The 40665-nt window shown below is 54.6% G+C and carries 52 protein-coding genes and 2 tRNA genes (1 of these 54 cut by a window edge); 39 read left to right on the top strand and 15 right to left on the bottom strand.

What is annotated here, in order from left to right; all coding sequences use genetic code 11:
- Positions 1-203 precede the first annotated feature (203 nt).
- A complete protein-coding gene (locus tag NCN06_RS05975) occupies positions 204-1661 on the top strand; it encodes a glycoside hydrolase 100 family protein (protein ID WP_226398251.1) in 1458 nt (485 codons plus the stop codon).
- A 76-nt stretch (positions 1662-1737) separates the two neighbouring features.
- On the opposite strand, the gene petD is transcribed toward NCN06_RS05975, so the two are convergent.
- Both petD and petB read right to left on the bottom strand, forming a co-directional pair.
- The gene (petD, locus tag NCN06_RS05970) at positions 1738-2220 is read right to left on the bottom strand and encodes a cytochrome b6-f complex subunit IV (protein WP_115022998.1); all 483 of its coding nucleotides are present in this window, start codon (positions 2218-2220) and stop codon (positions 1738-1740) included.
- Positions 2221-2259: 39 nt separating this feature from the next.
- Complete coding sequence (petB, locus tag NCN06_RS05965) at positions 2260-2916, bottom strand: cytochrome b6 (protein WP_011363493.1); 657 nt, start codon at positions 2914-2916, stop codon at positions 2260-2262.
- 67 nt (positions 2917-2983) lie between these two features.
- Here petB and ctpZ point away from each other — a divergent pair, with 67 nt between their 5' ends.
- The 7 genes from ctpZ to NCN06_RS05930 all read left to right on the top strand — a co-directional run bounded on the left by ctpZ (position 2984) and on the right by NCN06_RS05930 (position 7666).
- Positions 2984-4261, top strand: a complete 1278-nt coding sequence (gene ctpZ / locus NCN06_RS05960) for a carboxyl-terminal processing protease CtpZ (RefSeq protein ID WP_226398250.1) — start codon at positions 2984-2986, stop codon at positions 4259-4261.
- The gene (locus NCN06_RS05955) at positions 4258-5532 is read left to right on the top strand and encodes an HD domain-containing protein (protein ID WP_226398249.1); all 1275 of its coding nucleotides are present in this window, start codon (positions 4258-4260) and stop codon (positions 5530-5532) included. The genes ctpZ and NCN06_RS05955 overlap by 4 nt, the downstream gene beginning before the upstream one ends.
- Positions 5529-6167, top strand: a complete 639-nt coding sequence (locus NCN06_RS05950; protein WP_226398248.1) for a septum site-determining protein MinC — start codon at positions 5529-5531, stop codon at positions 6165-6167. Before NCN06_RS05955 ends, NCN06_RS05950 begins: the two co-directional genes overlap by 4 nt.
- Positions 6168-6223: 56 nt before the next feature.
- Entirely contained in the window at positions 6224-7036 is an 813-nt protein-coding gene (gene minD / locus NCN06_RS05945) for a septum site-determining protein MinD (protein ID WP_226398247.1), read from the top strand.
- Between the two features lie 4 nt (positions 7037-7040).
- On the top strand, positions 7041-7328 hold the full coding sequence (gene minE, locus NCN06_RS05940; RefSeq protein ID WP_115022992.1) for a cell division topological specificity factor MinE: 288 nt from the start codon (positions 7041-7043) through the stop codon (positions 7326-7328).
- 18 nt (positions 7329-7346) lie between these two features.
- On the top strand, positions 7347-7604 hold the full coding sequence (locus NCN06_RS05935; protein WP_226398246.1) for a response regulator transcription factor: 258 nt from the start codon (positions 7347-7349) through the stop codon (positions 7602-7604).
- Positions 7595-7666, top strand: a tRNA-Thr gene (locus NCN06_RS05930). The genes NCN06_RS05935 and NCN06_RS05930 overlap by 10 nt, the downstream gene beginning before the upstream one ends.
- A gap of 9 nt (positions 7667-7675) precedes the next feature.
- Here the strand turns inward: NCN06_RS05930 and NCN06_RS05925 are convergent.
- From NCN06_RS05925 to NCN06_RS05905, 5 genes are all read right to left on the bottom strand, one after another.
- A complete protein-coding gene (locus tag NCN06_RS05925) occupies positions 7676-7849 on the bottom strand; it encodes a hypothetical protein (RefSeq protein WP_226398245.1) in 174 nt (57 codons plus the stop codon).
- Complete coding sequence (locus NCN06_RS05920) at positions 7846-8460, bottom strand: L-threonylcarbamoyladenylate synthase (protein ID WP_226398244.1); 615 nt, start codon at positions 8458-8460, stop codon at positions 7846-7848. The genes NCN06_RS05925 and NCN06_RS05920 overlap by 4 nt, the downstream gene beginning before the upstream one ends.
- Positions 8460-9365, bottom strand: a complete 906-nt coding sequence (prmC, locus tag NCN06_RS05915) for a peptide chain release factor N(5)-glutamine methyltransferase (protein WP_370631281.1) — start codon at positions 9363-9365, stop codon at positions 8460-8462. Before prmC ends, NCN06_RS05920 begins: the two co-directional genes overlap by 1 nt.
- Complete coding sequence (locus NCN06_RS05910; RefSeq protein WP_226398242.1) at positions 9344-10360, bottom strand: DNA-processing protein DprA; 1017 nt, start codon at positions 10358-10360, stop codon at positions 9344-9346. Before NCN06_RS05910 ends, prmC begins: the two co-directional genes overlap by 22 nt.
- A 110-nt stretch (positions 10361-10470) precedes the next feature.
- The gene (locus NCN06_RS05905; protein ID WP_250398729.1) at positions 10471-10875 is read right to left on the bottom strand and encodes an acyl-CoA thioesterase; all 405 of its coding nucleotides are present in this window, start codon (positions 10873-10875) and stop codon (positions 10471-10473) included.
- An 83-nt stretch (positions 10876-10958) separates the two neighbouring features.
- Here NCN06_RS05905 and NCN06_RS05900 point away from each other — a divergent pair, with 83 nt between their 5' ends.
- A complete protein-coding gene (locus tag NCN06_RS05900; protein WP_115022978.1) occupies positions 10959-11807 on the top strand; it encodes a universal stress protein in 849 nt (282 codons plus the stop codon).
- A gap of 2 nt (positions 11808-11809) precedes the next feature.
- Here the strand turns inward: NCN06_RS05900 and psbM are convergent, their stop codons facing one another.
- Together psbM and NCN06_RS05890 are read right to left on the bottom strand one after the other, a co-directional pair.
- Positions 11810-11914, bottom strand: coding sequence for a photosystem II reaction center protein PsbM (gene psbM, locus NCN06_RS05895; protein WP_115022976.1), 105 nt, complete (start codon positions 11912-11914; stop codon positions 11810-11812).
- A 59-nt stretch (positions 11915-11973) separates the two neighbouring features.
- Entirely contained in the window at positions 11974-12450 is a 477-nt protein-coding gene (locus tag NCN06_RS05890; protein WP_166017597.1) for a 2Fe-2S iron-sulfur cluster-binding protein, read from the bottom strand.
- 182 nt (positions 12451-12632) lie between these two features.
- Between NCN06_RS05890 and psbB the strand changes: the two genes are divergently transcribed.
- The 11 genes from psbB to NCN06_RS05835 all read left to right on the top strand — a co-directional run bounded on the left by psbB (position 12633) and on the right by NCN06_RS05835 (position 21032).
- Positions 12633-14192 carry a photosystem II chlorophyll-binding protein CP47 gene (psbB, locus tag NCN06_RS05885; protein ID WP_115022971.1) on the top strand — a complete coding sequence of 520 codons (1560 nt, stop codon included), beginning with the start codon at positions 12633-12635 and terminating at the stop codon, positions 14190-14192.
- 21 nt (positions 14193-14213) lie between these two features.
- The gene (locus tag NCN06_RS05880) at positions 14214-14309 is read left to right on the top strand and encodes a photosystem II reaction center protein T (protein WP_011128841.1); all 96 of its coding nucleotides are present in this window, start codon (positions 14214-14216) and stop codon (positions 14307-14309) included.
- Between the two features lie 213 nt (positions 14310-14522).
- Complete coding sequence (gene nrdR, locus NCN06_RS05875; RefSeq protein WP_115022969.1) at positions 14523-15005, top strand: transcriptional regulator NrdR; 483 nt, start codon at positions 14523-14525, stop codon at positions 15003-15005.
- 118 nt (positions 15006-15123) lie between these two features.
- Positions 15124-16215 carry a 30S ribosomal protein S1 gene (locus NCN06_RS05870; protein WP_226398240.1) on the top strand — a complete coding sequence of 364 codons (1092 nt, stop codon included), beginning with the start codon at positions 15124-15126 and terminating at the stop codon, positions 16213-16215.
- A gap of 6 nt (positions 16216-16221) precedes the next feature.
- Complete coding sequence (locus tag NCN06_RS05865) at positions 16222-16995, top strand: HAD family hydrolase (protein WP_226398239.1); 774 nt, start codon at positions 16222-16224, stop codon at positions 16993-16995.
- 23 nt (positions 16996-17018) lie between these two features.
- Positions 17019-18269, top strand: a complete 1251-nt coding sequence (gene metK / locus NCN06_RS05860; protein WP_226398238.1) for a methionine adenosyltransferase — start codon at positions 17019-17021, stop codon at positions 18267-18269.
- 3 nt (positions 18270-18272) lie between these two features.
- Complete coding sequence (locus NCN06_RS05855) at positions 18273-19511, top strand: FGGY-family carbohydrate kinase (RefSeq protein WP_250398728.1); 1239 nt, start codon at positions 18273-18275, stop codon at positions 19509-19511.
- 181 nt (positions 19512-19692) lie between these two features.
- The gene (locus NCN06_RS05850) at positions 19693-19968 is read left to right on the top strand and encodes a DUF2470 domain-containing protein (protein WP_115022958.1); all 276 of its coding nucleotides are present in this window, start codon (positions 19693-19695) and stop codon (positions 19966-19968) included.
- Positions 19969-20022: 54 nt separating this feature from the next.
- The gene (locus NCN06_RS05845) at positions 20023-20667 is read left to right on the top strand and encodes a ComF family protein (RefSeq protein WP_226398235.1); all 645 of its coding nucleotides are present in this window, start codon (positions 20023-20025) and stop codon (positions 20665-20667) included.
- 30 nt (positions 20668-20697) lie between these two features.
- Positions 20698-20770 (top strand) — tRNA-Phe (locus tag NCN06_RS05840).
- A 22-nt stretch (positions 20771-20792) separates the two neighbouring features.
- The gene (locus tag NCN06_RS05835; protein WP_226398234.1) at positions 20793-21032 is read left to right on the top strand and encodes a hypothetical protein; all 240 of its coding nucleotides are present in this window, start codon (positions 20793-20795) and stop codon (positions 21030-21032) included.
- Here NCN06_RS05835 and NCN06_RS05830 read toward each other — a convergent pair whose 3' ends face one another.
- Positions 21033-21512 carry a hypothetical protein gene (locus tag NCN06_RS05830; protein WP_166017589.1) on the bottom strand — a complete coding sequence of 160 codons (480 nt, stop codon included), beginning with the start codon at positions 21510-21512 and terminating at the stop codon, positions 21033-21035.
- A gap of 64 nt (positions 21513-21576) precedes the next feature.
- Here NCN06_RS05830 and NCN06_RS05825 point away from each other — a divergent pair, with 64 nt between their 5' ends.
- The 11 genes from NCN06_RS05825 (at position 21577) to NCN06_RS05775 (ending at position 30218) form a co-directional block, all read left to right on the top strand.
- Positions 21577-22233, top strand: a complete 657-nt coding sequence (locus tag NCN06_RS05825) for a TVP38/TMEM64 family protein (protein ID WP_115022950.1) — start codon at positions 21577-21579, stop codon at positions 22231-22233.
- 109 nt (positions 22234-22342) lie between these two features.
- Positions 22343-22768: a hypothetical protein gene (locus tag NCN06_RS05820; RefSeq protein WP_166017587.1), complete on the top strand. Its 426-nt coding sequence runs from the start codon at positions 22343-22345 to the stop codon at positions 22766-22768.
- The gene (locus NCN06_RS05815; protein ID WP_226398233.1) at positions 22765-23340 is read left to right on the top strand and encodes a bilin-binding protein; all 576 of its coding nucleotides are present in this window, start codon (positions 22765-22767) and stop codon (positions 23338-23340) included. Before NCN06_RS05820 ends, NCN06_RS05815 begins: the two co-directional genes overlap by 4 nt.
- A gap of 72 nt (positions 23341-23412) precedes the next feature.
- Positions 23413-24171 (top strand): phycobilisome rod-core linker polypeptide, encoded by a 759-nt coding sequence (locus NCN06_RS05810; protein WP_115022947.1) that lies wholly within the window; start codon positions 23413-23415, stop codon positions 24169-24171.
- 1 nt (position 24172) lies between these two features.
- Positions 24173-24886, top strand: coding sequence for a pentapeptide repeat-containing protein (locus NCN06_RS05805; protein WP_226398232.1), 714 nt, complete (start codon positions 24173-24175; stop codon positions 24884-24886).
- Positions 24887-25057: 171 nt separating this feature from the next.
- Positions 25058-25942 (top strand): phycobilisome linker polypeptide, encoded by an 885-nt coding sequence (locus NCN06_RS05800; protein ID WP_226398231.1) that lies wholly within the window; start codon positions 25058-25060, stop codon positions 25940-25942.
- A 55-nt stretch (positions 25943-25997) separates the two neighbouring features.
- Positions 25998-27644 carry a phycobilisome rod-core linker polypeptide gene (locus NCN06_RS05795; RefSeq protein ID WP_226398230.1) on the top strand — a complete coding sequence of 549 codons (1647 nt, stop codon included), beginning with the start codon at positions 25998-26000 and terminating at the stop codon, positions 27642-27644.
- A 74-nt stretch (positions 27645-27718) separates the two neighbouring features.
- On the top strand, positions 27719-28462 hold the full coding sequence (locus tag NCN06_RS05790; protein ID WP_186571399.1) for a phycobilisome rod-core linker polypeptide: 744 nt from the start codon (positions 27719-27721) through the stop codon (positions 28460-28462).
- 282 nt (positions 28463-28744) lie between these two features.
- Complete coding sequence (locus NCN06_RS05785; RefSeq protein ID WP_226398257.1) at positions 28745-29287, top strand: phycobiliprotein lyase; 543 nt, start codon at positions 28745-28747, stop codon at positions 29285-29287.
- 9 nt (positions 29288-29296) lie between these two features.
- Positions 29297-29911 carry a chromophore lyase CpcT/CpeT gene (locus NCN06_RS05780; RefSeq protein ID WP_115093415.1) on the top strand — a complete coding sequence of 205 codons (615 nt, stop codon included), beginning with the start codon at positions 29297-29299 and terminating at the stop codon, positions 29909-29911.
- Between the two features lies 1 nt (position 29912).
- Positions 29913-30218, top strand: coding sequence for a CpeR family transcriptional regulator (locus NCN06_RS05775; protein ID WP_226398229.1), 306 nt, complete (start codon positions 29913-29915; stop codon positions 30216-30218).
- Between the two features lie 8 nt (positions 30219-30226).
- On the opposite strand, the gene NCN06_RS05770 is transcribed toward NCN06_RS05775, so the two are convergent.
- From NCN06_RS05770 to NCN06_RS05760, 3 genes are all read right to left on the bottom strand, one after another.
- Complete coding sequence (locus NCN06_RS05770; RefSeq protein ID WP_186571396.1) at positions 30227-30460, bottom strand: Nif11-like leader peptide family natural product precursor; 234 nt, start codon at positions 30458-30460, stop codon at positions 30227-30229.
- A gap of 61 nt (positions 30461-30521) precedes the next feature.
- Entirely contained in the window at positions 30522-30803 is a 282-nt protein-coding gene (locus NCN06_RS05765) for a Nif11-like leader peptide family natural product precursor (RefSeq protein WP_186571395.1), read from the bottom strand.
- Between the two features lie 2 nt (positions 30804-30805).
- On the bottom strand, positions 30806-31126 hold the full coding sequence (locus NCN06_RS05760; protein WP_186571394.1) for a hypothetical protein: 321 nt from the start codon (positions 31124-31126) through the stop codon (positions 30806-30808).
- A 242-nt stretch (positions 31127-31368) separates the two neighbouring features.
- Between NCN06_RS05760 and NCN06_RS05755 the strand changes: the two genes are divergently transcribed.
- The 7 genes from NCN06_RS05755 (at position 31369) to NCN06_RS05725 (ending at position 38315) form a co-directional block, all read left to right on the top strand.
- On the top strand, positions 31369-32565 hold the full coding sequence (locus NCN06_RS05755) for a HEAT repeat domain-containing protein (protein WP_226398228.1): 1197 nt from the start codon (positions 31369-31371) through the stop codon (positions 32563-32565).
- 177 nt (positions 32566-32742) lie between these two features.
- Entirely contained in the window at positions 32743-33279 is a 537-nt protein-coding gene (gene cpeB, locus NCN06_RS05750; protein WP_006850273.1) for a phycoerythrin subunit beta, read from the top strand.
- A gap of 46 nt (positions 33280-33325) precedes the next feature.
- Positions 33326-33823 (top strand): C-phycoerythrin subunit alpha, encoded by a 498-nt coding sequence (gene cpeA, locus NCN06_RS05745; protein WP_115022927.1) that lies wholly within the window; start codon positions 33326-33328, stop codon positions 33821-33823.
- A gap of 351 nt (positions 33824-34174) precedes the next feature.
- The gene (locus NCN06_RS05740; protein ID WP_226398227.1) at positions 34175-35044 is read left to right on the top strand and encodes a phycobilisome rod-core linker polypeptide; all 870 of its coding nucleotides are present in this window, start codon (positions 34175-34177) and stop codon (positions 35042-35044) included.
- 157 nt (positions 35045-35201) lie between these two features.
- Positions 35202-36098 carry a HEAT repeat domain-containing protein gene (locus tag NCN06_RS05735; RefSeq protein WP_226398226.1) on the top strand — a complete coding sequence of 299 codons (897 nt, stop codon included), beginning with the start codon at positions 35202-35204 and terminating at the stop codon, positions 36096-36098.
- 264 nt (positions 36099-36362) lie between these two features.
- A complete protein-coding gene (locus NCN06_RS05730; RefSeq protein ID WP_226398225.1) occupies positions 36363-37346 on the top strand; it encodes a helix-turn-helix transcriptional regulator in 984 nt (327 codons plus the stop codon).
- Positions 37347-37349: 3 nt separating this feature from the next.
- Positions 37350-38315, top strand: a complete 966-nt coding sequence (locus NCN06_RS05725) for a helix-turn-helix transcriptional regulator (RefSeq protein ID WP_226398224.1) — start codon at positions 37350-37352, stop codon at positions 38313-38315.
- A 32-nt stretch (positions 38316-38347) separates the two neighbouring features.
- Here NCN06_RS05725 and NCN06_RS05720 read toward each other — a convergent pair whose 3' ends face one another.
- Positions 38348-39499 (bottom strand): HEAT repeat domain-containing protein, encoded by a 1152-nt coding sequence (locus NCN06_RS05720; protein ID WP_226398223.1) that lies wholly within the window; start codon positions 39497-39499, stop codon positions 38348-38350.
- A 402-nt stretch (positions 39500-39901) separates the two neighbouring features.
- Between NCN06_RS05720 and NCN06_RS05715 the strand changes: the two genes are divergently transcribed.
- Positions 39902-40246: a Nif11-like leader peptide family natural product precursor gene (locus NCN06_RS05715; RefSeq protein ID WP_115093405.1), complete on the top strand. Its 345-nt coding sequence runs from the start codon at positions 39902-39904 to the stop codon at positions 40244-40246.
- A gap of 11 nt (positions 40247-40257) precedes the next feature.
- On the opposite strand, the gene NCN06_RS05710 is transcribed toward NCN06_RS05715, so the two are convergent.
- Positions 40258-40665: the 3' portion of a HEAT repeat domain-containing protein gene (locus tag NCN06_RS05710; RefSeq protein WP_226398222.1), read on the bottom strand. Its footprint extends 231 nt past the window's final position; only the last 408 of its 639 coding nucleotides appear in the window; its start codon lies beyond the right edge, outside the window — the gene reads right to left on this strand; its stop codon occupies positions 40258-40260.

Below are 40665 nucleotides of genomic sequence, written 5' to 3'. Positions count from 1 at the left end.
ATCTTGTAAGTCGCCTAAGACACATCAAGACTTTCGCCTTCAGCGCTTCGGCTTGCGCGCTCGCCTCTCGGCTCCCGCGCAAGACAAAACCATAACACCACATCTCCCCAGCTCGCAAGAGGCACGTCGTATTCAGATCTGAAGAGTTGCTTCCACTGGCGAAACCCATTGCCAGAACTACGTTTCAGATGGAGGTCACCGCGATGCCAACGCGCTTCACTGAACAGAGCCAGCGTTTCCGCCCCAATTCGAACGAATACCAGGTGCTGCAAAAAGCACGTGAACACTTCGAGGCCACGCTGATCGGGGTACAAGGGGAACTCGCCGGCAGCGTTGCGGCGATGGAACATCGCCGTTCTGACGAAGCTCTCAACTACGGAGAAATCTTCCTACGGGACAACGTTCCCGTGATGATCTATCTGATGCTGGAAGGCCGCTTCGCCATCGTGAAGCAGTTTCTAAGCGTCAGCCTTCACCTGCAAAGCACCAGTGTTCAAACGCGCGGTGTCTTTCCCACCAGTTTCGTTGAAGAGGAAGGGGAACTCGTTGCGGACTACGGCCAACGCTCAATCGGTCGCATCACCTCAGTGGATGCAAGCCTGTGGTGGCCGATTCTTTGCTGGATCTACGTCAAGCGAAGTGGAGACACGGATTTCGGTCGAAGTCCTGAGGTGCAGCGTGGTTTGCAACTGCTGCTCGATCTCGTTCTTCACCCAAGTTTCGAGGGAACACCGGTGCTGTTCGTTCCGGACTGCGCCTTCATGATTGACCGCCCCATGGACGTATGGGGGGCTCCATTGGAAGTGGAAGTGTTGCTCTTTGCTGCACTCCGCAGCTGCGTGGGACTGATGGAGCTGTGCCAACGCCAGGAGAACAGTGTTCTTTTAGGAGAACGGCTGCGCTTAAGCCGGCAGTGGACCCATGACTTGCGGCAGTTCCTGCTGAAGCACTACTGGGTCACCAGTAAAACCATGCAAGTGCTTCGACGACGTCCGACGGAGCAGTACGGAGAAAACCAGCATCAGAACGAGTTCAACGTTCAACCGCAGGTCATCCCGGACTGGTTGCAGGACTGGCTCGAAAACCGAGGCGGTTACATGATCGGGAACATGCGAACCGGACGACCGGATTTCCGCTTCTATTCCCTGGGAAACTCCCTGGCATCCCTGTTCGGGCTGCTGACCGCGCCGCAGCAACGGGCAATGTTCCGATTGGTTCTGCACAACCGGGATCACCTCATGGCCCAGATGCCGATGCGCATCTGTCATCCACCCATGGAAGGGGTGGAGTGGGAGAACAAGACAGGGTCCGATCCCAAAAACTGGCCATGGAGCTATCACAACGGCGGCCACTGGCCGAGCCTGCTCTGGTTTTTCGGAGCGTCCATCCTTCTCCATGAACGCCTGAACCCCCAAGCCGACGTGTTGCTGATGGGGCAAATGAAAACCCTGTTGGACGAGTGCTATTGGAGCCATCTCAACCAACTGCCCCGTCAGCAGTGGGCCGAATACTTCGACGGACCGACAGGGACATGGGTTGGACAGCAGTCACGTACCTATCAGACCTGGACCATCGTTGGTTTTCTGCTGATGCACCACTTCCTCCACGTCAACCCAGACGACGTCCTGATGCTGAATCTGGACGAATCCATGGGTCACTAAACAAGCTCCAATCCATCAGCACAAAAAAACCCCGACTCATGGAGTCGGGGTAAGAAATCTGAAATCTTGCGATTGATCAGAAAAGTCCGAGGGTGAGGGACTTGTCGATAGGGAGTGCAGCGCCGATACCCAGGTAGATCGTGGTGACAGTTCCGAACAGGAACACAGTCATTGCAACGGGACGACGGAACGGATTCTGGAACTTGTTGAAGCTCTCAATGAAAGGAACAAGCATCAGACCGAGGGGAACCAGAGTCTGGAGTGCAATGCCCAGAAGTTTGTTCGGAACAACCCGCAGGATTTGGAAGACCGGATAGAGGTACCACTCGGGAAGAATTTCCAGGGGTGTCGCGAAGGGATCAGCCTTGTCGGCGAGCATCGCGGGATCCAGAACAGCCAGACCCACCACACAAGCGATGGTGCCGAGGATCACCACCGGAAAGATGTAGAGCAGATCGTTGGGCCAGGCGGGCTCGCCGTAATAGTTGTGACCCATACCCTTCGCGAGCTTGGCCCGCATCTTGGGATCGGAGAGATCAGGCTTCTTGAGAATGTGCATCGGTTAGTCCAGGTGTTGAGGGAACAGTAGGAACGCAGATCACAAAGGACCGGAAATGCCCTGCTTCCGAATCATCAGGAAGTGCATGAGCATGAACACAGCCAGCAGCCAAGGCATCACGAAAGTGTGCAGGCTGTAAAAGCGCGTAAGGGTGGCCTGACCAACGCTCTCACCACCGCGAAGCAGTTCAACCATGAAGTCTCCAACCACTGGAATGGCTGCGGGAACTCCGGAGACGATTTTCACAGCCCAATAACCGACCTGATCCCAAGGGAGGGAGTATCCGGTCACGCCGAAGGACACCGTGATGACAGCCATGGTGACGCCAGTGACCCAGGTGAGCTCACGGGGGCGTTTAAAGCCACCGGTGAGATAGACGCGGAACACATGGAGGATCAGCATCAGCACCATCATTGAGGCGCTCCAGCGGTGCACGGAGCGGATCAACCAGCCGAAGCTGACATCGGTCATTAGGTACTCGACCGACTTGTAGGCCTCAGCGACAGTGGGCTTGTAATAGAAGGTCATCGCGAACCCGGTCGCGAACTGGATCAGGAAGCACACCAACGTGATGCCACCCAAGCAATAAAAGATGTTGACGTGGGGAGGCACGTACTTGGAGCCGATGTCGTCTGCAATGTCCTGGATTTCCAGACGTTCCTGGAACCAGTCGTAAACCGGTGATGAGTTCGCCATGCACAAGCGGGCTCGAGTTGCGAAAGTCTACTGAGCACGCTTCTGCCATCGAGGCGAACCCCCCGCGATGTATCCAACTGTTAACGATCTTTCAGACTGGCTGCGGCGCAGAGGGTTTCGAGCGCTGCGTCAACTGATCACAGCTGCTCTTTGCTGCTTTTTGGTGCTGGGGAACGTGTGCACAGCCGTTGCACTCAGCGATACACAACAGCTCGTGGTGGACAGCTGGCGCCTCGTGAACCAGGGATTTTGGAACCCCGAGCAACTCGATGAGGTCCGCTGGCGACGTCAACGCCAGAAGGCCATGGAACGCAGCATCGAGAGTAGTGACGATGCCTACGCGGCCATCGAAACCATGCTCGCTCAGCTGGGAGACCCTTACACACGGCTGCTCCGTCCGGAGGACTACGCAGCTCTGAAAAACAGCACCAGCGGAAATCTCAGCGGTGTGGGATTGCAACTGGGACCGGACGAAGGCGGCAATGGCGTTGTGGTGATTTCAGCCCTAGAAGGCTCGCCAGCTGGAGAGGCAGACATCACCAGTGGAACCCAGCTGCTGTCCGTTGATGGCAAAGCGGTGGTGGATTTAGGTCTCGAGGGAACGGTGGCAGCGTTGAGGGGAGACGTGGGCTCGCAGGTGGTTCTGACTCTGGGAAACAGCAATGGCGAGTCGAATGAACTGACCCTTGAACGCCGCAGCGTGGATCTCAGGCCGGTGCGTACACGCCGCTTGCGCAACGGCAGCCACACCCTCGGCTACCTGCGAATCACCCAATTCAGTGAAGGCGTACCAGAACAGGTAAAAGAAGCTCTCACCCATCTTGGAAACAAGGACATCGAAGGATTGGTTCTCGATCTACGCAACAACTCAGGTGGCTTGGTGAGTGCTGGATTGGCAGTCGCAGACGAGTTTCTTTCCGGTGGCGCCATCGTCGAAACCCGCAACCGCGACGGAATCAATGACACCATCCAGGCGAGTCTCCAGACGGTCTTCGACGGACCAATGGTCACCCTCGTGAATGGGGGAACTGCCAGCGCCAGTGAAATCCTGGCAGGAGCACTTCAGGACAATCAAAGAGCCACCTTGCTCGGAGGCCAGACGTTTGGGAAAGGTCTGATTCAAACGCTGACCAACCTGAGTGACGGCAGCGGACTTGCAGTGACTGTCGCGGGGTATGTGACACCCAGCGGACGGGATATTCAGGGACAGGGGATCGCACCCGATCGTGCGCTGTCCGATCCGGAGCCGCTGAATCCCGGCGGTGATGGCGACCGCTGGCTCTCCGAAGCGCAGCAATGGATGGAAGCACTGCTTGAACAATCCGCAGACGACATCGAGGCATGAGCCAGCGCACCTATCACGACCCTCTGCATCGGGGCATCGGTCTTGACCGACAAGCCCCAGCAGAAGGGATGGTGATGGACCTTGTGGATACGACACCTTTTCAGCGCCTGCGTCGTATTCGGCAGCTGGGACCGGCTTACCTCACCTTCCACAGCGCCGAATCCAGTCGGTTCACCCACTCGCTGGGCGTCTTTCATCTGGCGCGACGTGCGTTTGAGCGAATGCTGCCGTTGGCGCCGGATCTGGAGCAGCACCGCGGGTTGCTCTATGGCGCTGCTTTGCTCCATGACATCGGCCATGGCCCCTTGAGCCATACCGGCGAGGAAATGTTCGGCCTGCGCCACGAACAATGGTCAGCACGGGTGATCCGGCATCACCCAAAAATCCGTGCATGTCTGGAGAGCCATCAATCCGGTACAGCAGATGCGGTGGCAGATCTTCTTGAGCATGGCCTCAGCCCACACCCATTGGTCAAACACCTGGTCAGCAGCCAACTGGATTGCGACCGTCTGGACTATCTCCTGCGCGACAGCTACAGCACTGGAACCCGCTACGGGCAGCTGGATCTCGACCGAATTCTCGGAGCACTGACCCTTGCCCCTGATGGTGAGATGGCCATTCACCCCAAAGGTCTGATGGCTGTTGAGCACTACTTGGTGGTGAGGAATCTGATGTACAGGAGCGTCTACAACCACCGGCTGAATGTGGTGTGCAATTGGCTGCTGGAAAAACTGATCCTGACGGCACGACAGCTTGGTCCTAAGCAGGTGTGGGCTGATGAAGTGATGGCCAGCTGGCTCTGGCAACCGAACATGATCAGCCTTGAGGACTTCCTCGCCAACGACGACCAACGCACCGGCTACCACCTTCAGCGATGGCAATCTGAAGCCCCAGCGCCCCTCGCTGAACTCAGCGGTCGTTTTTTAGATCGACGCCTACTCAAAGCTACGGCCGTCGAACATCTCCCCCGGGCTGATCAACTGCAACTGCTCGCGACAGCCAGGCGTTTGGCCGATCGTCATGGCCATGACCCGGAACTGTGCTGCGGATTGCGTCATCAACAACTCCGTGGGTACCACCCCTATAGAGGCGGCTTGCGCCTGTGGGATGGACGTCAGCTCCAGGCTCTGGAACAGGCATCGCCACTTGTTGCCAGTTTGGCCACACCTGCGGCGACGTCCTGGTTGATTCACCCCCGTGACATCAGTTCCGAGCTCAGGGAAGAAATGGACGTTGAATGGCCCCGATCAGCAAAGGTGAAGCAGCCATGACACTGAAGCTTCCCGACCAGCGCCTTGATCACTGGAGGGATCGATTGCCTGATCTCTTGAACAGTTGCTCCGAAACGATCGTTGATCTGGATTGCGAAGACTGGATCCTGAGCTGCACCGATCTGACGGACCTATGTGCCTTGGTTACCGATGCAGGCCATCAACTCGGAAGGATCACAAGCCGAGCGCTGGAAACCGTCGTAAGTGCCTCAGCGCTTGGCCTGGACGCAAGCCCTGAGCACGCATCTTTTAAACATAAAGCCCAGACGAATTCGATCCCAGCGGGCCCTACAGAGCTGTTGTTCCACCAGGGCACACTCCGCTCCGGCGATCATCTCCAGAGTGACCGAAGCATCCTCCTCTGCGGCGATGTGAATCCCGGAGCACGGATCAGCTCAGCTGCTGATGTTCTGATTTGGGGGCGCCTGCGAGGTGTAGCCCACGCTGGATGCGAGGGGTCGACGACCGCGAAAATCGTTGCCCTGCAGCTGCGACCACTGCAACTTCGGATTGCCGACGTGGTAGCGCGAGGCCCCGAGGATCTGCCCCAGGCTGGTTTAGCCGAACAAGCGGAACTCAAGGATGGCGTGATCGCCATTGAACCTGCCGTCATCCAAAGCTTTCAAAAACGCTGACGCCGTTGTCAGAGCGTGAAGCCAGATTATTCTGGCCGCACCAAAGCAGAACCCTGGTGTCGACGACCCGAACCATCCTGATCTGTTCTGGCAAGGGCGGTGTCGGAAAAACAACGACCACAGCGAACCTCGGCATCGCTCTTGCTCGCCAAGGAGCCAAAACCGTGGTTCTTGACGCGGACTTCGGACTGAGAAACCTCGATCTGCTCCTGGGTCTGGAAAACCGCATTGTTTATACCGCTCAGGAGGTGCTGGCCGAGACCTGCCGACTTGAGCAAGCCCTTGTGAAACACAAGCAGGAGCCCAATCTGGCTCTGCTGCCTGCGGGAAACCCCCGGATGCTGGAGTGGCTGACCCCCAAGGACATGCAGGCCATCGTTTCGCTGCTGGAGCGCCAGTTCGACTACGTGCTGATCGACTGTCCGGCCGGGATTGAAGACGGATTCAAGAATGCGGCGGCTGCAGCCCGCGAAGCTGTCGTGATCACAACGCCGGAAGTAGCAGCCGTTCGGGACGCTGATCGCGTGATCGGACTGCTGAATACCCAGGGGGTGCAGCCAGTGCAGCTTGTGCTCAACAGAGTCCGCCCCAAAATGATGTCGAACCAGGAAATGCTCTCGGTGGATGACGTCACCGACATCCTGGCGCTGCCTCTCCTGGGTCTTGTTTTTGAAGATGAGCAGGTGATTGTGAGCACCAACCGCGGTGAACCCTTGACGCTGACCGACTCGTCATCACCCGCGGCACAGGCTTACAGCAACATCGCCCAACGGCTTCAGGGCGAAGACATTCCCCTGATGGATCCATCCCAGGCCCGCCGCGGCCTACGCGCCAGGATGCGCAAGCTGATGCAAACCCGGATTTTCTGAGGCGATGACACTCAAAGAATTCATCGACAAACTCCTGGGCCGTCAGCCCGCCAGTGCTGAAACAGCAAGGGAGCGTCTCCAGCTGGTGCTCGCCCACGACCGCAGTGACCTCAATCCGGAGCTGCTTGAGCAGATGCGGCGCGAGATCCTCGAAGTGGTTGCCCGCTACGTGGAGATCGACCTTGAGGAAGGAGATGTGAGCCTGGAGACGGAAGACCGCGTCACTGCCCTGGTGGCCAACCTTCCCATCCGTCGCCCGATCACCCAACCATCAAAGGGTGGAACCCTCTGAGCAGCGACCTGTTCAAGCTTGACTCTTAGCCCTTTAAATCACCTCACTCCTGCTGAAAAGCGGGTGGTGCTCTTGTTGCTTGACGGCCTCGAGAACCGAGCCATCGCCCACCGATTGGTGATTAGCCACCGCACTGTTGAGTGCCACATCAGCCGGGCACTCTCCAAGAGCGGTTGTCGAAACCGACTCGAGCTGGCGCTTTGGCTGATCAGGAATGGAGACCCTGCATTGGATCGCCAACGCCGCGAAGGTACGATGCCCCCCATGCCGGCTTAGCTCAGTGGTAGAGCAGCGCTTTTGTAAAGCGAAGGCCATCGGTTCAAATCCGTTAGCCGGCTTGATCTGGATCAGGGGAATGGCCTGCGATCCGTTTCACCCGCAAAGATCCAGATGAGGATCAATCCCAGCAGCCAGGGAAGAAGATTCAGTTGAAGCGTCCAGGTGAAAAGGGCTTCAAGGGGCTCCAACACCCAATGAAGCACTGCCATCACCAGCAGGCAGAGCCCGACCAGTGGGATCACTCGAACACCTCAAGCCCTGAAGGAATCACAGCACCCCGTCGCGCCATGCGCCAGCGTCCGACCTCGACCCAGACCAACACCGTGCTGGCCTGACCTGAGGGTTGGGACCACGGCTGGGGCCCCAGTTGAGCGACATCAGGGAAATACCGCGACGCATCTGCTGAGGTCATGCTCGCCGGTTCTCCGGAGCGGTTGGCACTGGTGGTGGCCAACGGCCCGCTGATCTGAAGCAACTCACGGGTCTGCTCGCAGGCAGGGATGCGGCAGCCGAGGGTTCTGCCCCCTGGGTTGAGATGACAAGCAGCACCACCATCACAGGCAGGTAGTACCAGCGTGAGTGCTCCAGGCCAATAGTGCTCAGCCAACGCTTCAACCTCCCGATGACACGAGACATCGACCTCCTGGAGCAAATCATCAACCGTTGCCCCCATGAGGATCAGGGGTTTATCAGCAGGTCGACGTTTCAAGTGCCAGAGGGTCTGCGCTTGATCGGGCATCACCGCGAGCCCGGGCAGGGTATCGGTGGGGATGATGGCGGCTTCACCAGCACGAAGACGCTGCACCAATGCGGTGGCTTCAAGGATCGGAGGGGGTATGAATCGTTCCTTCATCAGGACGCTGCAGCACGGTTTCGGGCAAGAGCGAAGCGACGCGTCCCCTCAAGATCAGCAGCCGCGCTGACCTCCACCAAACCCGCATCACGCATCAGCTGCATAACCAGAGCGCTCTGATCATGGTGGTGCTCGAGCAGAAGCCAACCCCCAGGCGCCAGACCCTTCGGCGCTCCGTCCACCACAGCGCGAATCGCGTCAAGCCCATCCTCTCCTCCACTCAGCGCCAAATGTGGTTCATGGTCTCGAACAACGGACTCGAGACCATGAACAACTGAAATCGGGATGTAGGGAGGGTTGCTGATCACCAGATCCAGGGTTCCCCACCAGGTCTTGAGTGGTATCCACCACGACCCGAGGTGAAGCGAGCAGTTGTGGTTCGGGGCACAACGCTTGAAATTGCGTGCCGCCAAACGCAGAGCATCGCAACTGAGATCGACTGCATGCCCCAATGCCGTCGGCCAGGCGAGGGCCAAACTCACAGCGATGGCCCCCGAGCCGGTGCCGAGGTCAGCCCAGCGGCCGGGAGGGGCCGCCTTCAAGTGGCTCAGGGCAAGATCCACCAGCAGTTCAGTTTCCTGACGGGGAATCAGCGCAGCGGGGGACGACTCGAGCAGAAGGTCCCGCCATGGACAAAGCCCAACCAAATGCTGCAGGGGAACGTTCTCCTGAAGATGGCGCTGCCAAAGTTGAGTGAGCACATCGAGGGACTGCACCATGGCAATGGTGCGTGATGGATCCAGGAGCAGCCTTTGCAAGCTTGCCCAGGGGATACCACCTGCCAGATCAATCAACCAATCGAGATCCGCCGCGGTCCCACCTAGGGCGAGTTGTCTGCGCCGCCACTGCAAAAGTTCAGTGCCAGTCAGCGTGCTGCAGTCTCTCAAGGCCGACGCTTGCGCCAGTGCAGTCCAGACTCACACAGCAATTCGCCCTGGCACTCGAGAGCCAGCAGCTGAGGGGCCAGCTCAGCAGGGGAACACTGCAAGCGATGCACCAGCTGATCCAAAGAAGCCCCGGTTCCGATAGCCCCCAACAGCTTGCGGCTCATGAGGCGAGAATCATCCGACTTCAACGGACCATCACCCAGACACCGCAGGAGATCCTCGGGATGAATCAGAGCTGTCGCTCGATCCCGAAGCAGTGCATTGCTGCCCCGACAGGACCAACGGCGGGCATCACCAGGGACGACCCATAGAGGGCAATCCATCTGGCTCGCCCAGCCTGCCGAAATCAAGGCTCCGCTTCGTTGCGGACACTCCACCACCACAAGGACTTTCGCAAAGGTCACCAGCCAACGATTCCGAGCCGCGAAGTGCCCTGGATGAACCCGACAGCCAGACCGGGTTGTGCTCAGCAGCAGCCCTTGCTCACCGACCTGCTGTTGCAGGGATCGATGGTGGGTCGGATAAACACGATCCAACGGCGTCCCTAAGACAGCGATGGGTGCTCCGTTCCTGGCCAGACAGCCGCGGTGCGCTGCAGCATCGATCCCTTCCGCAAGCCCACTAAGCACAGGCCAGCCGGCTTCGGCGAGAGCGCGACCCAGCTCTTCCGCCATTGCAAGGCCATGCTCAGAGGCAGAACGCGTGCCAACCACCGCAATCGCTTCGCGGGCATTCAGATGCCGGAGCAGCGATCGAGCCCCCTGGACAAACAGCCCAGCCGGAGGGGGATCCGCCTGGTCCAAACAGCTTGGCCAGGCAGGATCACCGGGCAGAAGAACACAGTTGGGGACCTCAAGATCGGGCGCAGCCCCCTGCTCACATCTGTATCGATCGACGGCGCACTGACAGTGCGACGGCCAGCCCAGCGCTTGGCAAAGACGCTCTGTGGGCCAGCCCCAGAGCTGATCCGGCCCAATGGATCGGTCGCGGCAGAACGCGCGCAGATCCGCCATGCGTGAATTCCCCAGCCCCGGACAACAACTCCATCGCCACCACCAACCCCGCACCGGCTCACCGCAAGTACGTTTGTACTAGCACAATTGCGCTTCGCCCTGGGCCCGGCTCACAAGCCGTGTCTCACAAGCTTTTGCATCACCAACTGCAACTCAGATGGCACGCGCCTCAGCACGCGACCCTGACGCAACATCACCAGCTGCACCGTCGCCTCGGCAACCACCGTGTCTCCACGGATAAAGCAAGAGGCCCATGGCCAACGCACACCCTTTTGTGCTGAGCAACGACTTTCCACACAGACCTCATCTCCGTGCCGGAGGGAATGGCGGTACTCCAGCTGTAGAGATACCACTGGCATGTCAACACCCATCGCGGTCATTGCGGCGTAACCCAGACCAGCAGCCTGCAAGGCCTCAACTCTGGCTTCCTCCAGCCACTGCACATAGGCTCCATGCCACATCACACCGGCGTAATCGGTGTGCTGCGGGAGCACACGCTTGGTCAAGGTCCACATGGTCTGCGTAACGCTGTGCCATCAGCTTGTCGCTACGTAGGAATCCTCCCCATAGGCTTCCGCAGAGACTGCTTCATACCCCTGTGTTCAGGAACCTTCTGATTGCCGACTCGGGCAAGGGTCACGTCGAGGAAATGATCCGCATGCTCCAGGACATTCCAAGCCTGAAGTCCGCGAAAATCAATCTCCTGCATGTGGTCTCTGAGCAGAGCAAATCGCAATCCGATGGCCATCGCGATGAAGCAGAAAACCTGTTGAGCAGTGCAGTGACACGCATGGGGCTCAACGCCTCGAGCGTGAGCACATTGATTCGGGAGGGCGACACCAAGCAGACCGTTCTCAAGGTTGCCGATGAAGTTCAGGCCGACCTGATCGTGATGGGGTCCCGAGGCCTCGGACGCCTTCAATCCATTCTGGCCAACAGCACCAGCCAGTACGTCTTCCAACTCTCAACGCGCCCAATGCTGCTGGTCCGTGACGACCTCTACGTGAAGCATGTCAATCGCGTGATGGTGACGGTCGATGGAACAGGGGTCGGGGACGACGCCCTGCGCACAGCCTGCGAGCTTGTTCGAGAAATCCCCGGCGGAACCCTGACCGGCGTTCATGTCGTTCGCCAGGAATCAGCACCGTCCAGGGGAGGCCGCACCAAAGCAGACGAAGTGCTCGACGCTGCTGTTCAGCGTGCGAGGGGATTCGGTGTTGACATGAAAGCCATTCACACCGAAGGGAAAGACATCGGTCGCAGCGTTTGCATGGCCGCATCTGAGTGCAACGCCGACCTTGTGGTCATCGCATCTCAAGACCGACGACCTCTTGTTGCCAGAGGGCTGGTGGACCTCGACAAGCTGCTGGGCGGATCGGTCAGCGATTACATCCGCGTTCACGCACCAGCGCCTGTACTGCTGGTGCGCGAACCGGAACAGGGCTGAGCTCAGGCCTCTTTGTTCTGCGTGCCGATGTAGAGCACGATCAGGAAGATCGCCGGAACCAGAATGAACAGGAGGCTGGCGACGAATCCGAGATCGTTGGTTTCCATGGCCGTTGGAGTGATCAAGGCGAAGGTATCACCGACAAGAGGCCTAGGGAGCGTCTCCCTTAGCCCTCGTCACCGGCGGTAGCAGCCCTGGCATCCGTGCCGTCGCCATCGATCGCATCCTGATCCTCCTCATCGAGCTCACTGACCGGTGGCGCAGGCCATGCGGTGGGCCCGGCGGGGAGCGGTGCCTGTCGAGCCGCGGCCAACCTCGAGTCCGCATTAGCGAGCCGTACCTGAGGACGGGTGAGCACCATGACGGATTTCTCCACAAGGGCCTGACAGGCCAAGCGCCACTCCTGGGGGCGGCGACGCAGCTTGTTCTCTTCGACTGCAGTTCGAGCTGTCAACGCATCAACAGAGTTCTCGTCGACGACCGAAACAAAGCAAGTGATGCACTGGCCACAACCACCGCAGTTGCCCAACTGCCCCTTCAATCCGTAGAGCTCGATGCCCTCACGCCGGGCCACCTCCCTCAGGTTTTCACCTGGATAACACTCCACATCACGCCCTTCACGAACAAACCGGATAACGGGCATGAGTCCCCAAGCAACCAACCTCCATCATGGGCTCAAGCATTTCGATTTGTGAACAGCTTCTGCTCAACTTTCATGTCACTGACCGTTGCGAGGACATCCCTTTTCTCCCGCCCGTCGAGCAGAAGCCCTTACGATCGCCCATGTCTGACTGCACTAGCAGTCTTGTCCCCCGAACCTGACCCATGGGATTGCCCTGGTATCGGGTGCACACCGTCGTCATTAATGACCCGGGCCGCCTTCTGGCTGTGCACCTCATGCATACAGCCCTCGTAGCCGGCTGGGCCGGCTCCATGGCTCTCTATGAGCTGGCCATCTTTGACCCATCCGATCCTGTCCTGAACCCAATGTGGCGTCAGGGCATGTTCGTCATGCCTTTCATGTCCCGCCTGGGAGTGACTGGTAGCTGGGGTGGATGGAGCATCACCGGCGAAACGGGTGTTGATCCCGGTTTCTGGAGTTTCGAGGGCGTCGCTGCCGCTCACATCATTTTTTCTGGCCTGCTGATGCTGGCTGCCATCTGGCATTGGACTTACTGGGATCTCGAGATCTGGCAAGACCCTCGTACAGGTGAACCTGCTCTTGACCTGCCGAAGATCTTCGGCATCCACCTGCTTCTGGCTGGTCTTGGTTGCTTCGGATTTGGCGCTTTCCACCTCACTGGTGTCTTTGGACCAGGCATGTGGGTCTCTGACCCGTACGCACTGACCGGTCATCTAGAAGCGGTGCAACCGTCGTGGGGTCCAGAGGGATTCAACCCCTTCAATCCCGGTGGAATCGTTGCCCACCACATCGCGGCTGGAATCGTTGGCATCATTGCTGGCATCTTCCACATCACCACACGTCCGCCAGAGCGTCTTTACAAGGCACTGCGGATGGGCAACATCGAAACAGTCCTGGCGAGTGCCATTGCGGCAGTGTTCTTCGCCGCATTCATCGTTGCTGGAACGATGTGGTACGGAGCAGCAGCCACCCCTGTTGAGCTGTTTGGCCCCACTCGTTATCAGTGGGATCAGAACTACTTCAAGACAGAGATCAACCGTCGCGTCCAAACCGCCATGGACGATGGCGCGACTCGTGAAGAAGCTTTTGAGGCAGTCCCTGAAAAGCTCGCTTTCTACGATTACGTCGGCAACAGCCCTGCTAAGGGCGGCCTCTTCAGGGTTGGTCCGATGGTCAATGGCGATGGCTTAGCAACTTCCTGGATTGGTCACATCGTCTTTACTGATAAGACCGGCGAAGAGCTGGAAGTAAGGCGACTTCCGAACTTCTTCGAGAACTTCCCGGTAGTTCTCCAAGACGCCCAGGGCAATGTCCGTGCGGATATCCCCTACCGACGAGCCGAAGCCAAGTACTCCTTCGAACAGCAGGGCGTCACTGCCCAAGTCTTCGGTGGAGCGCTTGATGGTCAGACCTTCACTGACCCTGCTGATGTGAAGCGTCTTGCACGCAAAGCACAACTGGGCGAAGCGTTCGACTTCGATCGCGAGACCTACAACTCCGACGGCACGTTCCGCAGCTCACCGCGAGGCTGGTTCACATTCGGCCACGCCACCTTCGCGCTGCTGTTCTTCTTCGGTCACATCTGGCACGGTGCTCGCACCCTCTACCGCGATGTGTTTGCAGGTATTGATCCCGACCTCGGTGATCAGGTTGAGTTTGGCCTCTTTGCCAAGCTGGGTGACAAAACCACCCGTCGCCTGCCCGAGGGCTACGTTCCACCTGCTGGAACCCCCCTCAACTGATCGCCCTTCAGGAACAACACGATGGAAAGCTTCGCTTACGTCCTCATCCTTACCCTCGCGATTGCCACACTCTTTTTTGCAATCGCATTCCGCGATCCGCCGAAGATCGGTAAGTGATTTAAACCTTCAAAACCCCGCTCCGGCGGGGTTTTTTCATGCCTGGGCACGCCGGTCGTCGCAAGATGGTCTCGGCCACCAGAACAGATCAAAGCAGTCTCAAGTCAGTGACAGCCGTCGACCGAATCCGCAAATGAGACTGATGTCCTACAGGCCCTTCTCAAGTCTCAAATCACTGTCTACAGTTGGTGCAACTTATTAACTCCTTCGGGGATGCAGTGCCCCTCCTGCCAAAACACAGATAGTCGCGTTCTTGAATCAAGGGCAGCCGATGGCGGACGCAGCGTGAGACGACGTCGCGAATGCCTGAACTGTGAATTTCGCTTCACCACCTACGAGCGGGTGGAAACCGTGCCGATCACGGTGATCAAACGCAACGGCAACAGGGAAATCTTCAGTCGCAGCAAGTTGCTGCATGGCTTGAATCGAGCTTGCGAGAAAACTGGCCTCGATACAACACGCCTGGAATCCCTGGTTGAAGAACTCGAATTGAAGCTTCAGCAACGCTCTGGCAAGGAAGTCAGCAGCGTTGAGATCGGTGAGTTCGTGCTTCGAGATCTCAAGCAAATCAGCGAGGTGGCCTACATCCGATTCGCATCCGTCTACCGCCAGTTCCGTGGCATTGACGACTTCGTCTCGACGCTGGAGACGCTCAACGCCGATCAGGAACAGAACCATCTGGCCAGCGTGCGCTGAATCGGGAGGCAGATTCAGTCCCTCAGGTCTGTAAAGTCATTGATTCTCCGTGGAACGTCGGCGGGCGTTTTACGCGAATTTTTCGTACTACCCACCTGAGGTAGACCGCCAGCCCCCCATGTCTGCGACTCCGACAGAAGAACAGATCCAGGATCAAGCTCAAGAGGCGAACGCTACGGAAGCCTCACCAGAAGACTCCGCCGTTGAACAGGCGTTTGAGGGTGAGGACTTAAGCATTCCTGAGGACGTCCCCACAGCGGATGATCCCAGCAGCCGAGCCACCAGCCGCAACCTGGACGACGCCGGCTTCACCATTGATGAGTTCGCGGCTCTACTCAGCAAGTACGACTACAACTTCAAGCCAGGCGACATCGTCAATGGCACGGTCTTCGCCTTGGAATCGAAAGGCGCGATGATCGACATCGGCGCCAAGACGGCTGCCTTCATGCCTCTTCAAGAGGTGTCGATCAACCGGGTCGAGGGTCTAAGCGACGTGCTGCAGCCCGGCGAGATCCGTGAGTTCTTCATCATGAGTGAGGAGAACGAGGACGGTCAGCTGGCGCTGTCGATCCGTCGGATCGAATACCAGCGGGCATGGGAGCGGGTTCGCCAGCTCCAGAAGGAAGATGCCACCATCTATTCCGAGGTGTTTGCCACCAACCGTGGTGGTGCCCTGGTGCGCGTGGAAGGCCTGCGGGGATTCATCCCCGGCTCCCACATCAGCACCCGCAAGCCGAAGGAAGAACTGGTCGCCGACTTCCTGCCTCTGAAATTCCTCGAGGTGGACGAAGAGCGCAATCGTCTGGTGCTTAGCCACCGCCGCGCCCTGGTGGAGCGGAAGATGAACCGCCTGGAAGTGGGCGAAGTCGTGGTCGGCACCGTCCGCGGCATCAAGCCCTATGGCGCTTTTATCGACATCGGTGGTGTCAGCGGTCTGCTGCACATTTCCGAGATCAGCCACGAGCACATCGAGACCCCCCACTCGGTGCTGAACGTGAATGATCAGATGAAAGTGATGATCATTGATCTCGATGCCGAGCGCGGCCGGATCTCTCTCTCCACCAAGGCCCTGGAACCGGAACCCGGTGACATGCTCACCGATCCTCAGAAGGTGTTTGAGAAGGCCGAAGAGATGGCCGCGCGCTACAAGCAAATGCTGCTCGAGCAGGCTGAGGAAGGCGAAGACCCGATCAACTCCATGATGATCTGAGCCTGAATGGCCACACTTCTGCTGAAGGGAACACCCATCAGCTCAATTGACGGGGTGCTGTTCGATAAGGACGGCACCCTTTCCCATAGTGAGCCTCATCTGCTGGCATTGGCAGAGGAACGCATCAACAGAGCCATTGAAATCGGGCAAGACCAAGCCCCACCACTCGAAGCCTTTGCGCTGAGAGACACCTTGCGCAGAGCGTTCGGTGTGAGCAACGGCATGCTCCATCCAGGCGGAACCCTTGCTGTTGCTTCCAGACAGGACAACATCGCATCAACAGCAACGGTGTTTTGCCTCCTTGGCTGCTCATGGCCCCAGGCCCTGGCCATGGCCCACGCCTGCTTCGACGAGGTTGACCAGAGCGGCCTGATCAATGCGACCCCCAGCCCCTTGCTCAACGGTGCAGAAGGACTCCTAAGGGCCCTGAATCAGCTGAATGTGACCACTGCTGTCATCAGCAATGACACCCGATCCGGCATTGATGACTTCCTGGATCACCATGAGCTCAGTGCATGCATTGATGGCATCTGGAGTGCTGACGACCATCCGCGAAAACCCGATCCGCAAGCTGTTCTGGAGCTGTGCGACGGCCTGGGCCTTCCACCCCAGCGTTGTGCATTGATCGGGGATGCTGAAACCGACCTTCAAATGGCTCTTCAGGCTGGAATTGGCTGCGTGATTGGATTCACCGGTGGTTGGAGTCGTTCCCCCGAACTGCACTCAGCCCAGCATCTGCTCCACAACTGGCACGACCTCGCCCTCAGCCCAGCCGCGTAAAGTCGCGCCATCTGGAGCCTCGAATGAGCCGTTACGTCTTTACGTCCGAGTCCGTTACGGAAGGGCATCCCGACAAAATCTGCGATCAGGTCAGCGACGCCGTTCTCGATGCTCTGCTGGCCCAGGATCCCTCCAGCCGCGTGGCCTGCGAGACCGTCGTGAACACCGGTCTCTGCATGATCACCGGTGAGGTGACATCAAAAGCACAAGTGGATTTCATCCACTTGGTTCGCAATGTGATCAAGGAGATCGGTTACAGCGGTGCCAGGGCCGGTGGATTCGATGCCAACAGCTGCGCGGTGCTGGTGGCTCTCGACCAACAATCCCCCGACATCGCCCAGGGAGTCAACGAAGCCGACGACCACGCAGGCGATCCGCTTGATCTGGTGGGAGCAGGCGACCAGGGAATCATGTTCGGCTACGCCTGCAACGAGACACCTGAGCTGATGCCGTTGCCGATCAGCCTCGCCCACCGGCTGTCGCGCCGCCTTGCCGAAGTGCGCCACAACGGGACCTTGGATTACCTGCTTCCTGATGGCAAGACACAGGTGAGCGTTGTCTACGAAAACGACAAGCCCGTTTCGATCGACACGATCCTGATCTCCACCCAGCACACGGCGGAAGTGGATGGGATCAGCGATGAACAGGGCATCCGTGAACGCATCACCAAAGACCTCTGGACCCATGTCGTGGAGCCGGCAACCGCCGACCTGGCGCTCAAGCCCTCCCGTGAAGCAACGAAATATCTGGTGAACCCAACCGGCAAGTTCGTGGTGGGCGGCCCTCAGGGAGATGCCGGCCTCACCGGCCGCAAGATCATCGTGGACACCTACGGCGGCTATGCCCGCCACGGCGGTGGCGCTTTCTCCGGCAAAGACCCCACCAAGGTGGACCGCTCGGCCGCCTATGCCGCGCGCTACGTGGCCAAGTGCCTTGTGGCCGCAGGGCTCGCCGAACGTGCCGAAGTGCAGCTGAGCTACGCCATCGGCGTCGCCAAGCCTGTGTCGATCCTCGTGGAATCCTTCGGCACCAGCCAACTGGACAACGACGCGCTGACCGACCTCGTTCAGGAGCATTTCGATCTGCGCCCCGGCGCCATCATCGAGATATTCGGCCTACGCAACCTCCCCCAACAACGCGGCGGTCGCTTCTATCAGGACACAGCCGCCTACGGCCATTTCGGACGTAACGACTTGCAGGCGCCCTGGGAAGACGTCAGTGCAAAAAGCGAGGAACTTCGCCAAGCGAAGGTTGCACAGGGCGTCACTGCGTAGGTCATGACACAACCACCACTGGTGCTAGGCATCGACCTGGGCACCAGTGGTGTTCGCATTGCTGTGCTGGGCATGGATGGTGTGTTGCACCACACCCAGGCCAGCAACTACCACGGTTCATTTTGCGACCCCGAGTCTTGGCGTGAGGCCTGTCGCGAGCTGCTTCAAGCCATCCCCAACGCCCTTCAATCTCGGCTCAGGGCGCTTGCAGTTGATGGCACATCAGGCACCCTCCTGGCCTGCGACTCCCATGGTCTCCCCCTCGGGGAAGCCTTGCCTTACTCCCTGGCCTGTCCAGAGGTAGCTCCCCGTCTGCAAGAGCTGGTGGGCACGGGAAACCTTGCGCAAAGCAGCAGCAGCAGCCTGGCGAGGGCACTTCGGCTGCTAGCCAGATACGGCAACGAGATCCTGTTGCGTCATCAAGCGGACTGGATCAGCGGATGGCTGTTGAACAACTGGAGCTGGGGGGAAGAAGGCAACAATCTCCGACTGGGCTGGGATCTCATCACCAACAGCTGGCCATCCAGCTTTGCCACACAACCCTGGAAGCAAACACTCCCCGACATCCGTCGCAGCGGCAGCATCCTGGGAACGATCGCACCAAACCAGGCCAAAGCCTTGGGCTTGGCTGACGATCTGATCATCGTGGCCGGGACAACGGATTCCAATGCCGCTGTGTTGGCCGCCCATCCCCAACCAGGAGACGGGGTCACCGTGCTGGGCACCACGTTGGTGATGAAGTGCTTCACAGAAACGCCCTTGGCAGCCCCCGGCGTCACCAGTCATCGCGTTGGTGAGCGATGGCTCTGTGGAGGCGCCTCCAACGCAGGGGCAGGCGTGCTGCGGCGCTTCTACAGCGACGACCAGCTCGCAGAGCTCAGCCGCCAAATCGACCCTGACACCAATAGCGGCCTCTCACTGCGCCCCCTGCCAGGCCCGGGCGAACGCTTCCCTGTCGATGATCCTGAGCTACTGCCGGTGCTGGAACCTCGCCCGGTGAGTGATGCCCTCTACCTGCATGGACTGCTCGAAGGCCTCGCCGAGATCGAAGCGCAGGGTTGGCAACGCCTCCAGGTTCTGGGTGCCGCCGCGCCCCAACGGATCATCAGCATCGGCGGAGGAGCGCGCAATCCCCAATGGAGACGGCTTCGGGAACGCCGTCTTGGCTGTCCTGTGACCAGTTGTCAAACACCCCCCGCTGCAGGTGTGGCGCGACTGGCCCAACAGGCCCTAGTCGGGTGAGAATTCGGGCAACAAGCCAGCCAGCCATGCCCTCCAATCTCCGCGAAATTCTGGCGATGGGGCTCTTCGTCGTGTTGGCCTGTTATGTGGGATTCAGCGGCATCCGCCTCGGCCTTCTGCTGATCGAGCGCTTCGCCTGAACCAATCACTGCAAAGATTGCATTCTCCTCGTTTCATACCGATGCCTGCAGACGCCCTCACTGATGCCGTCAGCACACGGATCTGCAAACACATGAACGACGACCATGCGGAAGCGGTGCTGGCCTACGCCAAGCACTACGGCGGCGTCAGCAATCCCGCCGCCGCACGCATGGTGTCTGTGAAAGCAGAGACCATGGAACTAGAGGTGGATGGCGCGAGCATCAGCATCGCTTTCGATCACACCCTCACCGACAGCGAAGACGCCCATCGCACGCTGGTGGCCATGCTTCGGGCGATGCCCAAGGAGAACGGCTAAGCCAGGAACAATCTGATTCAGGAGTGGAACGCTCGATGCACCGAGCTTCCCGCTGTGCACCGAGCGTTCCTGGCCTTCGCCCAGACCCTGCTGATCGAGCCCCGTTGCCCGATCTGTGATGGACCTTGGCAAGAGCCACAGACACCGACATTTCCCTGCAGACACTGCCAAGACGCACTGCAGCTTCCTCCTGAGGGCATCAAGGGCCTGGAGCCCTTGCGATGGTGCGCTCTAGGGCCCTATGAGGGCGCCCTGCGCCAGCTGCTGCTGAAGGTGCGTCAGCCAACCAAACAGAAAGTACTTTCGGTGTTGGTTCAGATGCTGTTTGACAGCTTGAGCTTGCCTTCAGCAGCGGTGTTGGTGCCGATTCCAAGCTGGAAGCGGCAGCGCACCAACCCCCTGCCTCAGCGCATTGCCATGGGCTTGGACCGACCAACAGTAGACCTGCTGCAACGACCCCGTGTCGGGCTGAGCCAACACCATCTGAACAGAAGCCAACGCCAGACGAACCTGATCGGCGCGTTCCGGGCCAGGCCCCACAACCCAGCAACCGCCCTCACCTCGGTCTGGCTCGTGGATGACATCCTCACGACAGGGGCAACCGCTTTAGCGGCTCGCCAGGCGCTGGAAGAGGCCGGCCATGGGGTGGCTGGATTGATCTGCCTGGGACGCACACCCGCAAGACAGCGCAGGCGGTGATTTAAGATTCCCAGGTCGCTTAGGCGACGCGCCGGGATAGCTCAGTTGGTAGAGCAGGCGACTGAAAATCGCCGTGTCCCCAGTTCAAATCTGGGTCCTGGCATCACATCGATGCCAAAACTGCCGTGTCATTCATCTCTCCAGATGCAGGCACAGACCGTGTGTTTGACAACGCAGACAGCTTCGCGATGGTGTTCGATCGCACCTGGAAACAACTGCGAGGCAGCAACAAGGTTGAGCTCAGCCAGGAAGAGCATCTCGAAGCCGTGTTTGAGGCGATGGCAGACCACCCGTTTCTGATCAGTTCGCCCGACATGGCACGACAGGTGGCCGCCTTCCGGATTCGTCTGCTTGAGCTGACCTGATCAGGCAGACAGCAGATCGATCTGAGGATCATCCACATATTCCGTGTCAGCGCTGATGGCGTCGTCACTGAGCGCCTCGTCCTCGACACGGTCGACGACCTCCATCTCAACCTCAGGGGTCTCTGAAACCTCTTGATCGTCAGCTGCTGGAGCATCCTCGGCATGAAGAGCCACGACCTCGCCTGGGGTCAGACGATCCCGAAGCATCCGCACTTTCTCTTCGCTAGCCAGGAGCAGTTCGCCGGCGTCATCGCTGACCGCGGCGATTTCCGCATCAGCCACCTGCTGGCCCTCAACGTCGGCCAACCGCATCTCCAGCTCCATCAAACGATCAGCCAGTGTTTCCACCACCTCACTGAGACTGAACAGATGGGTGCACAGCTGTTGCTCGAACGCGGTGCGCGGAGAGGAGGTGGTCACCGGACAGGCCTCGGGTCGAGAGATTTCGCCGATGGTATCGATGCTGAGCTTCGTGTCCACGGCCCTGGGACAAGCCGCGACTGGCCTACATTCCCCAGGGCTTTCGAGCGATTGAGGAGAGGAGATGTCAAGGCTGAAGACAGGGCTGAAGGTCAGCGCCTGGGTCGCCGTCTTCATTGTTGCCGTCGTTTATCTGCAGCGTTACGGCATCGCGCCGCTGCAGAGCGCTGTGAATGACATGGGCATCTGGGCCCCACTCGGTCTTTTTCTGCTGCGGGGGGTGAGCATCATCCTGCCGGCGCTGCCGAGTTCCGTTTATTCCTTACTGGCCGGCTCTCTGCTGGGGTTCAAGGTCGGCTACCTCACGATCATCCTCTCGGACCTGGTGTTCTGCAGTGCGGCGTTTTTCATCGCCCGCCGCTGGGGACGCGGCCCGGTCAGCCGTCTGGTGGGGGCCAGCGCGATGAAACGGATCGATGGCTTCAGCAAAAACCAACTGGAAGGCAACTTCTTTTTGATGACGGGTCTGCTGATGACCGGACTTTTTGATTTCCTTAGCTATGCCATCGGGATCAGCCGCACCCACTGGCGCATCTTTGCCCCTGCTCTGGTGATCAGCGTGCTGATCAGCGATTCGATCCTGGTGGCCGTCGGCGCAGGCGTGGCTCAGGGCGCAAGCCTCACCCTGGGCTTGGCTCTGCTAGCGATGTTTGCCCTGGCCACTGTCACGGGCCTGCTGAAAAAGAACTCCTCAGCGGTGCCCTCAGACGACACCCCCTGACGCGAAACCTCAGGGATCACTGCTGGTGCATGTCGATTCCCACGAACCGATCACCTGCACGGGGAAATTCCAGGACACTGGTTAAATTCATGTTGAGCGGCGTTTCTTGATGAGCGCACTTGCAGATCCGAGAATTGTTGTCCTTCAGGACCAGGCCGGCAGCAGCGGTGAGCTGGATCTACCAGTAGGAGATGGCTGTTTTCGGATCAATCTTCGCGATGAAAACATCGAGCTCTGGCAAGAGACATTTGATCAACACACCTCGCCAGCCAATCTTCTGCTGGCTTGCGAAGAAAGCAGCGGCGATCTGAAAGACACGCGACTGACGTGGGTGGTCGGATCAGCCATCCGCACAGCGACGGCCTCCAATCCAGACGCCGTGGCTGTGCTGTTGTCGCAATTGGGCATACCGGCAGAACTCAGCGAAGCTGCGATCACCCGTTGCCCTGGGCTTGGCCAAGACTTGGTGTGGGCCTTTTACTTGGAACGCCACGGCTGGCTCATCGCCACACCAGTGGCCACCGTCAACGCTTGAACCTCCAGAACATCGATTTCAAGACCCTGGTGCAGGGTGCGCAAGTTCAGGGCCTGAGCAAAAGCGAGGCACTGCCCCAGGCCACGCGCGCCATCCTCGAGCGTGCCGACCAGGGGCAAAGACTGCTCACACCCGATGAACTGGCCAGCATCTGCCAGTCGTCAGGAGTGGATTGCACGCTCCCCGGCAACCTGACGAACAGGACGAATGACTTGGTGAATCAGGCGAGGGGCCACCTGCTTGAAACCCAGCCAGAGCTCGTGGAGCCGGGCGGGGCTCTCCACCCGCAGGACAGAGCAGAGGCCTGCTGGCGCGACTGCTGGAACTTTCTGCGCGTCATCATCTATGCGGTGGCATGCAACCAAAGCCGCTTTACAAATCCCAACGGGATGGCGGCCCTGCGGGAGCTCTACAGGCGGATGAATGTCCCCATCGAGGGGATGAATATCGCCCTCGACCAGCTGAGACAGCAGGCCTTGAAAGAGATCTCGCGACCAAGCGACCGGCAGTTGATCAACGACTGCTTCCAGCACCTCAGTGCGGAGCTCAACAAATCTGCAGTTAAGAGCTGATAAGCGCAGCCACCTCACACCCAATTATCAAGGGAAGATCACACCCAAGTATTTCTACTCACGGGGCACGCCATGGCCATCCCGCTTCTTGGGTATCCGCTCAACACACAGAACGGTCGCGTCAGCAATCTTGCCGGTGACAGCAGCACCATCAAGCCTCAGATGTATGCCTCCTGTGCTGCAGGCGATGACACATCCAGAGTCGAGATCGACAGTTTGATTGAGCAGGCCTACCGGCAGGTGTTCTTCCATGCGATGCGCAGTGATCGCGAACCGTTCCTTGAATCACAGCTGCGCAGCGGAAACATCACGGTTCGGGATTTCATCCGTGGCCTGCTCCTGTCAGAACGCTTCCAGCAGGGTTACTACCAGTGCAGCTCGAACTACCGCATGGTGGACCAGGTCGTCGGCCGAGTACTCGGCCGCCCGACCCATGGCGACGCTGAACGCCGTGCCTGGTCCATCGTGATCGGCGAAAAGGGTTTCACATCCTTTGTCGACGCCCTGCTGGACAGCCCCGAATACATGAACTGCTTCGGGTATGACCTTGTTCCGCAGCAAAGGTCCCGCGTTTTGCCCGGACGGGGTCTCGGAGAAATCCCCATCTACCAACAATTCCCGCGCTACGGAACCGACTGGCGCGACGCGCTTCAAGATCGAGCGCCCAGCCAGCAAGGCGCCGAGGCACAACGACTGAACGTCGCCGCCACATGGGTGAACGACGAACCGCCTGCCTTCGCACTGAAGCTCTGGCTCGGTCTGTTTGCCGTCGGTGGATTCGAGATCGTGCGGGTGCTCCTTACGATCGTTGTTGCCATGCTCCGCAACTGAGATGTCGATGCCCAAATCTGGGGCTCTTAATCTGCGTGAATGGGCGGCACCGGAACAGTGCGGAGCAACCAGCTCCGCTAACAGTCCAGTCGATGCTCGAGGAGCCGACTGGAGTGGTCAAGACTTAGGACAACTCGACCTGAGAGACGCCAAACTCTGTCGATGTGATCTACGCGGCACAAATCTCAGCAAGTGCCAACTCGAAGGAGCTGACTTACGCCTAGCCCGTTACGACCAGACAACTTTGGTACCGGAAGACTTCGCACTCAACACGAGCGGAGCCGTTGGCCCAGGGGCCAAGCTGAATGGGGCTTTTCTCAACAGCACAGATTTGCGGGGAATGGACCTCAGAGGCAGCGTGCTGATGGGTGCCTATTTAAGTGGCTCAGACTTGAGTGGAGCTCTACTGGATGGAGTTTCCTTAGCTGGCGCGGACCTGCGATCAGCCACATTTCGCGGAGCCATGTGCCGGGGGACCCGATTCGGAACCTGCGAAATGGACATGGCCGATCTGCGCGGCGCCAACCTTGAAGGGGCGGCTCTCGACACGGTCACGTCGATTCGCGGAGCAGACTTTTCACTGTGCACCGGGCTGGAGGATCAAATTGCCACGCTTTTGAGCCGATCAGTCGAAGAACTCGACTGCTGGAATCCGATCACCCGCTCCACGACAAGAGGAAGCCTTGAATCCCTGATCAAGGGGAAAGACGCCTAAGGCGAACGTTCCGAATCAAAACTTTTCCTACGAAACCCGCCGAGATCGCAGTCACGGGCCAGGAATCACTGCGTGACGCAACAGTTGGACACAATGGATTGAGGTTTATAAAGAATCCTCTTCGAGCGCAAACTTCTGGAGGACTATTAGTCGAAGCCATGCGAGTAATTCATGCCTTTCGGTCCAGCCTCGCTTCTCGGGGTCGAACGCTTCTCTGAGGAGAGCGAAGCCCCCCTCGAGCTGATCCCAGGCGATGAGGACGCCAGGAAAGAACAGATCATCCGAGCCGTTTACAAGCAAGTGCTCGGGAATGCCTATGTGATGGACAGTGAGCGGCAGGTTGTAGAGGAATCCCAGTTCAAGCTTGGTGAAATCAGCGTCAGAGAGCTGGTGGGCCGCATTGCCAAAAGCGACCTGTATCGCAGCCGCTTCTTCGATAACTGCGCGCGTTACCGCTACATCGAACTGGCCTTCCGCCATCTTTTAGGCCGCGCACCTGCTGACTACGCCGAAATGCGTGAGCACGCCGATCGCCTGGACAGCAAGGGATATGAAGCTGATATCGACAGCTTTCTGAATAGCGAGGAATACCAAAACACCTTCGGCGAATGGACGGTCCCGTATCAGCGGGGCTGGAAAACCGAAAGCTGTGCAACCTTGCAGGAATTCACCTGGAGCTTCCAGTTGCTGCGCGGCAACAGCAGCAGCAGCCTCAAGGGTGATCTTGCAGGCAACAGCAGCAAGCTGGGAGGTGCGGCTTATCTGAACCGAGCCATCGCGGTGGTTCCCCCGTCCTCCAAAGAAACCGCTGGCTGGAGTTTCCGGCCGTCCCCCAACCTTCAGGACGCACCAACGCGTCTCGGAGCTGGCGCAAGCGATCAAGGCCTCACTTATCGGGTCGAGGTCACGGCCTACAAAGCCAACAATGTCAGGCGGATTTCCCGCTACACCCGCGGCAACCGGGTCTTCTACGTGCCGTTCGACAAGCTCTCCGAGCAGTTCAAACGCATCCATAACGAAGGCGGCAAGATCGCCAGCATTACGCCGGTGACCTAAAAGCCTCGACCGCACTCATCTCGACGCCCACGCCCCCTCTCCCCTCAGCAAAACAATGGCCAACACACAATCTTCTCTTGGCTTCGGCACAACCACCAAGTGGAGTGATCCTGTTCGCTTCCAGCGCAAGGGAGTAGACCAAACCGCTGCTCTCACCATTGGTGAGTTCCTGAAGCAGTCGTGTGATCAGATGGCGATTGGGGTTGGTCCACGCACTCATGCTGACTGCCCCCATCGCGTCACGAGCGAGTGCTACAGCCCAGAAGATGTGGCGTCACTGGAGACAGTAATCAGTGCTTCTTATCGACAGGTTTTTGGCAACGCCCATGTGATGGATTTCGAGCGGTGCTCGGAATTGGAAGCTCAGCTTCGGGACGGTCGTTTGACCGTGCGTGAATTCGTTCGTGGACTGGCCAAGTCGAGCTTCTACAAGGACCGTTTCTTCAGAAGCGTTGCGCCGCAAAGGGGTGTCGAGCTGAATTGCAAGCACCTGTTAGGCCGAGCACCTGAAACACAGGCCGAAATCTCAGCCAAAATCGCCCTGCTGGCAGCACACGGTCACGATGGCCTGGTCGACAGCATCATTGACTCCGCGGAATACCTCGAGGTCTTCGGCAGCGATGTTGTCCCCTATGCCCGTTCATGGTCTTCACCCGCTGACCTGTCGACAGCAGCCTTCCCAATGCTGGCCGCTCTGCAAAAGAGCTTTGCAGGCAGTGATAGTGCCCGCGGCGCAGGTCCAGCGCTGACCCGCAGCCTTGCCAATGGTGTGGCTCCTCGCATCAGCCTGCCAAGTCAGCCCGTTGGTCTGCGTCCATCGTCCGGAAGCTACACCTCCACCCAATTCAGCAGCAAAGCACCTGGCATCACCTCAGGCAAAGACTCCGGACCAATGCGCGGCGATGTGTATGTCACCTTTGGTCTTGGCCAGCGAGAGCAAGAGACTTTCCAACGTTGCCCTGGTGACGGCCCCGATCAACTCGCTGCGCTGATTCGTTCCACCTACAAGCAAGTGATGGGCAACCCCCATCTGATGGAGTTCGAACGGGTTATTTCCGCAGAGAGCAAATTCATCGACGGCTTCCTAAGCACACGTGAATTCGTTCGTGCCGTTGGCCTATCAGCCGAATACAAGCGCCGTTTCTTCGAAACCAGTGCGCCATATCGATTCATCGAGCTGAACTTCAAACATTTCCTGGGAAGGGCTCCGCAGTCCCAGGCCGAAATCAGCGAGCACACCAAGATTCTCGCCGAAGGAGGCTATGAGGCTGAAATCGCTAGCTACGTCGACAGCGCGGAATACCAGAACACCTTTGGTGAAGACACAGTTCCGTTCGCTCGGATCCTTACAGAAAGCGGCCGCTCTCAGGTTGACTTCAACCGTCAACTGAGCCTGGCAGAAGGATTTGCGGCGAGCGATACGGTGCTGGGCAGCTCCGCATTGGTGAGTTCAGTGGCCACAGGCCTGGCTCCCAGCGGCTGGAGCAAAACCACCAGCCGGGCAAACCGCACCGGTACACAGTCTGGTGCCCCAGATCCCACCAAAAAGCGTTTCCGCATTGTTGTTGCTTCGCAGGCAGCTCGCTCACGTCAACGCACGGCTGGTAACAGCTACGTGGTGTCCGGCAAAGACATGAGCAGCCAGATGAAGTACATCCATGCCCGCGGAGGCAAGATCGTTTCCATCACTGAGGTGATGTAAGGGCAAATCAGTTGCCGCTACTGGGAGCTACTGCATGAAGCAGCTCCCTCAAATCACCTTCTAATCACATCATCATGACTGAGCCAACAACTCTTTCCTCGGCTGCCAACGTCGACACAACACATGCTTCGGATGTGATTCGACAAGCGTACCGCCAGGTTTTTGGGAATCGACACCTGATGGAACTCGACGTGAACGCCTCGATCGAGGCCTTGTTCATGAATGGAGATTTGACAGTCCAAGGATTGGTAACGGCTCTCGCGCAGTCAGAAACATACAAAAAGCTTTTTTTAGAAACCAACAGCCCATACCGCTTTGTTGAACTGAACTTCAAGCATCTCCTTGGCCGTCCACCCCGTGACCAAGCAGAATTGATGAGTCATGTCCGCCTCCTGCAAGAAGAAGGATATGAAGCAGAGATCGCTAGTTACACCTATAGCGATGAGTATCTTGGGGCCTTTGGCATCGACCAAGTTCCTTACAACCGGGCCACACAGAGCGTCGTTGGCGGAAGCACGCTCTTCTTCACACGAGCAAGAGCTTTGGATGCCGGTTATGCCGGATACGACAACGCAGAAACAGATTCAAAGCTCTTGAATAGCCTCTGCACTGAAAGTTCACCTGAGGCACAGGATCGTAGAGGTGTTGGTAATGCCGGCTCGTTGACCATCAACTGGACATCCCCCCGTCAAGTTGGTGCCAACCGCAGAGTGGTCCAGAAATCAGTGGTGAACCAAACGTCCATGTCGGCAACCATCAAAACAATCTTGTCTCAGGGAGGCAAGATCCTTTCTATTGCGAAGGTTAACTCCTTTTGATTTTCGTAGAATTATCGTTGGCTCATCAGTGATGATGGCAAGATAATCAAACATCAGCCACAGTAGCCGTCCGGCCGCCAACTACAGGAGCAACAACCTTTCTAAACATGCCTATTCTCCGCCCACCATCAAGTGAACACCCAAGCAGGAACACAACATTCCTGCAATCTGTAGCGTCGACTCCCATGGCCATGTCCATGATGGTGGATTCAATGGTTAACATGATGCAGATAAACCGTCCTTCACTGGATGAGCTCAACCCAGAAAGCAACACAACCTCGCATGACGATTGAGCAATTTGTTGCTCAAAGTTCAGGCAAGTGGCGCTCAATGCGATCAGGGCACTCTCTAGCTTTTCAACAGTTTGAAGAAGTTCTTAGCGAAGTCACAATAGAAGAGATCGATAAAGAAAACACCGCGGTACAACAGCTAATTGAATCATCAATTATCGCGAACCAAGATGAGCACTTGGTTACATCACCATTCAGGATGGAGTGGTGTGCAGAAAGCGACTGGGAGCCCGAAGATCCGTCAGAAGTGTCATCAGGATCTTGCATTATTGTTCCTCTAACAAAAGACAATTACTCAGGAAAATTAATCAGAAGCGTTGGATACGCAGAATCTGAGGCCGCAATATCTGAATATCAATTTTTGGATGATGGTACATTTACCCTTACAACTCAATACGAGCAATCAATTGCGGAAGAAAGAATCTGGTTTGTTTCAGAAAATGTTCGCTGCAGATCCTCCGTCTTGAGAACATCTGCCGGATCAGGGATACTACAAACTTCGTTTGCATCCGAAGTCAGACGCATTAAGGCGTAGAGACACAAGATGAAGATGGATTTAGCCATTGCCGAATTCGCGAAGACTCTCGCTGGTGTTTACGACAACATCGAGCAGTCACAACAAAATCCAAAGGATTTTGCTCGAATCAATATCTTTTTTCGACCCTTACCGTGGCACGTCTTCCAAGGGCCTGGCTTTTATTCTGAACAATGTTACGACTATGCACCTTGGGATCCCTATAGACAGGGAATTCATCGTTTAACTGCAAGCAAAGAATCATTCATAGTAGAGAACTACGGATTTGCTAACCCGAGAAGATTGGCTGGAGCAGGTCGTGATGCCGAACTCATGAAAGACATCAACACTGCAACCTTAAAAAAACGGTGTGGATGTGCAATGCATTTCCAACAAGAAAAAGCAGGTCATTACATCGGAAAAGTTGAACCGGGAAAAAACTGCTTAGTTCCACGAGACGGAAAACTAACTTATCTTGTTAGCGAAGTTGAAGTGGATCAAGAAAATTGGATCAGCCGTGATCGAGGATTTGACCCCAAGACAGATGAACAGATCTGGGGATCCGAGCATGGCCTTCTAAAATTCAAGAGAATTAAAAGTTTCTCCGAAGAAATCACTGATGAGTGGCTAAATAGCAAAGCCTGAGATGCAGGATACACAAAAACAAATGAAAGCATGGATACGTTCTCAGCATCTAATATGCGTTGGAACGGACTTTATCTTCGAAACTGTTGATCAAACGCAGCTAGAAAAGTTTGACTATTGCATACAAGCAATTGGCGGAAGAATTAGAACAGTTAAAGCTATCGGGAATTGGCCCATGGGACCAAGGCGATCATTCAAAATACTACAAGCCACCGCAAGTGTACCCAGACCAGGGGGAGAAGACCTTGTCACATATTGGGCCAAAAAAGGCAGCAAATCAACAAGATATTCAGAAATCAATTCTTGAGGAATATCTTACTCTTCAAACCATCCCATCCACGTATCCTGAGTAAAGTCAGTATGTTTGCTCCACTTTCTCAAAATTGCAGAAGAGTCGATTTCAAAACCATTAGCGGCAGCAATATCGATTACTTGATCTTGATTAAGAGCGGCTTTAATTTGAGCTTTTAGGTCAGGATTTTGGCGAACCAAAGCAATAAAAGCTTCTAAAGCATTGTCTTGATTTGCGCTAATGGCAGAATTGGTCATCTTGAGCCTCTGAAATCATAGAAATGAGTCTAGACGGAACGACTGCAAACAGGCAGTACAGCTAGGCACCATCCATCAACATAGCTCTCCAAGCAGCAACCCTACGGAAAGCCCATGACCAATGATCGTTCGTAATGGTTTGAATGGATAAGGCTTCAGATTCGGACAAAATAACTGCATCTAATTCGACATACTGAAGCCAAGCCGAAATTGAAAACACATAATCACGTGAGGCTGCATAATCAACAATATCTTGATCAGTCTCACAGGCCTTCAATCCAGTGGCCATGGCATGGTCGTAAACAACCAGATCAATAAACTGCTCAATAACAGAATTCGACATCGTCAGCAGCTTTCAATCCAAAGTGCAAAATTGACCTTTTCACAAATCATCTGCAGAACCAAAGGGCCTCCAGGGCATCGCAACAAACGCCAGGGAATATTTTTCTCCAATACACCAGAGTCAATAGTGATTTTAGGGGGACTTGTTGCCTGCTCATAAGGAATCAGTGCTGAGCCAGTGAGCGCAGGCTCTACCTGTTTAACAATGTCTGTCAATTGAGCCAAATCAACAACCAAATTAAGTTGATTTTGAACCTCTATTGAACTCTGAACAGCTTGCACGAACCTTGGAAGTGCTTGCTCAAGCTCAGGCGAAACAGGCATGGTGTCAAACTTCTCTTCACTACAATAACAGAAGGGAAGGATGCGTTAAAGCTGAAACCAGAAGAACGGCGATATACATTAATCATGAATCAATTACCTCTAAGCGGGATATATCGATGCTATTGTCAAAAGGACAATGGAACTCCTAAGCCGCTGCAGGCTCAGACATGATCAAGCTCAATTTGGAGCTCCACTAGCAGCTGGCAACGAAATCCAGGTTTTTCTTTAACGACCCCTGAGACATGGCCGAGAGATTCGACAACTTGGTTGAAGGCTTGACTGAGGAGCAGGCTATGGCTGTCATCTTGGCTGATCCAGACACACTTGAGAGGCCGGTTGATAAATACATGGCCGCGACAAGACTCGGCGCGAGCAACACTGAAGAATCCCTCGAAGTGCTGATTAAAGCTTCAGAGTTAGATCCGGAACATCTCTATAATCGCATCACCCGACGCAAGGCAATCGACGCCCTTGGTAGAAGAAAAAGCACAAAAGCTCTGCCCTCTCTTTTTCGCGCATTGACCTGTAGTGACGAAGCAGCAGTCATCAATTCAGTAGAGGCAATTACAAAAATAGGAGCCCCACTAACTGAAACAGACCAAGAAAAATTACTGGGTGCACTCGAAGGAGAAGATATTCAGAAAAGAGCTGTCATTCAGGCCTTCTGTCGATTGGGAGTCTCCGGAGTCATCGACAGCATCAGACCACTTGCTGAAGACTGCAATCCACTGGTGGCTGGTGCAGCAAGAGCATACTTATCAAAAGTTACCCTGCAATCCAAAGGGCTGGATGTACTCATTCCTCAATTGGTCGATCCAATCGCAGGGAGAAGGCGTTCTGCCGTTATCGATCTCGGTGATGCTGGCGATGTATCAAGACTAGAGGCTCTCGTAACCGCACCTGTCTCGATGTCGTTGCGCGCTAGGAGTGCATTTCAGTTGGTCGACCCAGACAAGAAATGTCAAATTCCCGATAGGTATACCGACTTGATCACACAACTCCTACAAGACAACCCCCAACAACTGAAACTTAGGCAGGAGTGGATTTGCGCCGTCGAACCGACGGAGATCGAAAACAACCTCCAGCATCGCGATGAAGCACGTCAGTACGGAGGAGCTTCAAGCTTGATGGCCATGGCCATGCCAGAAAGACTGATCTTGATTGACGACATCAAAGAAAAACTATGGAGCGATTATGTAACGCACTATTACCTAACAGCCGTTGTAAGCCTTCAGGGTTTGGGGGAGCGAAGCGAACTCATCAGGCTTGCCTTGGCTGAAACGATTCCTCAATACACAAAATCGCGAATTGCGGCGGCCTGGGGATGCCTCCGCTTGGGCCTTGTGGACCAGAAGCCTCTGCTGGAGGAGCTTTCGGCCAATGCCTTCTGGCTACCACTGAAATGGAGCTGCCAACAAGTCCTTAAACAGATGTCATAAAGCGGGGCACAAAGAGATGAATAATCAAAGGATGGTTGGCGGAAAAAACTTCACTAATTTTTCCTTTGTCAACTTGTGTGTCCTGACGACGGTGTTCAGGAAGTCGGTCTGGAAAGCAGGGGTATGTTCATTCGTGATGCGGAATGCATCTCCCCAAACAACGTATTCCACAACCCCATGCTCGACGCATTCTCCCGGGCTGCTGTCTCGGCCGATTCCAGCGGCTCCTTCATTGGTGGCGGCGAACTTGCCTCTCTGAAGTCCTTCATTGCTGATGGCAACAAGCGCCTTGACGCTGTGAACGCCATCACTTCCAACGCCAGCTGCATCGTGTCAGACGCCGTCGCCGGCATCTGCTGCGAGAACACCGGCCTGACAGCCCCTAACGGTGGTGTTTACACCAACCGCAAAATGGCTGCTTGCCTGCGCGACGGCGAGATCGTTCTGCGCTACGTCTCCTACGCACTGCTCGCCGGTGACGCTTCTGTGCTGCAGGACCGCTGCCTGAACGGTCTCCGCGAGACCTATGCAGCTCTGGGCGTTCCTACCGGATCCGCCGCTCGCGCTGTTGCCATCATGAAGGCAGCCGCCAGTGCTCTGATCACCAACACCAACAGCCAGCCCAAGAAGATGGCTCTGACTTCTGGTGATTGCGCCAGCCTGTCTGGTGAAGCTGCTAGCTACTTCGACATGGTGATCAGCGCCATCAGCTGAGCCAGAGATTGATTTTCTGCACACCTGAACAACCTTCTTCTTAATCATGAAGTCCGTCATCACCACCGTCGTCGGCGCAGCCGACAGCGCATCCCGCTTCCCCACCGCCTCCGACATGGAGTCCGTCCAGGGCTCCATCCAGCGTGCTTCTGCTCGTCTGGAAGCTGCTGAGAAACTCGCCAGCAACTACGACCAGGTCGCTCAGGAAGCTGTCGACGCTGTCTACAGCCAGTACCCCAACGGTGCCACCGGCCGTCAGCCCCGTAAGTGCGCCACCGAAGGCAAAGAGAAGTGCAAGCGTGACTTCGTTCACTACCTGCGTCTGATCAACTACTGCCTGGTCACCGGCGGCACCGGCCCTCTGGATGAGCTGGCCATCAATGGTCAGAAAGAGGTCTACAAGGCTCTCAGCATCGATGCTGGTACCTACGTGGCTGGTTTCTCCCACATCCGCTCCCGTGGTTGCGCCCCTCGCGACATGAGCGCTCAGGCTCTGACCGCTTACAACCAGCTGCTCGACTACGTGATCAACTCCCTGGGCTGATCATCAGTTCAAGCTGAGTGATTTTTTGATCTGACTGAGGGGGTGGGCCAAAAGCCCACCCCTTTTTATTTTCAAGATCAAAAATCTGACATTAACAAGTCAGAAATACTCAGTCAATAACACCAAAAGGCCACAAAAGCCAAGATACTAATAGCCAATCAGGCAGTAGTGAGAACATTCATCGACGAAATGATTACTCAAGGTGACCTCAAGTGAAAGGTCTTCATTTAATCCTAGATGAAACATCACTGAACTTAAGTTTCCAGCTCGCTTGCAAGTAACGACAAATTCGTGAGCTTCTAAGCACGTTGGAAAAGGTCACTGTTATTAATCTATTCACTATTTTCCCCCATGCTAAGCACACAAACTAGTCCAGCAGGTATGGCTGCAGCAAGCCGCACCAAACCAGCGTCTTACTCCATGCCCAGCAAGGCTGGAAAAAACACAGTTCATCGGACTGTTGCTGGAGCCATTGCTGAGTTCAAACGCAACACCTGTTCCCAGATGGGCCTTGGCATTGGTCCTCGGCTTCATAGCGAATGTCCCTTTGCGGTGACTTTCGACGAGTATCACCCAAGCAGCAATGAAGCACTCGAGCGCACGATCATTGCCGCCTACAGGCAGGTATACGGAAACCTGCCTCCCACTGAAAACGAGCGTTGCACTTCGCTTGAGGTGCGCTTGATGAACGGAGAAATTACAGTCCGCGACTTTGTTAACGGCCTGGCAAAATCTCCTTTCTACAAGGAAAATTATTTCCATAGTGTCGCCCCCCAACGTGGGATTGAACTGAACTTCAAACACCTACTAGGACGGGCACCCCTCACTCAAGAGGAAGTTCAAAACAGCATCAAGCTTCAAGCAGAAGAGGGATTTGATGCTCTGATTGACAGCCTCACAGATTGCGCAGAATATGCCGAGGTGTTTGGATCAGACATCGTTCCTTACATGCGAGCAGGCGATTCCTACGCAGGAATGATGACCAGCTCCTTCAGCATGATGCGCGAGCTTGCCGGCACAAAGGTTGCCGTTAGTGACAACGCACAAGGACGTCGGAGTCGCACCACGACGCAACTGGCTGCGGCTGCGATCAGCATGATGAAGCCGATCTTTAAGGGCGCACCAACGCTGCCCCAACAAAAGTACGGCGGACATCAGCCTCCCAGGAGAACCGGCGCTGCCCCCTTCCGTCCCTTCGGCGTTAAGCCATTGCCATATTGATGAACATGAATTAGGCACCGAAATGCCATCACTTCTGCCCCCTTTCCAGGAAGGGGGCATTTTTGTGCCCACGCGGCGACACTGCAAAGCCCCACAAGCCGGTAGGTGCCTGATCAGAGTCGCTTAGATTGCGACTCAACGAAGTTGGACGTCCACCGTGCTCCAGGATTTCAGCGATATCTCATCAATAAGCGAAAGCCAACTCACGGAAGAAGAAGCACAGCAGCTTGCTGATGAGCTCAGCACACAGTTAGGTGAAGGTGAAATCCCTCAATCAGATGCAGAGTCACTCGAGCGAATGGTCGCCGGTCTCGGAGATGCGAGAGGAGCTCTGCGACTCACCTTTGCAAAAAGTCTTGGCGCAGTAGGAGACAAAGCTATACCCATACTCTGTAAAGCACTTCGAAGTCACCAGAATGTCATCGTCAGGAGAGCATCAGCAAAGACGCTCAATTTAATAGGACAAAAGGAAGCTCTCCCTTTTCTGCTCGAAGCCTTTTTAGAAGACAGTGATCCAGTTGTACTCGGATCTTCTGCTGGAGCAATGGCAACCATTGGACCCGACGCCATGGATTCCTTACTAGGAATCCTGAAAAATCCAGACTGCACACCATTTCAGGTTGGCTTGATCAACCTGGCGCTAAGTTTCATTGGTGCAAAAGCACCCGAGGCATTGCTAGAGGCTGCAGATTCAGACGTATCTGAAGTTCGAGTTGCTGCAATTTCAGCTTTAGGAGATCAAATACAAAAAAGTGATGATCCTCGGGCACAAATCAGAGTATTCAAAGCACTAGATGACATCTCATCGGAGGTGAGAGCAGAAGCAGTTACCCTGATTGGAAAATCATGCGATGCAGAAGATGTTGAACATATGCTGTGCAAAAAGCTGATTGACGAAGACAATCAGGTACGCAAGAATACTGCAATGGCGCTGATGAAATTAGAAGCGTATAATTCAGTAGAAAGCATAGAAAGGGCAAAGTCAGCAGAAACAGATGAGTCAGTACAAGCAGTATTCAATGTTGCAATCAACATACTAAGTAGAGATTTATAAGAACACAGGAGCAAATACGAATAAGAGGGCCAAAGCATTAAAAGGATGCCCTAAGCAGCCCAACTTCTACTCCGCATAACATAAATAGAAGGAATTCAAGCAAATCTGATAAGAAGCGGATAGTAGCAAGTGAAAATTTAATCTTCAAGAAAAACATCAAGCTTCGTACGCATGAGCCCCAAAAACCATAGAGTAGAAAAAATAAGCTGAAAGGTCTTGCGAAGAAAACGATCGCGGAATTATGTTTTTTGCGATACGCTCGAAATGGAAGAGTTTTGCAAGGCACATTTTGAGGAATATCATTCAACCTCCAGCTTCGGCTGCAATGTAACTCAGTTAAGCACCGGAATTCTAGAAACGCAGACCACTTGCTCACCAATTCAAGATGTCCATCTTGAAATTTTCAAATCCAACCAAACACTGCTCTACGAGGAAGAAGCTAATACAAAATCAGTATCGTTCTGCTGGCTAGATAGTTTGGCGACAACTAATAAGGAGGCACTTACAACAATAAGTGGCCACCAGATGACGAGAAATAGTATTGCCGGATTCAATCGGATCAACAAAACAGGAGGAAATATCTGGGACATTGTGGGAGCAAATGAAGAGCTTTGCTGCATGAGTTTAAAATGGAATAAATTACAAGAAAGAATAAATAAATTGAATGCATTTAATGCCTATGCAAGGCTCGAAGAATGCATTGGAATTGACTCGGATGATCGTGCCAGCACTCAACTCAAAAAATTATTCCATGATCATTTCAACGGCCAGCCATCAAAGAAACCGAATTCCTTTTACGATCTAGCAATCATATTTCTTGACAATGAAGACAATCAATCAGCATCTGATGCACATCGGTGTGAGTCAACAGACCTCATAGAAGACATGGTCAAACTGATTCACGAAGATCGTGCAGGAATGCCGCCAATCACACTCGAAGAAATCACTGAATACCTCAATTCAAATAGAGACTCTCTAAATACTACATGTCGAAGAATTTTCAACATGGATGTAATTGAGCTTGTCAGAAGAATACGTTTGGAGCAGACCCGCAAGGCATTTTTAACTCCCCATTCCTCAACCGGACTCAAAGAATTTACAAAGAAAAGAACAGCACTTTACTATGGTTTCAAAAACTGGAGAAAGTTTGAGCACTCCTACTCTTTGTATTATGGAGAAACTCCCAGTCAAACAATAGATCGATCAAATAGGAATATATATTCATTCAGTGCTTGGAAGGGAGAATAAAGGATGAAAACAACTTTTGAATTTCGTGATCCACTAGAGATTTCTGAAGAGCTGGCAAAACTTGGTCAACTTACAAAAATAACGCAGCTAGATGGTGGCAATGGTATCTATACGATGCAAGCCGCAACTGCCAATAAAGTATCACTTGCAGAAATATCTGCCAACAAAACCTTGCTGTACGAGGGATGGGGCAATGGTGTTACCATCGACTTCAATTGGATTACTCCAAAAATAGACATTCAAGATGCCTTTGGATATTGTGATGGATTTAAAATGGCGCATAATAGTCTAGCTGGATTTGGAACTATTAACTCAGTACCAGGGAATGCATGGGGAAAATATTCCAGTGAATGCTCTAGTACTGGTTGCATGATTGATAAAAAACTACTCCTTGAATTGCTTGAAAACTGCAAAGCATACGATGGACTCGAAAGACTCACGAGTGATCAGGGAGTTTATTCCAATAATAATGCCCTAGGCCAACTCAAAAGATTAGCGAGAAAAGAGGTATCGTCAGGAATTCAGACGCCAGAAAAATACTTTGACCTAGTAATAGCATGCCTCGAAGAACCAATGAGTGAACAAAATAGTCATGGACAAAAAAATATCGGTCAATTAAGAGAAATCATCAGCCTTGCCCATAGCCAAAAGTCTATGGAATCTCCTCTATCGTTGCTTGAAGTGTGCAAACATATCAACACAAGCCAGGCATCATTATATCGCGTCTGTCAGGAATTCTTTGGCATGGGAATCATTGAGCTGATGACACATATTAGGCTAGAAGAATCGAGGAGAATGATGCTCAACAAGGAAGCTCGTCAGAAATTAAAACTATACTCAATTCGAGATATTGCGATTAAATATGGGTTTAAACATCAAGGAAGATATGCGCGACGTTACTACACTGCCTTTGGTGAACTTCCAAGTCAAACCATAGAAAAGTCGAGGCAGTACAAGTTACCTTTCTAAACAGCTAATCAAAACAATAAAGGATCAGCCCTCTACAACTTGCGTAAAACCTCTGCACATGTCCATCGAAGAGGTTCCCAACTAGACATCATAAATAAATTTTCAATCTCACTGCGACATTCGGATAAACCTAAGTTTAAACATCCCCAAGTGGCTGCAATTTTTGATTTTGCATACTGTGGAGCTGGCTCTGATAATGATTCCTTGGTAATGAAAGATAATTCTGTTAATCCAAGTTGAGAGATCAAACAGTTAACTTGATAGTGAACGCCATAGTCGGAGCCATGATTCTCCCAAATAGAGTTGATTGCCTCCGCTAGACCAGCAACCGGCCAAGTAAACAAGGTTTTTGCACCCGAATACTGGCGTTCTTCGTCTCTATGCCTTAGTAAGTCGCAGACTTCTTTTAAATCAACAGGTACGTCAACACTTTGCGTGAAACAGAGATGACGAGAATCATCCTGCAACATTTGATTGATCAGGTTTCTTTGGGATTCAGTTTTAATCTTTGGAGTTATCTTGAACGCACTTTTAGCTCTTAAGGGCATTGAAACGGCTACTTTTGCAATATTCGACAAAAGAGACGGCTCACCAGCATCACCAATATCAATAACCGACGATCTCCGATAAATAACATTGGTATTTTCGAGGTGATCTGTAAGAGTCTGCAACTTGCTCTTATCACCTTGAACTCTTATTGAATAAGCGATAGATGCGCCATTAACCAATATATTTGGATTGCTCTGTTGCTTAGAGATTATCCCATTACTGTCATGCATCTCCAAACGACTAAAGCACTGAATTGCAACACGCTTCAGCACATCTGATCCATCTTGAATGATCTTTAAAAGAGATGATTTAAACTGAGAATCAAGTGGAACGCCAAAATTAATCAACGTATCAACCGCATTAACAATCGTCTGCTCATCGCTACTAGACATAGCATCATAAATGGTAGGCAATGTACTGAGATCACGTCGACGTCCTAGTGCTTCAATAGATTTGCGGCGTGTAATAGAGTCAAAAATATTTTCTCGGTCCCCAGTGGCAGCTAAAACTAACGCGTCAAGAGAGTCTCGCGAAGAACAAGCTCCCAGCCTTGTCGCTGCAATATACTTAATGCCCGGATTATCGAGAGTATTAATATTTTGTGAAAGCAATCCAATGGCCTGCTGTTCATCCATCCACGAAAATAAAGTATCAAATCTCTGCGAGTTAGGCACCATGCGAAACGCGTATATTTATTTCTAACAGGGGAATTTATCTATAACGATGAATTGGTAAGAATTGACCCGTGCACCAGCAAGATTGATAATTAATGGATATCTAGCTTAAGAAGAATAAAGCGAAGCAAGTAATCAGAGCACGATGAGAATTTCATCCATTGCATAGGCACCAAGAAGCAACAAGCCAATCTCAAAATCATGCTTGGTTAATACTTTACTTTTTACACAGAAGCCTGGCAAAGCAGACGGGGCTTGACATCCAAGGAGCATGAAAAGCCCTCTGGACTCTCCATAAGCAAAACAACCCTGATAAGAAGCGGATACATGCTGGTAAAATATGGATAAGCAACTAGATTCTCTATGTCGCGTGCTGAATTCATACGCTTTCTTGAAGTTCTAGAAGAAGATTTGCCATTCAGAGCTCTTTTCCAGGAAGCTGAGCCCGAGGAAATTCTCAAGCTCGCAGATGAACATGGATTTATCTTTTCGGATGAGATAAAGGGTCGTTTCCTGAATCGATGGGCAGGTGTCTATTTCTGCCCATTTGCTAATGATGTGGGAAGATTATGCCCAAAAATGGTGCCGGAAGGATTTAGCACACTCCTACATTATTCACAGACAACATGTGCCAAAGAGGATAAAGTAGAACGTTTCGATTTTCGTGCGGGAGGCTATTATGAAGGAGTAAAAACAGTAACTGGATAAAGGAAAAGATATTAACTTCTGGAATTTAATAGGTTCTGAAGTCGTGCCAATGCAGACTGAGCTGCTTCCTGAATCAATGGATCATCATTGTTTTCTTGAAGTTTATGTAAAGCATCTTCAGCCATAGGATTCGGGATATCGGCAAGAGCCTGAGATGCACTAAAGATCAAAGCCACATTTTCACTGCTGAGAGACCTTGCCAGAAGTCTTATTGCCTCTTCAGACTTAAATTGTTGCTTACCAATCTGACCGAGACACATCAAGGCACCTTGTACGACCACCATATCTGTATCATCAATCCCTTGTTCCAGCATCTCCATCACTGAATCAGGAAAAGGCTGATCAGGAAAGTTCTTGAACAATTGTACGAATGCCTTCGGACAACAACGCCTTGCAGTTTGATTCTCAGTTGTTGCATA

The organism is Synechococcus sp. MU1648 (assembly GCF_023630615.1).
Lineage (GTDB): Bacteria > Cyanobacteriota > Cyanobacteriia > PCC-6307 > Cyanobiaceae > Parasynechococcus.
This window is presented reverse-complemented; position numbering and strand designations above follow the sequence as displayed.

Coding starts and splice junctions, on each gene's coding strand:
- NCN06_RS05770 (WP_186571396.1), bottom strand. CDS start 30,460: ATGACCAATTCTGCCATTAGCGCAAATCAAGACAATGCTTTAGAAGCT.
- ctpZ (WP_226398250.1), top strand. CDS start 2,984: ATGTATCCAACTGTTAACGATCTTTCAGACTGGCTGCGGCGCAGAGGG.
- NCN06_RS05780 (WP_115093415.1), top strand. CDS start 29,297: ATGAAGATGGATTTAGCCATTGCCGAATTCGCGAAGACTCTCGCTGGT.
- NCN06_RS05810 (WP_115022947.1), top strand. CDS start 23,413: ATGGCCATCCCGCTTCTTGGGTATCCGCTCAACACACAGAACGGTCGC.
- NCN06_RS05850 (WP_115022958.1), top strand. CDS start 19,693: ATGCCTGCAGACGCCCTCACTGATGCCGTCAGCACACGGATCTGCAAA.
- NCN06_RS05865 (WP_226398239.1), top strand. CDS start 16,222: ATGGCCACACTTCTGCTGAAGGGAACACCCATCAGCTCAATTGACGGG.
- NCN06_RS05920 (WP_226398244.1), bottom strand. CDS start 8,460: ATGAAGGAACGATTCATACCCCCTCCGATCCTTGAAGCCACCGCATTG.
- NCN06_RS05760 (WP_186571394.1), bottom strand. CDS start 31,126: ATGCCTGTTTCGCCTGAGCTTGAGCAAGCACTTCCAAGGTTCGTGCAA.
- NCN06_RS05950 (WP_226398248.1), top strand. CDS start 5,529: ATGACACTGAAGCTTCCCGACCAGCGCCTTGATCACTGGAGGGATCGA.
- NCN06_RS05715 (WP_115093405.1), top strand. CDS start 39,902: ATGTCGCGTGCTGAATTCATACGCTTTCTTGAAGTTCTAGAAGAAGAT.
- NCN06_RS05975 (WP_226398251.1), top strand. CDS start 204: ATGCCAACGCGCTTCACTGAACAGAGCCAGCGTTTCCGCCCCAATTCG.
- NCN06_RS05765 (WP_186571395.1), bottom strand. CDS start 30,803: ATGTCGAATTCTGTTATTGAGCAGTTTATTGATCTGGTTGTTTACGAC.
- NCN06_RS05730 (WP_226398225.1), top strand. CDS start 36,363: ATGGAAGAGTTTTGCAAGGCACATTTTGAGGAATATCATTCAACCTCC.
- metK (WP_226398238.1), top strand. CDS start 17,019: ATGAGCCGTTACGTCTTTACGTCCGAGTCCGTTACGGAAGGGCATCCC.
- NCN06_RS05955 (WP_226398249.1), top strand. CDS start 4,258: ATGAGCCAGCGCACCTATCACGACCCTCTGCATCGGGGCATCGGTCTT.
- NCN06_RS05755 (WP_226398228.1), top strand. CDS start 31,369: ATGGCCGAGAGATTCGACAACTTGGTTGAAGGCTTGACTGAGGAGCAG.
- petD (WP_115022998.1), bottom strand. CDS start 2,220: ATGCACATTCTCAAGAAGCCTGATCTCTCCGATCCCAAGATGCGGGCC.
- NCN06_RS05870 (WP_226398240.1), top strand. CDS start 15,124: ATGTCTGCGACTCCGACAGAAGAACAGATCCAGGATCAAGCTCAAGAG.
- NCN06_RS05855 (WP_250398728.1), top strand. CDS start 18,273: ATGACACAACCACCACTGGTGCTAGGCATCGACCTGGGCACCAGTGGT.
- petB (WP_011363493.1), bottom strand. CDS start 2,916: ATGGCGAACTCATCACCGGTTTACGACTGGTTCCAGGAACGTCTGGAA.
- minE (WP_115022992.1), top strand. CDS start 7,041: ATGACACTCAAAGAATTCATCGACAAACTCCTGGGCCGTCAGCCCGCC.
- NCN06_RS05795 (WP_226398230.1), top strand. CDS start 25,998: ATGGCCAACACACAATCTTCTCTTGGCTTCGGCACAACCACCAAGTGG.
- NCN06_RS05910 (WP_226398242.1), bottom strand. CDS start 10,360: ATGGCGGATCTGCGCGCGTTCTGCCGCGACCGATCCATTGGGCCGGAT.
- NCN06_RS05740 (WP_226398227.1), top strand. CDS start 34,175: ATGCTAAGCACACAAACTAGTCCAGCAGGTATGGCTGCAGCAAGCCGC.
- NCN06_RS05790 (WP_186571399.1), top strand. CDS start 27,719: ATGACTGAGCCAACAACTCTTTCCTCGGCTGCCAACGTCGACACAACA.
- cpeB (WP_006850273.1), top strand. CDS start 32,743: ATGCTCGACGCATTCTCCCGGGCTGCTGTCTCGGCCGATTCCAGCGGC.
- NCN06_RS05880 (WP_011128841.1), top strand. CDS start 14,214: ATGGAAAGCTTCGCTTACGTCCTCATCCTTACCCTCGCGATTGCCACA.
- cpeA (WP_115022927.1), top strand. CDS start 33,326: ATGAAGTCCGTCATCACCACCGTCGTCGGCGCAGCCGACAGCGCATCC.
- psbM (WP_115022976.1), bottom strand. CDS start 11,914: ATGGAAACCAACGATCTCGGATTCGTCGCCAGCCTCCTGTTCATTCTG.
- NCN06_RS05820 (WP_166017587.1), top strand. CDS start 22,343: ATGAGCGCACTTGCAGATCCGAGAATTGTTGTCCTTCAGGACCAGGCC.
- NCN06_RS05725 (WP_226398224.1), top strand. CDS start 37,350: ATGAAAACAACTTTTGAATTTCGTGATCCACTAGAGATTTCTGAAGAG.
- NCN06_RS05785 (WP_226398257.1), top strand. CDS start 28,745: ATGACGATTGAGCAATTTGTTGCTCAAAGTTCAGGCAAGTGGCGCTCA.
- NCN06_RS05825 (WP_115022950.1), top strand. CDS start 21,577: ATGTCAAGGCTGAAGACAGGGCTGAAGGTCAGCGCCTGGGTCGCCGTC.
- NCN06_RS05775 (WP_226398229.1), top strand. CDS start 29,913: ATGCAGGATACACAAAAACAAATGAAAGCATGGATACGTTCTCAGCAT.
- nrdR (WP_115022969.1), top strand. CDS start 14,523: ATGCAGTGCCCCTCCTGCCAAAACACAGATAGTCGCGTTCTTGAATCA.
- NCN06_RS05905 (WP_250398729.1), bottom strand. CDS start 10,875: ATGTGGACCTTGACCAAGCGTGTGCTCCCGCAGCACACCGATTACGCC.
- NCN06_RS05890 (WP_166017597.1), bottom strand. CDS start 12,450: ATGCCCGTTATCCGGTTTGTTCGTGAAGGGCGTGATGTGGAGTGTTAT.
- NCN06_RS05800 (WP_226398231.1), top strand. CDS start 25,058: ATGCCTTTCGGTCCAGCCTCGCTTCTCGGGGTCGAACGCTTCTCTGAG.
- NCN06_RS05720 (WP_226398223.1), bottom strand. CDS start 39,499: ATGGATGAACAGCAGGCCATTGGATTGCTTTCACAAAATATTAATACT.
- NCN06_RS05805 (WP_226398232.1), top strand. CDS start 24,173: ATGTCGATGCCCAAATCTGGGGCTCTTAATCTGCGTGAATGGGCGGCA.
- psbB (WP_115022971.1), top strand. CDS start 12,633: ATGGGATTGCCCTGGTATCGGGTGCACACCGTCGTCATTAATGACCCG.